Consider the following 56,514-nt stretch of genomic DNA (forward strand, 5'->3'; position numbering starts at 1 on the left):
GATGCGTTCGATCGCCGTCGTGAAGTCCGCGAGCGTCACCTCGCCGGCGCCGCGGCGCGTGGCCGCGAGCGCGGCCTCGTTGCACAGGTTCGCGAGGTCGGCGCCGGAAAAGCCCGTGGTCAGCGCCGCCACCTGCTCGAGATCGACGTCGGGCGCGAGCCGGATCTTCCTGCTGTGCACCTTCAGAATCGCGACGCGCCCGCTCTTGTCGGGCCGGTCGACGAGCACCTGGCGGTCGAAGCGCCCGGCGCGCAGCAGCGCCGGGTCGAGGATCTCGGGCCGGTTCGTCGCCGCGAGCAGCACGAGGCCGCTCGAGCTGTCGAATCCGTCGAGCTCGACGAGCAGCTGGTTGAGCGTCTGCTCGCGCTCGTCGTGGCCGCCGATCGGGCCGGCTGCGCCGCGCGCGCGGCCGAGGGCGTCGAGCTCGTCGATGAAGATGATCGCCGGCGCCTTCTGCCGTGCCTGCTCGAACAGGTCGCGCACGCGCGCGGCGCCGACGCCGACGAACATCTCGACGAACTCGCTGCCCGAGATGCTGAAGAACGGCACACCGGCCTCGCCGGCCACGGCCTTGGCGATCAGCGTCTTGCCGGTGCCCGGCGGCCCCACGAGCAGCACGCCCTTGGGCATGCGCGCGCCCAGCCGGCCGTAGCCCTGCGGGTCCTTCAGGAACGCGACGATCTCCTGCAGCTCGGCCTTCGCTTCGTCGACACCGGCGACGTCGGCGAACGTCACGCCGGTGTCCTTCTCGACGTAGACCTTGGCGCGGCTCTTGCCGATGCTCATGAAGCCGCCCATGCCCATGCCCTGCTTCTCGATCACACGGCGGATCACGAAGAACCACAGGCCGAAGAACACCGCTGCCGGCACGACCCAGCTCAGCAGGTCGCGCAGCAGCGTGCTCTGCACGACGCGCGTGTACGGCACGTCGAACTGCGACAGCCGCGCCGCGAGGTCCGGCTCGACGCGGTTGGCGACGATCGTCGTCTTGCCGCCGGGGTCGGGCGTCTTCAGCCGGCCGGTGATCGTCGTCTCGCCGACGATCACCTCGGCCACGCGCCCCTCGGCCAGCGCGCGTTCGAACTGGCTGTACGGCACCGCTTCGACGGTGCTGGCGCTCTGCCACAGGCTTTGCAGGCTCAGCAGCGCGAGCATCGCGAGCAGCCAGTAGCCGACGTTCCACTGCGTCTTCGGGTCGGGCTTCATCGCGTCACGCTCCTGCCTGCAGCGTCACTTCGACCGTGCGCCGCTCGCCGCCGCGCAGCACCTCCAGCTGCACGACATCGCCGACGCGAAAGTCGTCGAGCCGCGCGAGCAGCTGGCCCACACCGTTCACCGGCTTGCCTTCGACGGCGACGATGACGTCGCCGGCCGCGACACCCTCGCCGGTCACCGTCGCGCCCCGCAGCCCCGCGGCCGCCGCCGCTGAGCCGGGCGCCACGCGCAGGATCACGACGCCCTCGACGCCCAGCGCCTGCGTCAGGCGCGCGTTGAGCGACTCGTCGACCTCGATGCCCAGCGCCGGGCGCACGTAGCGCCCGTGCTTGATCAGCTGCGGCACGACGCGGTTGACGGTGTCCACCGGCACCGCGAAGCCGATGCCGGCGCTCGCCCCCGAGGGGCTGTAGATCGCCGTGTTGATGCCGATCAGCCGCCCGCTCGAGTCGAGCAGCGGCCCACCCGAGTTGCCGGGGTTGATCGCCGCGTCGGTCTGGATCAGGTGCTCGATCGTCGCGCCGCGCTCGGTCGGCAGCGAGCGGTCGAGCGCCGAGACGATGCCGGTGGTCAGCGTCCAGTCCAGGCCGAACGGGTTGCCGATCGCGAACACCTTCTGGCCGACTTTCAGCGTCGCGCTCTGTCCCACCGGCACCGGCGGCGGACGGTTGAAGCCCACGCCGATCTTCAGCACCGCGATGTCGTGCGACGGGCTCGCGCCGACCAGCGCCGCGCGCACCTCGCGCCCGTCGGCCAGCCGCACGAACGCCTCGCTGGCGCCCTCGACGACGTGGAAGTTGGTCACGACGTGGCCGTGCTCGTCCCAGATGAAGCCGCTGCCGGTGCCGCGCGGCACCGAGAACACGTTGCGCGTCCAGAAGTCGCGCACCTGCGCGCGCGTCGTGATGAACACGACCGAATCGCGCGAGCGCTCGAACAGCTCGATCGTCGCGCGCTCGTCGGCCGCGAGGTCGCCGGCGGCGGCGATCGGTCGCGGCGCGGCATCGAGACGCGCCGCATCGGGCGCCGGGCCGGGCAGCCAGCGCCACAGCGCGATCAGCGCCGCCGCGGCCAGCGTCAGCCACAGCAGGCGCGACACGAAACGGTCGGTCATTTCACCCCCTGCGCACGCGCCGCGCGGTCGTCGCGGTCGCGCATCAGCCAGTAGACGCAGCCCAGCGCCAGCGCCGCCCCCGACAGCGCGGCGATCTTGGCCGGGCTGGTGTCGGGGTCGAGGATCACGAACTTGCGCGCCAGCGCGATCAGCGCGATCAGCACCACGGTGCGCACCTGGATGATGCTCTCGCGGCGCAGCGCCACCTTGACGATGGAATGCTTGAACTCCATCGCGATCAGCAGCGTCATGATCATCCCGAACACGGTCTGGAAGGTCGCATGGTCGAGCGGGTTGAACGCATCGAGCAGCAGCAGGCGAAACACCGTGCCGATCAGCTGCATCATCGAGACGACGACGATGACGGCGATCACGGCGCTGAGCACGAGCGCGATGATCTGCTCGAAGCGCTCGTAGAAGCTCATCACCGCGAGCTCGTCGGCCAGCTCGCGCCATGCGCTCTTGCGCGGTCGGGTCGGTTCGTTCATCGCCGGCATTCAATCACAACCTCGCGGGCGGCTCAGGCGCCGGCGTCGAGCACGACGTCGACCTCGACGCTGCGCCCATCGCGCCGCAGCTGCAGCCGCACGCGCTCGCCGACGCGGAAGTCGTCGAGGCGGCCCAGCAGCTGGCCAACGCTGGCCACCGGCCGCCCGTCGATGCCGACGATCACGTCGCCCGGCTGCCAGCGCCCGTCGGCGCCGCGGCGGATGCCGCGCAGCCCCGCGCGCTCGGCGCCCGAGCCGGGCAGCACGCGCAACACGAACACGCCCTCGACACCGAGCGCACGCGACAGGCGCTGGTTCAGCGCGTCGTCGAGCTCGATGCCCAGCGACGGCCGGATGTAGCGCCCGTGGCGGATCAGCTGCGGCACGACGCGGTTGACGGTGTCCACCGGCACCGCGAAGCCGATGCCCGCGCTCGCCCCCGACGGGCTGTAGATCGCCGTGTTGACGCCGATCAGCCGTCCGGCCGAATCGAGCAGCGGACCGCCCGAGTTGCCCGGGTTGATCGCGGCGTCGGTCTGGATCAGGTGCTCGATCGTCGCGCCCGAATCGCTCGGCAGCGAGCGGTCGAGCGCCGAGACGATGCCGGTGGTCAGCGTCCAGTCGAGGCCGAACGGGTTGCCGATCGCGTAGACGCGCTGGCCCACGCGCAGGTCGTGGCTGGTGCCCAGCGGCACCGCCGGCGGGCGGTCGAACGGCACGCCGATCTTCAGCACCGCGAGGTCGTGCGACGGACTCACGCCGACCAGCGCGGCCTGCACCTCACGACCGTCGGCGAGCCGCACGACGGCCTCGCTCGCGCCCTCGATCACGTGCGCGTTCGTCACGACGTGGCCGGCGTCGTCCCAGATGAAGCCGCTGCCGGTGCCGCGCGGCACCGAGAACACGTTGCGCGTGAACAGGTCGCGCACCTGCTGGCGCGTCGCGATGTAGACGACCGACTCGCGCGCGCGCTCGAACAGCTCGATCGTCGCGCGCTCGTCGGCGCCCAGCGGCCCGCGCGGCGCGACGGTGCGCGGCTGATGCGCGAAGGCGCGCGGTGCCAGCACGCCGAAGCCGATCGCGGCCACCGCCGCGCGGCGGTCCAGGCTCATTCGAGCCCCAGCGCGCGCAGCCGCGCGCGCAGGCGGGCGAGTTCGTCCTGCAGGTCGGCCACCAGCGCCGCGAGCTCGGGCACCGCGTCGAAGTCGCGCTCGACCTGCGCCATGCAGCGCACGCGCCGCAGTGCCGCGGCGTCGAAGCGCCACGCGTCGCCGGGGCCGAGCGGCTGCGCCGCGATCAGTCCCGCGGCCACGCGCTCGTGCACCCACGCGGCGTCGACGCCGCCGACGCGGCACAGCTCGTCGAGGTCGAGCCACAGCTCGTCGAGCAGCGCTTCGACGGGAACGATCGGACGGATCATGACGTGCTCCTGCGTTCGGCCTCGGCGGCGGCCACCTTGCGCGCATCGAAGTCGGTCAGCTCGGCGGCCATGCGCTCGTACAGCGCCTTCGCGCGCGGGTCGTAGGCGCTGGGCAGCACGACGCGCAGCTGCAGCTCGAGGTCGCCCGGCGTGCGCGCGGGCAGGCCTTTGCCGCGCACCGTCAGCGTCTGCCCCGACTGCGCGCCGGCGGGCACGCGCACGCGCAGCGTCGAGCCGTCGGGCAGCGCGACCGGCACGACGGCGCCGAGCGCAGCTTCCCAGGGCGCCACCGGCAGGTCGGCGATCAGCGTCGTGCCGTCGAGCCGGAAGCGCGGATGCGGACGGATCGCGACTTCGAGGAACAGGTCGCCGGCCGGTGCGCCGCCGTGGCCGGCGCCGCCCTGCCCCGCCAGCCGGATCATCTGCCCCGGCTTGACGCCGGGCGGGATCTTCACGTCGAGCGTGCGCTCGACGAGCACGACGCGCCCGTGCGCGTCGAGCTGCGGACTGCGCAGCGTGACCTGGCGCGTCGCGCCGCGCCACGCGTCCTCGAGGTCGAGCACGATCTTCGCGTGGTGGTCCTCGCCGCGCGCGGCGAAGCCCTCGTGCGCCGCGTGCGCGCCGGCCGCGCCGCGGCGCCGCCCGGTGCCCATGCGGCCGAACAGCTCGGCGAAGAAATCGCTGAACTCGCCGGCGTCCATGCCCTCGAAGCCGCGGCCGCTGAACTCGAACCCGGCGTCCCAGTCCGGCGGCGGCGTGAACGGCTCGCCGGCGCGGCGGCCCTGGCCGACCGCGTCGTAGGCGGCGCGCTTCTCGGCGTCGGACAGCACCGCGTAGGCCTCGTTGACCTCGCTCATGCGCGCCGCGGCGTCGGGCTCCTTGCTGACGTCGGGGTGGTACTTGCGCGCCAGCTTGCGGTAGGCCTTCTTGATCTCGTCGGCGCTCGCGTCACGCGCGACGCCCAGAACGGCGTAGTAGTCCTTGAACTCCACGGTGATTGGCTCCTGCGGCGGCTATCTGCGAGCGCGTCGGGCCGATTCAACCCCCGTCCGCCCGCGACCCCTCTTGAAGCCGGCGCCTGCCAACCCTACATCATCGGCAGCGACGCGGCCAGCACCGGCCGCGCGCACCCGATTCATCAAGGAGCAACGACCATGTTGTATCGAAGCCTGTTTCCCCGCGACCTGTTCGCGGAAATGGACCGCCTGACGCGCGAGATGCAGCAGGCGTTCGAGGTCTCGCCGAGCATCCGCGGCATCGGCCGTGGCGGCTTCCCGGCACTGAACATCGGCAGCACCGCCGAGGCGATCGAGGTTTACGCCTTCGCGCCCGGCATCGACCCGGCCAAGGTCGAGGTGCAGCTCGACCGCGGTGTGCTGACGATCAGCGGCGAGCGCGCCGGCCTGCCCGAAGGCGACGCGAAGACGACGCTGCACGTCAACGAGCGTTTCGCCGGCCGCTTCCGCCGCGTGATCAGCCTGCCCGACGACATCGACCCGAACGCCGTCAGCGCCGACTACCGCGACGGTGTGCTGCACGTCAGCATCAAGCGCCGCGCGTCGGCCCAACCGCGCCGCATCGAGGTGCAGTGAGCTGCAGGAGGACCGCACGATGAACGAACAAGCCGTTGCCACCACGACCGCGTCGGCCACGCCGACCACCCCCCGCCGCGACGAGCCGGCACTGCTGCCGCCGGTCGACGTGATCGAGGACGCCACCGGCATCACGCTGTACGCCGACCTGCCGGGCGTGCCGAAGGACAAGCTGAACCTGCGCGTCGAGGGCGACACGCTGTCGATCGACGCCGACCTCGTGCTGCCGCTGCCGCAGGGCATGGAGGCCAGCCACGCCGAGGTGCAGCTCGCGCGCTACCGCCGCGCGTTCACGCTGAGCAAGGAGCTCGATGCGGCCAAGGTCAGCGCCGAGCTCACGCACGGTGTGCTGCGCGTGCGCATCCCGAAGGCCGAGCACGCGCAGCCGCGGCGCATCGAGATCCAGGTCGGCTGACGCTGCCCGCCCGCGGCGCGGGCGCATCCCGCGCCGCTTGTGCCGACTCATGACGAATGGAGGTTCCGGATGAAGATGAGTGACATCCGCCAGAGCTTCGGTTCGCTGTGGGACACGGTGGCCGAAGGCTGGGACCGGCTGCGCGAGCGCGCGGCCGGCGCACTGACGCGCTACCGGCCGGGCGCCAAGTCGAACCTGCCGGCGCGCGACGAGATCGACGACGCGAGCTACGTCCCCACCGCCGGCTGGGCGATGCTCGGCGGCGACGTGTTCGAGGACGAGCGGCGCGTCGTCGTGCGGCTCGAGGTGCCGGGCATGGACAAGCGCGACTTCGACATCGAGGTGTTCGGCGACACGCTCGTCGTGCGCGGCGAGAAGCGCTTCGAGCGCGAGGACACCGAAGGCCGCTGGCGCGTGCTGCAGTGCGCCTACGGCGCCTTCCAGCGCCAGGTGCCGCTGCCGGTGCCGGTCAAGGGCGACGAGGCGCGCGCCACCTACCGCAACGGCGTGCTGCGCATCGAGCTGCCGAAGCGGCAGCCGTCGAAGCCGCGCGTCGTGCAGATCCGCGTGGGCTGACGCGCCGGCGCTGCCCTCGGTTCCCCCCGGGGCGCAGGCGGCGGCACCCGCAGGGCCGCCGCCCGCGCGTCGGCCGCAAGGCGCTCGGCCGGGACCGCAGCGCGTCGGGGACTATCGCCGGCATGGCAAACCCCTCCCTCGAGACGCCGGTGCTCATTGCCGGTGGCGGCATCGGCGGCATGGCGCTGGCGCTGACGCTGCACCAGATCGGCGTGCCCTGCACCGTCTTCGAAGCCGTCACCGAGCTCAAGCCGCTGGGCGTGGGCATCAACCTGCAGCCCAACGCGGTGCGCGAGCTCTACGACCTGCGCCTGGACGCCGACGTGCTCGACACCATCGGCATCCAGGTCCGTGAGTGGGCGCTGGTGGACCGCAACGGCAACGACGTCTACGCCGAGCCGCGGGGCCTGCGGGCCGGCTACCGCTGGCCGCAGTACGCGGTGCACCGCGGGCAGCTGCAGAGCTGCTGTACCGCACGGTGCTCGCGCGGCTGGGCGCGTCGGCAGTGCGCCTCGGTCACCGCGTCACCGGCTACCGGCAAGATCACGATGGCGTCGTCGCCCTCGTGCAGACCCGCGACGGGCGCACCTCGAGGAGCGCGGCGCGCTGCTGGCGGCGGCCGACGGCCTGCACTCGGCGGTGCGCGCGCAGATGCATCCGCAGCAGCCGCCGATCCACTGGGGCGGCGCCATCATGTGGCGCGGCACGACGCCGGGTGTGCCGATCCGCACCGGCTCGTCGTTCGTCGGTCTGGGCTCGGCGCGGCACCGCGTGGTGCTGTACCCGATCTCGCAGCCCGACCGTGTCACCGGGCTGGCCACGATCAACTGGATCGCCGAGATCACGGTGGACAACAGCGGCGGCTGGACGCAGGGCGACTGGAACCGCCGCGTGACGGTGGAGGAGTTCGCCCACCACTTCGACGGGTGGAACTACGGCTGGCTCGACGTGCCGGCGATGCTGCGCGGTGCCCGCGAAATCTTCGAGTACCCGATGATCGACCGCGACCCGGTGCCCACCTGGGTCGACGGGCGAGTCGCGCTGCTCGGTGATGCTGCCCACGTGATGTACCCGACCGGCTCCAACGGCGCGAGCCAGGCGATCGTCGACTCCCGCGTGCTCGGCGCGTCGATCCTCGCGCACGGCGTGACCGCCCAGGCGCTGAAAGCCTACGACGACAAGCTGTGCGCCGACGTGTCGGCGCTCGTGCTGCGCAACCGCGGCGCGGGGCCCTTCGGCCTGCTGAACCTGGTCGACGAGCGCTGCGGCGGCGTGTTCGACGACATCGAGCAGGTGATCCCGGCGGCCGAACGCGAGGCCTTCATGGCGCGCTACAAGGCGGCGGCCGGGCTGATCATCGAGACGCTGAACGCGGCCCCGCCGACGATCCCGCCCGGCGCGCGCGTGCGTGGCTGAGCGCTGGCTGCCGCGCGCGTCGCGGCAAGCGGTGTGCGGCGCGCCCGAGGCCCCGAGGGTGCAGGGGCCGTCAGAGCCGCAGCGGCCGTCGTGTCACCCGCGCCGACGCGGAACGGCGCTCACGTGCGCCGCTCACGTGCGCAGCAGCAGGCTCACCGCCCGCGCCTCGATCGCCCGCCCCTCGCCCACCGGCCCCATCTTCTCGGCCGTCTTGGCCTTGACGTTGACCTGATCGGCGGCGACACCCATCGCCGCGGCGAGCCGCTCGCGCATCGCCGGGATGTGCGGCGCCATCTTCGGCGCCTGCGCGACGATCGTCGCGTCGACGTTGCCGATCGTCCAGCCGGCCGCGCGCACGCGGCGCGCGGCTTCGGCCAGCAGCACGAGCGAGTCGGCGCCCTGGAACTGCGGGTCGGTGTCGGGGAAGTGGCGCCCGATGTCGCCGAGCGCGGCGGCACCCAGCAGCGCGTCGGTGATCGCGTGGGCGAGCGCGTCGGCATCCGAATGGCCCGCCAGCCCGTGCGTGTGCGGGATCGTCACGCCGCCGAGGATCAGCGGCCGCCCGGTGACGAGGGCGTGCGTGTCCCAGCCCTCGCCGATGCGCATCGTCATCATCGTGTGGGTTCCCGTCGTGGAGCCGCGCGACGCGAGCAGCCGCTCGGCGAGCGCGAAGTCGGCCGGCCACGTGACCTTGAAGTTCTCCAGCGGCGCGGCGACCAGCCGCGGCGCCAGGCCCAGCGCCTCGACGGCGCTCGCCTCGTCGGTGACGGCGCCGCCGGCGGCGGCCAGCGCGCGCCGCAGCAGCCCGAGGCGGAACATCTGCGGCGTCTGCGCGGCCCACTTGCCGGCGCGGTCCACCGTGGCAGCCACGTGCCTCGTGTCGTCGGCCTGCTTCAGCGTGTCGGACACCGGCTGCGCGAGCAGACCGCCGACGTCGTGCCCGAGGCACGCGTCGATCAGCGCGTCGACCCATTCGGGGCGCAGCAGGCAGCGCGCCGCGTCGTGCACCAGCACCCAGTCGTCGTCGGCCGCGCCGCGGCGCGCGAGCTCGACGAGCCCTGCGGCGACGCTGGCCGCGCGCGTCGCGCCGCCCACTCGCGCCACCCAGCCGCGGTCGCCGGCGAAGCCGGGCACGGCCGCCTCGAACTGCGCGTCGTCGGGGGCCAGCACGACGAGCGTGGCCGCCAGCCGCGGCACCGCGGCGAGCGCCGCCAGCGTGTGCGCGACCATCGCGCGGCCAGCGATGGGCCGGTACTGCTTCGGCCCCTCGGTGCCGGCACGGCTGCCGCTGCCGGCGCACGGCACGAGGGCGAACAGGCGCGGGGCGGGAGGATGGGGCGTCGTCACGATGGCGGCGACTGTACGCGAGCGCCGCCTAGAATCCCGCGCGGCCCCGTTGCGGGGCTTTCGTCGTTTCTTCGCCGATGCAGTTGCCTTCCATCGCCCCCGGCAAGCGCTTCACCGTGCCGCGTCCGCTCGGCTCGGCCGACGCGCTGCTGCTCGCGCGCCACGCGCAGGCGCAAGCCGCGGCCGGGCGGCTGCTGGCCATCGTCACCGCCGAGCCGGCCGACGTGCACCGGCTCGAGGACGAGATGCGCTTCTTCGCGCCCGAGCTGCGCGTGGCCGTGTTCCCCGACTGGGAGACGCTGCCGTACGACACGTTCAGCCCGCACCAGGACCTGGTGTCGGAGCGGCTCGCGACGCTGTGGCGCGTCTACAAGCAGCACGACGTCGACGTGCTGCTGCTGCCGGCCACGACCGCGCTGCAGCGCCTCGCGCCGCCGTCGTTCCTCGCCGCCTACACCTTCGAGTTCAAGCAGAAGCAGAAGCTCGACGAGGCGGCGCTGAAGGCGCAGCTGACGCTCGCCGGCTACCACCACGTCAGCCAGGTCGTCGCGCCGGGCGAGTACGCGGTGCGCGGCGGGCTGATCGACCTGTTCCCGATGGGCTCGCCGGTGCCGTACCGCGTCGACCTGTTCGACGACGAGGTCGACTCGATCCGCACCTTCGACCCCGACACGCAGAGGAGCCTCTACCCGGTGCCCGAGGTGCGCCTGCTGCCCGGGCGCGAGTTCCCGCTCGACGAGGCGGCGCGCACCGCGTTCCGCGCGCGCTGGCGCGAGAAGATGGAAGGCGACCCGACGAAGTCGCGCATCTACAAGGACATCGCGCAGGGCATCGCCAGCGGCGGCATCGAGTACTACCTGCCGCTGTTCTTCGACCAGACGGCGACGATCTTCGACCATTTGGGTGAGAGTGCTGCACTCGTGCTGCACGGCGAAGTGGACCGTGCGCTCGACCGCTTCTGGCACGACACGCGCGAGCGCCACCGCTTCCTGCAGCACGACCCCGAGCGGCCGATCCTGCCGCCGGAGGACCTCTTCCTGCGCCCCGACGAGTTCTTCGCGCGCACGCAGCCGCACGCGACGCTCGTCGTGCGCGGCGAAGGCGAGGTCGACTGGGCGCGGCCGCTGCCCAACGTCGCGATCGAGCGCGGCACGCCCGAACCGCTGAAGGCGCTCGAGATGCATCTGCACGCGACGCTGCACCGCGTGCTGCTGATCGCCGAGAGCGAGGGCCGGCGCGAGACGATCCTCGACCTGCTGCGCGACCACGGCATCCGCGTGCCCGCGGTGGACAGCCTGCAGGCCTTCGAGGAGGGCGACGCGCGCATCGCGATCGCCGCCGCGCCGCTCGCCGAGGGCTTCTTCTGGCACGAGCCCGCCGAAGGGCACGTGATCCAGTTCATCACCGAGACGGAGCTGTTCGCCAGCACGCGCGAGGCGCGCCGGCGCCGCCGGCAGGAGCGCACCAGCGACGTCGACGCGCTCATCAAGGACCTGTCGGAGCTCAACGTCGGCGACCCCGTGGTGCACCTGAACCACGGCATCGGCCGCTACCGCGGGCTCGTGCACATCGACCTTGGCGACGGCGACAGCGAGTTCCTGCACCTCGAGTACGCCGACAAGGCGACGCTGTACGTGCCGGTCGCGCAGCTGCACCTGATCAGCCGCTACACCGGCGTCAGCGCCGACGAGGCGCCGCTGCACAAGCTGGGCTCCGGGCAGTGGGAGAAGGCCAAGCGGCGCGCTGCCGAGCAGGTGCGCGACACCGCCGCCGAGCTGCTCGACCTGTACGCACGCCGCGCCGCGCGCCGGGGACACGCGCACCCGTTCAACGTGCACGACTACGAGGCCTTCGCCGCGAGTTTCGGCTTCGAGGAGACGCCGGACCAGCGCGCGGCGATCCACGCCGTGATCCACGACATGACGAGCGACAAGCCGATGGACCGCCTGGTGTGCGGCGACGTCGGCTTCGGCAAGACCGAGGTCGCGCTGCGCGCGGCCTTCATCGCCGTCTCGGGCGGCAAGCAGGTCGCGATCCTGGCGCCGACGACGCTGCTCGCCGAGCAGCACTTCCAGACGATCAGCGACCGCTTCGGCAAGTGGCCGGTCAAGGTCGCCGAGCTGTCGCGCTTTCGCAGCGCCAAGGAGGTCAAGACGGCGCTCGACGGGCTGGCCGACGGCAGCGTCGACATCGTCGTCGGCACGCACCGGCTGCTCTCCCCCGACGTGAAGTTCGCGCGCCTGGGCCTGCTCGTCATCGACGAGGAGCACCGCTTCGGCGTGCGCCACAAGGAGGCGATCAAGGCCTTCCGCTCCGAGGTCGACGTGCTGACGCTGACCGCCACGCCGATCCCGCGCACGCTGGGCATGGCGCTCGAAGGCCTGCGCGACCTGAGCGTGATCGCCACCGCGCCGCAGCGGCGCCTGGCGATCAAGACCTTCGTGCGCAACGAGCACAACGGCGTGATCCGCGAGGCCGTGCTGCGCGAACTCAAGCGCGGCGGGCAGGTGTACTTCCTGCACAACGAGGTCGAGACGATCCTCAACCGCCGCGACAAGCTGGCGGAATTGCTCCCCGAGGCGCGCATCGGCGTCGCCCACGGCCAGATGCCCGAGCGCGAGCTCGAGCGCGTGATGCGCGACTTCGTCGCCCAGCGCCACAACGTGCTGCTGTGCTCGACGATCATCGAGACCGGCATCGACGTGCCGACCGCGAACACGATCGTGATCAGCCGCGCCGACAAGTTCGGCCTCGCCCAGCTGCACCAGCTGCGCGGGCGCGTGGGCCGCAGCCACCACCAGGCCTACGCGTACCTGCTCGTGCCGGACCTGGAAGGCCTGTCGAAGGTCGCGGCGCAGCGGCTCGACGCGATCCAGCAGATGGAGGAGCTCGGCAGCGGCTTCTACCTCGCGATGCACGACCTCGAGATCCGCGGCGCCGGCGAGGTGCTCGGCGAACACCAGAGCGGCAACATGCAGGAGGTGGGCTTCCAGCTCTTCAACGAGATGCTCGCCGAGGCCGTGCGCGCGCTCAAGGCCGGCCGCGAGCCCGACCTGCTGGGGCCGCTGTCGGGCGTGTTCGGCTCGACCGAGATCAACCTGCACGCCCCCGCGCTGCTGCCCGACAGCTACTGCGGCGACGTGCACGTGCGCCTGAGCCTGTACAAGCGGCTGGCCACCGCCGACCGCGCCGAGGCGATCGACGCGATGCTGGAAGAAATCACCGACCGCTTCGGCAAGCTGCCACCGCAGGGGCAGACGCTGTTCGACACGCACCGCCTGCGCGTGCTCGCGAAGAGCTACGGCGTCGCGAAGGTCGACGCCGGGCCGCAGGTGATCGTGATCATGTTCCGCCCGAACCCGCCGGTCGATGCGCTGAAGATCATCGAGCTGGTGCAGAAGAACCGCGCGATCAAGCTCGCCGGCAACGACAAGCTGCGCATCGAGCGGCCGCTGGCCGACCCGAAAGAGCGCGCCCAGCTGGTGCGCGACGTGCTGCGCTCGCTGGGCACGCCACGCGTCGAGGCGGCGGCGGCCTGAGCGCGGGCGGGCACCGGCACGCCGCGCGCCGAGCAGCGCCAGCCGTCAGCGACCGTCGGCCAGCGGACGGCGCGCGGCCTCGACGAGCGCCGGCAGCGCCGCGCTGTCGAGCGCGCGCAGGAACGCGACCAGCGCGCGCTTGTCGTCGCCGGTGAGTCCCAGTGGCGCGAGCAGCGGGCTCTTGCCCTCCAGGTCGCCGCCGCCGCGGTCGTAGAAATCGACGACGTCGTCGAGCGTCGCGAGCGACCCGTCGTGCATGTAAGGCGCAGTGCGCGCGACGTTGCGCAGCGACGGCGTGCGAAACGCGTGGCGGTCCGCCGGGTCGAGCGTGACCTCGAAGCGGCCGAGGTCGGGCGGGCGCGGGTCGGCGAAAGGCGTGAGCGCGCCGGCTTCGAGCACCGTCTGCACCCCGGGGGCGAGCGGCACGACGAGCCGTGCCGGGCCCGGCACGAAACCGACGCCGGTGGCGTGGTAGCGGTGGTCGGTGAACGGCGCGTCGCGCTCGCCCACGTGGTGGCAGGCCGCGCAGCGCGCGGCGCCGGTGAAGAGCTCGAACCCGCGCTGCTCGAGCGGCGTCAGCGCCTGCGCGTCGCCGCCATAGCGCCAGCGGTCGAAGCGCGAGCCGGCCGCGACGAGCGATCGCTCGTACGCGGCGAGCGCCGCGCCGACGGTGTCCATCGATGGCCCCCGCCCGTCGAACGCGCGTTCGAAGCGCCCGGCGTACTCGGGCAGTGCACGGATGCGCCCGATCACGTGGCCCGGCGAGGGGTTGGCCATCTCGTGCGGGTGCAGCAGCGGCGACCACGCCTGCGCGTCGAGCGACGGCTCACGCCCGTCGTGGAAAAGCTCGCGCACCCACGCGACGTTGAGCACGGTGGGCGCGTTGCGGCGCAGGCTGCGGCCCTCGATGCCGACCGCGAGCCGCGACGCGTTGGACGCGAAGCCCTCCTCCGGCACGTGACACATCGCGCACGACATCGTGCCGTTGAACGACAGCCGCCGGTCGAAGAACAGCTGCCGCCCGAGTTCGACCTGCGCCGCCGACGGCGGCACCCCCGGCAGCGGCGGCAGGCCGAGCGCGGCGGCGGGCGGCGGCGGCGCGTCGTGGCGGTCGCCGCACGCGGCAAGGGCTGCGATCGCGCACACGAGCGCCGTCACGCCGAAGCGCGTGGCCGCAGGTGCCGCCATCGCCCGTCAGCGCCGCCGCGCTGCGCTCTCGAGCGCGAGCGTGCGCAAGTCGTTGAGCATCACCTCGGGCTGCAGGAACGCGGCGCTGTAGATCTCGCGCACGCGCCCGCGCTCGTCGATGAGAAACACCTTCAGCAGGTGCGTCAGCGTGCGCGTGGGTTGCCCGTCGGCGTCGAGCTCGACCTCGACGTCCTGCCCGAAGCCGTCGAGGATCGGTTTGAGGAAGCGCACCGAGTACGTCGTCAGGAACGCCCACGGCACGTCGCGGTCGCGCGCGTACGCGCCACCGTACAGCTGCATCTGCGCCGGCGTGTCGTGCGTCGGGTCGAACGACAGCGACACCAGCCGCACGCGACCCTTGAGCAGCGGGTCGGCACGCACGCGCTCGCGCAGGTCGACGAAGGTCTCGAACGCGAGCGGGCAGCCGATGGGGTCGGTGCAGTAGGTGTAGACGAAGCTCAGCAGCGTCAGCGCGCCGCGCGTGTAGTGCGACAGCCGCCGCGGCAGCCAGTCGCCGTCGAGCACCCAGCCGTCGGCGGCATGCTGGATCGGCGGCAGCCGGTAGGTGCCCGGCGCGGGAGCGACGAAGTCCTGCTGCGGCCGCGCGACGAGGCCCTTGCCCGGCTCGTACTGTGCCGCCGGCGCGCTGCCGGCGGCCAGCGCCAGCAGCGCCGCCACGCCAGCGCGCGCCGCTGAAGCACCCGCCGTCATCGGCGCACTGCGGCCAGCCGCGTCGACGCGTCGGCGGCGGCGGTGGCCGACGCCGACTTGGCCGAGAACTTCATGTGGTGCGCGCGGCCGAGCTTGAGCTTGTAGAAGTCGACCTCGAACTGCGGCTTGAGCTCCTTGCCGTCCCACGCGAAGGCGCGCAGGAACTGCTCGTCGTCGGCGCCCTTCTTGTCCCAGTTGGCGAGCAGCGACGACGTGATGTAGACGCGCTTGCCGTCCCAGCTCTGCGAGACCATGTTGACCTGCTTGCCGGTGACCTTCTCGTACGTCTGCTTCGGCGCCTCGGGGTTGCTGAGGTCGAAGTAGCGCGTCTTGCCGTCCATGAAGGTGTTGACCCACAGCCCCTTGCCGTCGGCGGTGATCGAGATGTCCACCGGCAGCGGGATCTTGGACGGGTCGCCGATCGTCGCGACCTCCTTGGCCTGCCACTGGCCGCTCGCGTCCTGCTTGATCAGCCACAGCTTGGAGGTCAGCGCGGTGGCGGTGACGGCCCAGTTGTCGCCCGGGTTCAGCGACCAACGGATCTCCAGCGGCGATCCGGGCACGTCGAGCACCTTCTGCGGCTTCATCGACTTCAGGTCCCACACCACCATCGTGTTGCCGAAGCGCTTCATCGCCTCGGCGTCGGCCACCAGCTTGCCCATGTCCATCATGTAGTTGGTCCAGCCGGTGAAGCTCGACGTCAGCAGCACGTTCTTCTGCGGGTTGATGCCGATGTCGTAGCCGTAGCCGTCGCCCTTGCCGATCGCGAGCTCCCCGCGCGGCATGTCGTACTTCTCGACCAGGCCGCCCTGGTTGTTGTACAACGCCATGCCGGTGACGCCGCCGTGGTCCTTCGTGTTCGACAGGCCCTGGATCAGCATCCGCCCGGGCAGCGCGTAGAACGTGTGCGGGCCGACGTAGCCGGTCTTCTGTGCGAAGTCGGCGATCGTGCGCACGAGCTTCGGCTTGGCCGGGTCGGTGCCGACGTCGAAGACGAAGATCTTGTTGTCGTCCAGGCGCCCGGCCCACAGGTAGCGCCGGTCGTCTGTGAAGCCCATGTGGTGCGCCTCGCCGCGCCCGCCCACCGACAGCGTGTGCACGACCTGCCCGTAGGTCTTGCTGCCGGGACGCACGTCGATCGTCACCAGCTTGTCGGAGCCGTCGCCCAGCCCCTGCACGCCGAGCGTCCACACGTGCAGGTACTCCTCCTGGCCCTTGATCAGCTTGCTCGTGTACGGCGAGTTGCAGGTCTCGTCGGCGTGCACCGCGGTCGTCGCGAGTGCAGCCGCCAGCGCCAGCATCGCCCAGCGCGTCTTGCCCGGCTTGTTCATCTTCGTCTCCTCTCGTGGGTTGGGGCGGTGCCAACGTTGCGCCGCGTTCAGGTCCCAAGGCATCCGGGTTAACCCGTGGCGTCACGGGCGGCCTGGCGGCCGCCCTCCAGGCAATTGACCGGCAACGGCGTCGCATATCGGCGCGATGCCGGCGCCGCCGCGGTGCGACGATGCCCTGCATCGACCGCTGCCGGGAGATGCCGATGATCGACCTCGTGCGCCGCACCAGCCAGGCCAGCCGTGTGACCTGGGGCTTCGCGCTGCTGTCGCTGACCACGCTCGCCTTCGGCGTGGCCGCCGACCTCGCGTGGCTCGCCGTGCCGGTGGCGGCGCTGGGACTGCCCGCCGGCTGGATCGTGCGGCAAAGCATCAAGCTGCCGGTGGAAGACACGGTGCAGGCCGTCATGCGCATCGCCCGCGGCGACCTGCAGACCAAGATCGACTCGCCCGGCCGCGACGAGCTGAGCTGGTTGCGCCACGAGCTCGACCGCATGCGCAAGCAGCTGCGCACGATGCTCGAAGGCATCGACGCGTCGGCGCTGGCCGTCTCGGCAGCCGCCGGCGAGATCGCGCAGGGCAACGCGGACCTGTCGTCGCGCACCGAGCAGCAGGCAGCGGCGGTGCAGCACACCGCGAGTTCGATGCACCAGCTCGCCGAGGCGGTGCGCGACAGCGCCGAGCGGGCCCGCCAGGCGCACGACGAGATGGCGCAGGCGCGCGACGTGGCCGCGCGCAGCGCGACGCTGATGCGCGACGTCGTCGGCCGCATCGGCGACATCCAGGCCAGTTCGGGGCGCATCGCCGACATCATCGGCGTCATCGACGGCATCGCGTTCCAGACCAACATCCTCGCGCTCAACGCCGCGGTGGAAGCCGCGCGCGCAGGTGAACAGGGCCGCGGCTTCGCGGTGGTGGCCGGCGAGGTGCGCAGCCTCGCGCAGCGCTGCGCGGCCGCGGCGCGCGAAGTCAAGACGCTGATCGAGGACTCCGGCCAGAAGGTCGAAGCCGGCAGCGCCCTCGTCGCCGACGCCGGCCGCACGATGGACGAGCTCGCGCAGTGCGTGCAGCGCGCCGCACAGCTGGTGGCCGAGATGGCCGGCAGCAGCGCCGCACAGAGCAGCGGCATCGCCGAAGTCCACCAGTCGGTGGGGCACATCGACGGCGCGACGCAGCAAAACGCCGCGCTCGTCGAGCAGATGGCGGCCACCGCGGCCGCACTGCACCAGCAGGCCGAGCAGCTCAAGCACGCCACCGGCGTGTTCCGCGCCGCCTGAAGGACGCGCGGCGGCCCGCGCGCGCCACCCGCGGCCGGCGCCCGGCCGCGCTGCGACAATGGTGGCCGTGAGCGACGAGCGTGAACTCTCCCCCGGCCTGTTCGTGCGCGGCATCGTGCCGCCGCTGAAGCTCGCCGACTTCCGGCTGATCGCGTTCGACATGGACTCGACGCTGATCAACATCGAGTGCGTCGACGAGATCGCCGACGCCGCCGGCCGCAAGGCCGAGGTCGCGGCGATCACCGAGGCCGCGATGCGCGGCGAGATCGCCGACTACAAGGACAGCCTGCGACGCCGCGTCGCGCTGCTGGCCGGCGTGCCGGTCGAGGCGCTCGAGCACGTCTACCGCCAGCGGCTGCAGCTCAACCCCGGCGCCGACGAGCTGGTCGCCGCGTGCCGCGACGCCGGGCTGCACACGCTGCTCGTCTCGGGGGGCTTCACGTTCTTCACCGACCGCGTGCGCCGGCGGCTCAACATCGACACCTCACGCGGCAACGTGCTCGAGATCGAGAACGGCAGGCTCACCGGCCGGCTCGTCGACCAGTGGTGGGGCGACATCGTCGACGGCACGATGAAGCGCGCCACCGTGTTCGAGACGTGCTTTCGCATCGGCTGCGAGCCGTCGCAGGCGATCGCGGTGGGCGACGGCGCCAACGACCTCGAGATGATGGCCGCGGTGGGGCTGAGCGTGGCCTACCGTGCCAAGCCCAAGGTGCGCGCGCAGGCACACGTCGCGATCGACATCGGCGGGCTCGACCGCCTGCTCGAAGTCTTCGAGCCGCGCTGAGCGCGCGGCCCGCCGCGCATCGCCAAGCCCAGCTCAGCCCGGCTCAGGCGGGCTCGGGCACGCTCGGCAGCCCGGCGAGCGCCATCGCGAGTTCCTTCTCGTCGTAGGCCTCGTCCTTCAGCTGGCCGGCGAAGTACTTGTCGTACGCCGCCATGTCGAAGTGGCCGTGACCGCAGAGGTTGAACAAAATCGTCTCGGCCTTGCCTTCGCGCTTGCAGCGCAGCGCCTCCTCGATCGCGCCCTTGACGGCGTGGTTCGCCTCCGGCGCGGGCACGATGCCCTCGGCGCGCGCGAATGCGACGCCCGCGGCGAAGCACTCGGTCTGCGTGTACGCGGTGGCCTCGAGCAGGCCGAGCTCCTTGAGGTGCGACACCAGCGGCGCCATGCCGTGGTAGCGCAGCCCGCCGGCGTGGAACGGCGGCGGCGTGAACGTGCTGCCGAGCGTGTGCATCTTGGTCAGCGGCGTCATGTGGCCGGTGTCGCCGAAGTCGTACGCGTACTTGCCGCGCGTGAGCGACGGGCACGCCGCGGGCTCGACGGCGACGATGCGCGGCTTGGCGCCGCCCCTCAGCCCGTGGCCGATGAACGGGAACGCGATGCCGGCGAAGTTGCTGCCGCCGCCGGTGGCGCCGACGATCACGTCGGGCCACGCGTCGGCCATGCGCATCTGCTCCATCGCCTCCAGGCCGATGACGGTCTGGTGCATCAGCACGTGGTTGAGCACCGAGCCGAGCGCGTACTTGGTGTCGTCGCGCTGCGCGGCCACCTCCACCGCCTCGCTGATCGCGATGCCGAGGCTGCCCGGGTGGTCGGGCTGCTTGGCGAGCACGGCGCGGCCGTAGGCGGTCTCGGTCGACGGCGACGGCAGGCAGCGCGCGCCGTAGGTCTGCATCACGGCGCGGCGGTACGGCTTCTGGTCGTAGCTCACGCGTACCTGGAACACGAGCACCTCGAGCCCGAAGACGCTGCCAGCGAACGCCAGCGACGTGCCCCACTGTCCGGCACCGGTCTCGGTGGTGAGCTTCTTGACGCCGGCTTGCTGGTTGTAGAACGCCTGCGGCACCGCGGTGTTGGGCTTGTGGCTGCCCGCGGGGCTGACGCCCTCGTACTTGTAGAAGATGCGCGCCGGCGTGCCGAGCGCCTTCTCGAGGCGGTGCGCGCGGTACAGCGGGCTCGGGCGCCACAGGCGGAACACGTCGCGCACCGGCTCGGGAATCTCGATCTCGCGCTCGGTCGACACCTCCTGCGCGATCAGCGCCATCGGGAACAGCGGCGCGAGGTCGTCGGGGCCGATCGGCTTGAGGGTGCCCGGGTGCAGCACCGGCGGCAGCGGCTTGGGCAGGTCGGCCTGGATGTTGTACCAGTACTTCGGCATCTGGTGCTCTTCGAGCAGGAACTTGGTCTGCATGCGCGTCTCCTCGCTGGTGGAACCGCCGCAGTGTCGCCGCTGCCGGCGCTGCACGACAGCGGGCTGACCCGGGGCCGGCACCCCGACAATCGCCCGATGGCCCGCGACCCTGCCCCGGCCCTGGCGGCCGCCCTCGCGCGCGAACTCGGCGGCGGCTGGACGCTGCGCCCGCTGGGCGCGAGCGGCTTCTGCGCGACGTGGCAGGCGCAGCGCGGCGACGTGCGGCTGTTCGTCAAGTCGATGCCCGCCGAGGCGGCCGCGCCGCTGCACGCCGAGGCCGACGGGCTGCGCTCGCTCGCTGCGACGCGCACGGTCCGCGTCCCGGCGGTGGCCGCCCTCGCCGACGCCGACGCCGGCGACGCGACGCTGCTCGCGCTCGAGTGGCTCGACCTGCGTGCCCCCGACGCCGGGTTCGGTGCGCGCTTCGGCCGTGCGCTGGCGGCGCTGCACGCGCAGCCGGTGCACCCGCCGCGCTACGGCTGGCCGAGCGACAACGTGATCGGCGCGACGCCGCAGCGCAACCGCCCGACGGCCGGTGACGGCATCGACGACTGGATCGGCTTTTTCGCGCGCGAACGCCTCGGCGCGATGCGCGAGAGGCTCGACGCGCGCCGCTACGGCACACTGATCGGCGCGGTCGACGACGTGATCGCGGCGCTGCCGGCCTTCTTCGCCGACGGCCACGTGCCGCGGCCGAGCCTGATCCACGGCGACCTGTGGAGCGGCAACTGGGGCATGCTCGCCGACGGCACGCCGGTGATCTTCGACCCTGCCGTGTCGTGGTCCGACGCCGAGGCCGAGCTCGCGATGATGGAACTGTTCGGCAGCCCGCCGCCCGGCTTCTGGGCCGCGTACCGCGAGGCCATCGGCGTCCACGCCGGCTACGCACGCCGGCGTGCGCTGTACCAGCTGTACCACCTGCTGAACCACGTCGTGCTGTTCGGCGGTGCGTATCGGCAGCAGGCGCTCGGCGTGGCGCGGGCCTGCGTGCGTGGGTGGCCGTGAGCCGCAAGCGATCGGCCTGGCGCTGCCGCCCACCAGGCCGGCCGCACGACGGCCGCGCCCGCTGCGGAATGGACGGGCGCCGCGGGTGGACATGGGCCCCCGTCATGCGCATACCAGCCTCGGTACGGCATGATCCGGCGTCGTCCAGCCCGACGGCGCACGGTGGCGGACGTCGCGGCGACGTGCGCGGCCGCCGTCGCCCTGCCTGACCCGCCAGACCTTCGACCGCCATGACGACTGTAGCCCGCCTGCACGTCGAATCGCTGTTCGACGACGCCACGTCGACCTTCAGCCACATCGTGCTCGACCGCGCGACGATGCAGTGCGCGATCGTCGACAGCGTGCTCGACTACGACCCCGCATCGGGCCGCACCTCGACCGCCAGCGCCGAGCGCCTGATCGCGCGCGTGCGCGGGCTCGGCGCGAGCGTCCAGTGGCTGCTCGAGACACACGTGCACGCCGACCACCTGTCGGCCACCCCGGTGCTGCAGCGCGCGCTCGGCGGCCAGCTGGCGATCGGCCGCCACATCACGACGGTGCAGCAGACCTTCGGCAAGCTGTTCAACGCCGGTGCCGAGTTCGCGCGCGACGGCTCGCAGTTCGACCGTCTTTTCGACGACGGCGACGCGTTCGCGATCGGCAGCCTGCAGGCCACCGCGCTGCACACGCCGGGCCACACGCCGGCGTGCATGACCTACGTCGTGCGCGACGGCGACGAGACGGTGGCCTTCGTCGGCGACACGCTGTTCAGGCCCGACTACGGCACCGCGCGCTGCGACTTCCCCGGCGGCGACGCCGCGACGCTGTACCGCTCGATCCGCAGGGTGCTCGCGCTGCCGCCGCAGACGCGGCTGTACCTGTGCCACGACTACCCGCGCGAAGGCCACGCGCCGCAGCCGGTGACGACGGTGGCCGAGCAGCGCGCGGGCAACGTGCACGTGCACGACGGCGTCGCCGAAGCCGACTTCGTCGCGATGCGCCGCGCGCGCGACGCGACGCTGAAGATGCCCACGCTGATCCTGCCGTCGGTGCAGGTCAACATGCGCGCCGGCCACTTGCCGCCGGCGGAGGACAACGGCGTGCGCTACCTGAAGATCCCGCTCGACGTGCTTTGAGACGGGCGCGCCGTCGTCACCGCGCTGCACGCATGGCGGCCGTGGACGTCGCGGCGTGCGACCTCGCGCTGACGGTCGGCGGCGCCCGGCCTGCGGCTCAGCCCTGCAGCTGCGCCCACGCCTTCTCGAGCCGCTTGACGCTCACCGGCTGCGGCGTGCGCAGCTCCTGCGCGAACAGGCTCACGCGCAGCTCCTCGAGCAGCCAGCGGAACTCGTCGAGCCGCGCGTCGCGCCGGCCCTTCAGCTCGGCGACGCGCTTGAGCCAGCGCTGTTCGAGCGGGCGCAGCTCGGCGAGCCGCTGCGCGTCGCGTGCCGGGTCGGCGCGCCACTTGTCGAGCCGCAGGACGATCGCCTTCAGGTAGCGCGGCAGGTGCTGCAGCTGCGCCCACGGCGTCTCGACGAGGAAGCGCTTGGGCACCAGCCGCTGCAGCTGCGCGGCGATGTCGTCGGCCACCTCCTTCGGTGCGCGGCTGTCCTTGAGCTTGCGGCTCGCGGCCGCGTACGCGGCGAGGATCGCACCGGCCTGCCGCGCGACTTCGTGCGCGATCAGGTTCAGCCGCGCGCGGCCTTCGTCGATGCGCGCCTTGAAGCTGCGCGCGTCGGTGGGCAGCGGCTCGGCGAGGAACGCGCGGTCGAGCGCGACGTCGACGATCTGCGCGCGCAGCTCCTCGAGCGTGCCCAGGCCCATGTACTGCGCCGCCATCGCCTGCAGGTCGGGGATGTGCTTCTCGAGGTACCTCAGCGGCTCGCGGATCTGCAGCGCGACGAGGCGGCGCAGCCCGACGCGGTGCTTCGCCGCGGCGACCTCGGGCTCGTCGAAGACCTCGATCTCGACGTGCGTACCTTTGTCGACGAGCGCCGGGAAGCCGACCAGCGTCTGAGCGCCCTTGCGGATCTCCATCAGCTCGGGCAGCTCGCCGAAGGTCCACGCGGTGTAGGTCATGGCCGGGGCCTCGGCCGGCGGTGCGCGGCGCTCGACGGTGGCCGCGACGCCCCGCGACGCCGCGGTCGTGGCCGCCGCGGCTGCCGCGGCTGCCGCGGCGGACGCGGCCGGCGGCGACGCGGCGGCGCCGAGCTTCAGCGCCGCGAGCGCCTGGAACGCGCTCCTCGCCTGGCCCCCGAGCTCGGCCTTCAGCGTCGGCAGGTGCCGGCCCATGCCGAGCTGGCGGCCGTGCTCGTCGACGACGCGCAGGTTCATCAGCAGGTGCGGGCTCAGCTGCTCGAGCTTGAAGTCGGCGCGCTGCACCGGCAGCTGCGTGCGCTCGCGCACGGCGGCCAGCAACCGCTCGACGAGCGAACCGTCGCCGAACGGCGTCGCGTCGACGAAGGCCTGCGCGAACTCGGGCAGCGGCAGCAGCCGCGAGCGCGGCCGGCCCGGCAGCGTCTTCAGCAGCGCGACGACCTTATCCTTCAGCATCCCGGGCACGAGCCACTCGCAGCGCTCGTCGCTGACCTGGTTCAGCGCATAGATCGGCACCGTCACCGTCAGGCCGTCCTTCGCGTCGCCGGGCGCGTGCAGGTAGCTCGCCGCGCAGTCGACGCCGCCCAGGCGCACGACCTTCGGGAACGCCGCCGTCGTGACGCCGGCGGCCTCGTGGCGCATCAGCTCGTCGCGCGTGAGCTGCAGCAGGTCCGGGCGGCGCCTGACCTCGTCGCGGTACCACTTCTCGAGCGCCGCACCGCCGGTGACCTCGGCCGGGATCTGCGCGTCGTAGAAGGCGTAGATGAGTTCGTCGTCGACGAGCACGTCCTGCCGGCGCGACTTGTGCTCGAGCTCCTGCACCTGGCGGATCAGCTTGCGGTTGTGCGCGAAGAACGGCAGCTTCGTGTCCCAGGTGTCTTCGGTCAGGCCGGCGACGAGCGCCTCGCGGATGAAGATCTCGCGCGCCCCGGCCGGGTCGAGCTTCGCGTAGCTGACGCGGCGGTCGTTGTAGAGCACGAGGCCGTACAGCGTCGCGCGCTCGAGCGCGACCACCTCGCCGGCCTTCTTCTCCCAGTGCGGCTCGAGCAGCTGCTTCTTCAGCAGGTGGCCGGCCAGCGCCTCGATCCACTTCGGCTCGATCGTTGCGATGCCGCGCGCGTACAGCCGCGTCGTCTCGACCAGCTCGGCGGCGACGATCCAGCGTCCCGGCTTCTTCGACAGGTGCACGCCGGGGTGGCGCCAGAACTTGATGCCGCGCGCGCCGAGGTAGTGCTCGTCGTCGTCGCGACCCTGACGGCCCCCCACCCCCCGAGGGGGCGGGCCGACTTGGGGCGGCCCGGCGTCGGCCCTCACACCCACGTTGCCGAGCAGCCCGGCGAGCAGCGAGCAGTGGATCTGCTCGTAGGTGGCCGGCGCCGTGTTCAGCCGCCAGCCGTGCTCGGCGACGACGGTGTGCAGCTGGGCGTGGATGTCGCGCCACTCGCGCACGCGCCGCGGGCTGACGAAGTGCTCGCGCAGGCGCTGCTCCTGCTGGCGGTGGCTGAGCTTGTGGGTGTCGGTCTTCTCGCCAGCGTGGCCATGTACGCCGCGCCCGGCCTCGATCCACTGCCACAGCTTCAGCGTGCCCATGAACTCCGACTTCTCGTCGTCGAACGCCTTGTGCTTCTCGTCGGCGGCCTGCTGCTGCTCGAGCGGGCGGTCGCGCACGTCCTGGCCGCTGAGCGCGCTGGCGATCACGAGCACCTCGCTCAGCGCCTGGCGCTGCCGCGCCTCGAGGATCATGCGGCCCACGCGGGGGTCCAGCGGCAGCCGCGCGAGCTCGCGGCCGGTCGCCGTCAGTTCGTTGGCATCGTCGACCGCGCCGAGCTCGGCGAGCAGCGCGTAGCCGTCGGCGATCGCCTTGCCCGGCGGGCGCTCGAGGAACGGGAAGTCCTCGACGGCGCCGAGGCCGAGCGACTTCATCCGCAGGATCACACCGGCCAGCGACGAGCGCAGGATCTCGGGGTCGGTGAAGCGCGGCCGCGCGGCGAACGACGCCTCGTCGTACAGCCGGATGCAGATGCCGTGGGCCACGCGCCCGCAGCGCCCGGCGCGCTGGTTCGCCGCGGCCTGGCTGATCGGCTCGACCTGCAGCTGCTCGACCTTGTGGCGGTAGCTGTAGCGCTTGACGCGCGCCAGGCCCGAATCGATCACGTAGCGAATCCCGGGCACCGTGAGCGACGTCTCGGCGACGTTGGTCGCGAGCACGATGCGCCGGCCGTTGCCGGGCGTGAACACGCGGTCCTGCTCGGCCTGCGACAGCCGCGCGAACAGCGGCAGGATCTCCGCGGGCGGCCCGCCGCGGTGCTGGCTGGCCAGGTGCCTGCGCAGGTGGTCCGCCGCGTCGCGGATCTCGCGCTCGCCGGGCAGGAACACGAGGATGTCGCCCGGGCCCTCGCGCCACAGCTCGTCGACGGCGTCGGCGATCGCATCGTCGAGGCTGTAATCCTTCCTGTCGTCGAAGGGCCGCCAGCGCTGCTCGACCGGGTACAGCCGGCCGCTGACCTGCACCACCGGCGCCGGGCCGCGGGCACTCGCGAAGTGGTTCGCGAAGCGCTCGGCGTCGATCGTCGCCGAGGTCACGATCACCTTCAGGTCGGGGCGGCGCGGCAGGATGTGCAGCAGGTGGCCGAGCAGGAAGTCGATGTTCAGGCTGCGCTCGTGCGCCTCGTCGACGATGATCGTGTCGTAGGCCTTGAGCAGCGGGTCGCCCTGCGTCTCGGCGAGCAGGATGCCGTCGGTCATCAGCTTGACGCTCGCACCCGGCTGCAGGCGGTCGTGGAAGCGCACCTTGTAGCCGACGACTTCGCCGAGCGGTGTGCGCAGTTCCTCGGCGATGCGCTTGGCCACGCTCGAGGCGGCGATACGCCGCGGCTGCGTGTGCCCGATCAGCCCGCTCCCACCCGCGCCGAGGCCGCGGCCGAGCTCGAGCGCGATCTTCGGCAGCTGCGTCGTCTTGCCCGAACCCGTCTCGCCGCAGACGATGACCACCGGCTGCTCGCGCAAAGCGCGCGCGATCTCGTCGCGCCGTGCCGAGACCGGCAGCGCTTCGGGGTACGTGATCGGCGGGACGGGGTTCGCGCGCGGCGGCGGCATCGGGGCGCGGATTATCCGGGGACATGAAGCCGTGCGTCGCAGGGGGCTGCGGCACAATGCGCGCCGTCATGAGCCTGGTCTTTCCGCACACCTTCGTGCCGTGGTTTCGCGCCGTCGCGCCGTACATCCACGCCTACCGCGGCAAGACCTTCGTCGTCGGTCTGACCGGCGAGGGCATCGCCGCCGGCAAGCTCAACAACGTCGTGCAGGACCTCGCGATCCTGCACGCGATCGGCATCAAGCTCGTGCTCGTGCACGGCTTTCGGCCGCAGGTCGACGAGCAGCTGCGGGCCAAGGGGCACGAATCGCGCTTCGTGCACGGCCTGCGGGTGACCGATGCGGTGGCGCTCGACGCCGCGCAGGAGGCCGCCGGGCAGTTGCGCTTCGAGATCGAGGCCGCGTTCTCGCAGGGGCTGCCGAACACGCCGATGGCCAACGCCACCGTGCGTGTCGTCTCGGGCAACTTCCTGATCGCGCGCCCGGTGGGCATCGTCGACGGCGTCGACTTCATGCACAGCGGCGTCGTGCGCCGTGTCGACGGTGCGGCGATCCGCCGCGCGATCGACATCGGCGCGCTCGTGCTGCTCAGCCCCTTCGGCTTCTCGCCCACCGGCGAGGCGTTCAACCTGACGATGGAAGACGTCGCGACGAAGACGGCGATCGCGCTGAAGGCCGACAAGCTGCTGTTCCTGACCGAGCTGCCCGGCATCCGCGAGCGGCTCGACGACCCCGACAGCGACATCGACACCGAGATGGCGCTCGCCGACGCGAAGCGGCTGCTCGCGAGCCTGCCGCCTCCGGGCAAGCCGACCGATGCCGCGTTCTACCTGCGCCACTGCGTCGCCGCGTGCGAGGGCGGCGTCGAACGATCGCACATCCTGCCGTTCGCCGTCGACGGCGCGATCCTGCAGGAGGTGTTCACGCACGACGGCATCGGCACGATGGTCGTCGACGAGAAGCTCGAGAGCCTGCGCGAAGCGACCCCCGACGACGTCGGCGGCATCCTGCAGCTGATCGAGCCGTTCGAGCGCGACGGCACGCTGGTGCGCCGCGAGCGGCACGAGATCGAGCGCGACATCGCCAACTACACCGTCATCGAGCACGACGGCATCATCTTCGGCTGCGCGGCGCTGTACCCCTACCCCGAGGCCAAGACCGGCGAGATGGCCGCGCTGACCGTCGCGCCCGATTCGCAGGGCCAGGGCGACGGCGAGCGCATGCTCAAGCGCATCGAGCAGCGCGCGCGTGCAATCGGGCTCGAGAGCATCTTCGTGCTGACGACGCGCACGATGCACTGGTTCCTCAAGCGCGGCTTCCACCCGGTCGACCCGGACTGGCTGCCCGAAGCGCGCAAGCGCAAGTACAACTGGGACCGGCGTTCGCAGGTGCTGGTCAAGAAACTGGTCTGAGCAAGGAGATTCCGATGGCCCGCATGGTGCAGTGCGTCTACCTGAAGAAGGAAGCCGAGGGGCTGGACTTCCCGCCCTACCCCGGCGAGCTCGGCAAGCGCATCTACGACAACGTCAGCAAAGAGGCGTTCGAGATGTGGAAGCGCCACCAGACGATGCTCGTCAACGAGAACCGCCTGAACCTCGCCGACGCGCGCGCGCGCCAGTACCTGGCGCGGCAGATGGAGCAGTTCTTCTTCGGCGCCGGCGCCGACAAGCCGGCCGGCTACGTGCCGCCGTCGAACTGACGGCACGCGCTGTGACGCACGCCGCCCGACGGCGGCGTGCCGCCGTCGTCATTTGAAGCCGACGCGGTCCAGCATCATCTGGACTTGCGCCGTGTTGGCGCCGACTTTGGCGATCGGCACCGTTTCCGCCTTGAATCGGCCGAACGCGGCGAGCGCCGGATTCTCGGTCTGCACCCCCGGCACCGTCGGATATTCGTTGTTGCCGTCGGCAAGGTAACGCTGCGCACTGTCGCTGGCGAGGTATTCGAGGAACTTGACCGCCGCGTCGCGGTTCTTCGCGTGGCGCGCCACCGCGCCGCCCGAGATATTGACGTGCGTGCCCCAGCTCGACTGGTTCGGGAACATCACGCGCGTGCGGTCGACGACGGCCTTGTCGGCCGGATTCGTCGAGCGCATCAGCCGGGCGTAGTAATAGGTGTTGGTGATCGCGACGCCGCATTCGCCGGCGGCCACCGCGCGAATCTGGTCGGTGTCGCCGCCCTTCGGGTCGCGCGCGAGATTGGCCACGACGCCCTTCAGCCAGGCCTCGGCCTGGTCGGCACCGAGGTGCTCGATCACCGACGCGAACAGGCTCAGGTTGTACGGGTGCGAGCCCGAGCGGCTGCAGATCAGCCCCTTCATCGCCGGCGCTGCGAGCTTTTCGTAGCTGTCGATGTCGGTGGGCTTCACGCGCGTCGGGTCGTAGACGAGCACGCGCGCCCGGGTCGAGAAGCCGAACCACTGCGACCCCTGGCCGGTGTCGGCGCCGCGGAACTGCGCGGGGATGCGCTGTTCGAGCACCGCCGAGCGCACCGGCTGGAACAGGCCATCCTGCTCGGCGCGCCACAGCCGCGCGGCGTCGACGAGCAGGATCACGTCGGCCGGGCTCGCGCTGCCCTCGGCCTTCAGCCGCGCGAGGATGCCGGCGTCGTCGGCATCGACGCGGTTGATGCGGATGCCGGTAGCCTTCGTGAAATCGGCGTACAGCCGCTCGTCGGTCTGGTAGTGGCGCGCCGAATACAGGTTCAGCACCTGCTGCTGCGCCAGCGCAGGCACCGTGGCGGCGACGCTGGCGGCGGTCAGCGCGAGCGTGGCGAGGGTGCGGCGCAGACGCCGAGACGAAACGTGTGGCATCGGGAAGGGCTCCGGGTGGGTTTTGTGTCGGAAGCTCAATGTAAACGCAAACGGTTTGCATTTGCAACCAATCCCGAGTCCGGCATGTGGGTGCGGGCGGCCGACGGATCGGCGGCGCGGATGGGCGCCGCACGATCGCCGCCGCCAAGCCCCGACCGCTGCGTGCACCGCGCCCGGCGCACGCGACCAATTCGGGCAGGTCGATTCCTCGCCAAAACCCGCTGGACCTTGGGTGAACCCCACATCTGAAACCCTGTCGCCCCGAGCGCGCGAGTTTCGCGGAGGGATGTCACAGGTCAACCCTGCCCGCATGCGGCATTCCTCAGCGAGTGCACCACCCCCGCGGTGAAACCCCGCGGAAAACGCCCCGGCAAATCCGCCCGCTTCGGCCATCCCCGAGTCACCACGTCGCGCGTTCTGCGCTACGATTGCCATGCATCAAATCGACGGAGATTCCAGGATGCCCACCCTGCAGGAATTGCTGGCCCAGAAGGCGGAAATCGAAAAACAGATCATCGAAACCCAGCGCGCCGAGCGCGCCGAAGCGATCGCGAAAGTGAAGGCGCTGATGGCCGAATACGGATTGACGCTGGCCGACCTGTCGGCGCGTGCGCCCGCCGCGCCGAAAGCCGCGAAGACCGCGGCCAGCCGCAAGGCGCCGGTCAAGTACCGCAACCCCGCCACCGGCGCCACCTGGAGCGGCCGCGGCCTGCAGCCGAAGTGGCTGCGCGCCGAGCTGGCCGCCGGCCGTCAGCTGTCGGATTTCGCCGTCTGACCGCACGCGAAGCGACCGCCCGCGGCGCCGCGGCCACAGCCGGCGCCGCCATGCGAACGAAGGCCGCCCGCGGGCGGCCTTCGCCGTTGTGGCAGCCCGCGGCCGGCGCGCCGTGAGCGACGACCCCGCCCGCTAGACTGGCTGCATGATCCCCGCCGGGTTCGTCCAGGAACTGCTCGCACGCGTCGACATCGTCGACGTCATCGGCCGCCACGTGCAGCTGCGCAAGACGGGCGCCAACCTCGTCGGGCTGTGCCCGTTCCACGCCGAGAAGTCGCCGAGCTTCACCGTCAGCCCGACGAAACAGTTTTATCACTGCTTCGGCTGCGGCGCGAGCGGCGACGCGATCCGCTTCCTGACCGAGCACCTCGGCCTGGGTTTCGTCGAGGCGGTGCACGAGCTCGCGCAGCAGGTCGGGCTGCAGGTGCCGCAGGACGACGCGAGCCCGCAGCAGCGCGAACAGGCGCAGCGCCGCCGCGAGCACGACGCCACGCTCGCCAGTGTGCTCAAGACCGCCGCCGACCACTACCGCCAGCAGCTCAAGGCCAGCCCGCGCGCGATCGAGTACCTCAAGCGCCGCGGCCTGACCGGCGAGATCGCGCGCGCCTTCGCGCTCGGCTACGCGCCCGACAGCTGGCGCGGGCTGGCCAGCGTGTTCCCGCGGTACGACGACCCGCTGCTGGCCGAGGCTGGCCTCGTCGTCGTGCACGACGACGGCGGCGAAACGAAGCGCTACGACCGCTTCCGCGACCGCATCATGTTCCCGATCCGCAGCGTCAAGGGCGACGTGATCGGCTTCGGCGCGCGCGTGATCGACCGCGGCGAGCCCAAGTACCTCAACTCGCCCGAGACGCCGCTGTTCCACAAGGGTCGCGAGCTGTACGGACTGTACGAGGCGCGCACCGCGCTGCGCGAGCGCGGCGTCGCGCTCGTCGTCGAGGGCTACATGGACGTCGTCGCGCTCGCGCAGCTCGGGCTGCCGAACGCGGTGGCCACGCTGGGCACCGCGTGCACGCCCGAGCACGTGGCCAAGCTGCTGCGCTTCACCGACCGCGTCGTCTTCAGCTTCGACGGCGACGCCGCCGGTCGCCGCGCCGCGGTGCGCGCGCTGGAGGCCGCGCTGCCGCACGCGAGCGACACGCGCAGCTTCCGCTTCCTCTTCCTGCCGCCCGAGCACGACCCCGACAGCTACGTGCGCGCGCACGGCCGCGAGGCGTTCGAGCGCCTGATGGCGCAGGCCACGCCGCTGTCGCGCCTGCTCGTCGACGTCGCGCAGGCCGACTGCGACCTCGCGACCGCAGAGGGCCGCGCGCGCATGCTCGCGCAGGCGCAGCCGATGTGGTCGCAGCTGCCCGACGGCGCGCTGCGCCGCCAGCTGCTCGGCGAACTGGCACGTCTGGGTGGACTCGGTGTCGATGAGCTGGCGAGCCTGTGGCGCGCCGGCGCATCGCCAACCCCCGCCACGCGCATCGTCGACGCGCGGCTGGCGCGGGCCGCGCCGCGCCGCGGCGGCGTGCTGACGCGCCAGCCGCCGCGCCGGCCCGAGGACCGCGCGCTGCAGCTGCTGCTCGCGCACGCCGACTGGTGGGACCGGCTCAGCGCCGAGGCGCACGAGCTGCTGCACGCGCTGCCGCCGCCGCACGGCCCGCTGGTGGCCTGGCTCGAACGCGAGCTGGCCGAGCACGGCGCGCGCCCGTGGGCCGTGCTGCGCCGGGCGCTGGCCGACGACGCGGCGCTCGCCGACGCCGGCGTCGACACCGCGGCCTGGCTCGACGACGTCGACGCCGCCGACGCGCAGCCCGACGACCTGCAGCGCGCCGTCGACCACCTGCTCGAGCGCCAGCTCAAGGCCCAGCTCGACGCTGCCGTGCTCGATGCGCAGCGCGACCCGCAGCTGATGCCGCGCTACCGCGACCTGCTCGCGCGCATGGCGCAGGTCAAGAAGCGCCTCGCCGGGCAGCCGGCCTGATCCCCTGCCCCGGCGCTCGGGCACTGGTGGCGCCGCCACAATGGCCGCGCGCCCGCCGTGGGTGCGTTGCCGCCGCCGTCATGCACCCCACCCTGCCGCTGCTCGCCGCCACCGACTTCCCGCCGCTCGCGCGCGAACGCGTCGACACCCTGCAAGTCAACCTGGGCTACCGCTGCAACCAGAGCTGCGTGCACTGCCACGTCGGCGCGAGCCCGCAGCGCACCGAACAGATGGACGGCGACACCGCCGACCTCGTGCTGCAGGTGCTCGCGCCGCGGCGCATCGGCACGCTGGACCTCACCGGCGGCGCCCCCGAGCTCAACGCGCACTTCCGCCGCCTCGTCGCCGGCGCTCGCGCGCTCGGCGTGCGCGTGATCGACCGCTGCAACCTGACGATCCTGTTCGAGCCCGGGCAGGAGGACCTCGCCGAGTTCCTCGCTGCGCAAGGCGTCGAGATCACGGCATCGCTGCCTTGTTATTCGCCGGCCAACGTCGACCGCCAGCGTGGCGACGGTGTGTTCGACAAGAGCATCGCCGCGCTGCAGCGGCTCAACGCGCTCGGCTACGGCCGCGGCAGCGGCCTGGTGCTCAACCTCGTCTACAACCCGCAGGGCCCGAGCCTGCCGCCGCCGCAGACGGCGCTCGAGGCCGATTACAAGCGCGAGCTGAAGGCGCATTTCGGCATCGAGTTCGACCACCTGTTCGCGCTCACGAACATGCCGATCCAGCGCTTCGGCAGCACGCTCGTCAGCAAGGGCCAGTTCGCCGGCTACATGGCGCTGCTGAAGCATTCGTTTCGTGCCGACAACCTCGCCACCGTGATGTGCCGCTCGCTCGTCAGCGTCGACCACGAGGGCTGGCTGTACGACTGCGACTTCAACCAGATGCTCGGCCTGCCGGCGCAGACCGACGGCACGGCGCGCCCGCACCTGCGCGACCTGCTGGCCGGCGCGTGGCCGCGGGCGATCCGCGTGGCCGACCACTGCTACGGCTGCACCGCCGGCCAGGGCAGCAGCTGCGGCGGCGCGCTGGCCAACACCGCGAAGGCTGCGGCGAAGGCGGCGTGACGCGGCGCGTGTCGATCGTCGTGCCGGCGCTGAACGAGGCCGCCGGCATCGCCGCCACTCTCGGCGCGCTCGCCCCTTGGCGGGCCGCCGGCCACGAAGTGATCGTCGTCGACGGCGGCAGCACCGACGCGACGGTGCCCCTCGCCGCCGCGTGGGCCGACCGCGTGCTCGCCGCCCCGCGCGGGCGCGCGCGGCAGATGAACGCCGGCGCCGCGGCGGCGCGCCACGGCGTGCTGCTGTTCCTGCATGCCGACACGCGCTTGCCGCCCGGCGCACTCGACGCCATCGAGCGCGCACTGCAGCGTGGCGCCGCGTGGGGCCGCTTCGACGTGCGCATCGACGGGCGCTCGCGCGGGCTCGCCGTCGTCGCCGCACTGATGAACCTGCGCTCGCGCGCCAGCGGCATCGCCACCGGCGACCAGGCGATCTTCGTGCGCCGCGACGCGTTCGACGCGGCCGGCGGCTTTCCCGACCAGCCGCTGATGGAAGACGTCGAGCTGTCGCGCCGGCTCAAGCGCAGCGCCGGCCGCCCGGCGTGCCTGCGCGACCGCGTCGTGACGTCGGGCCGGCGCTGGGACGAGCGCGGCATGTGGCGCACGATCTGGCTGATGTGGACACTGCGCTGGCGCTACTGGCGCGGCACGCCGGCCGAGGTGCTCGCGCGTGCCTACCGCTGAAGGCCTGCCGGTGCCCGCGCGTTGCCGCGTCATCGTGATGGCCAAGGCGCCGCGCGCCGGCTTCGCGAAGACGCGCCTCGCGCCGGCATTGGGCGCCGACGGCGCCGCGCGCGTCGCGCACCGGCTGCTCGACCACGCGCTGGCGCAGGCGCTGGCCGCCGGGCTCGGGCCGGTCGAGCTGTGCGCTGCACCCACCGCCGCCGACAGGGCGTTCTACGCCTGGCGCCACCTGCCGCTGCAATGGAGCGACCAGGGCGACGGCGACCTCGGCGCGCGCATGGCGCGTGCGCTCGGCCGCGCCGTCGCCACCGACGGCTGCGCGCTGCTGATCGGCAGCGACGCGCCGGCCCTCGACGCCGCGATGCTGCGCGCCGCCGCCGAAGCGCTCGCGATCCACGATGCCGTCTTCGTGCCGGCGTTCGACGGGGGCTACGCGCTCGTCGGCGTCAGGCGCGCCGCCGACGCGCTGTTCGACGGTATCGCGTGGAGCACACCGCACGTGATGGCCGCCACCCGCGCGCGGCTGCGCGCGCTCGGCTGGACGCACGCCGAGCTGCCGCCGGTGGCCGACGTCGACGAGCCCACCGACCTCGCGCACCTGCCGCCGGCGTGGCTCGCCGAAGGTGCCGACGTCGCGGGTACGACCCGGCCATGGAGCGACGGTGACGCCACGGTGAGGCCGCGATGAGGCACCTGCTGCTGGTGGGCGCCGGCCACGCGCACGCGCAGGTGCTGCTCGAATGGGCGCGCGCACCGCTGGCGGGCGTCGAGGTCACCGTCGTCAGCCCCGGCGCGTTCGCGCCGTACTCGGGCATGGTGCCCGGCTGGCTCGCCGGCGTGTACCGCTTCGACGAGATCGGCATCGACTTCGCGGCGCTCGCGCGCGCGGCCGGTGCGCGCTTCGTCGCCGGCGAGGTCGTGGCGCTCGACGCCGCGCGGCGCGAAGTGACGCTGGCCGACGGCGCCCGCCTCGGCTACGACGTGCTGTCGCTGAACATCGGCTCGACGCTGCGGCCGCCGCCGATCGACGGTGCCACCGTGCTGCCGCTGCGCCCGCTGGCGAGGCTGCGCGAGGGCTACGACGCCGTGCTCGCCGAGCTTGCCACCACCGACCGGCCGCTGGCCGTCACGGCGGTCGGCGGGGGCGCCGCCGGCGTCGAATCGGTGCTGGCCGTCGTCGCGCGGCTGCGTGCGCAGCGGCCGCACCGGCCGATCGCGGCGCGCCTCGTCACGCGCAGCGCCGACCTGCTGCCCGGCATGGCCCCGGGCGCCGCGCGGCGTGTGCGCGCCGCGCTGGGGCGTGCCGGTGTGCGCATCGAGTGCGGCACGGCCTTCGACCCGGCGACGGTCGCGCCCGGTCAACTGGTGCTGTGGGCCAGCGGCGCGCAGGCGCATGCCTGGCCCGCGGCCAGCGCGTTGGCCTGCGATACCGCCGGGTTCGTGCGCATCGACCACCACCTGCGTTCGGTGTCGCACCCGGAGGTGCACGCGGTCGGCGACTGCGCCGCCTGGGTGCCCCCACTGCCCAAGGCCGGCGTCTACGCGGTGCGGATGGGCCCCATCCTGGTGCACAACCTGCGGGCGGCGCTCGGCGCCGGCGCGCTGCGCACCTATGCGCCGCAGCACCGCTACCTCGCGCTGCTGGCCACCGCCGACGGCCGCGCGGTGGCCGCCTGGGGCCGCTGGAGTGTCGAAGGTGCTTGGGCTTGGCGCTGGAAGGACCGCATCGACCGCCGCTTCGTGCGCCGCTTCACTCACGCTGCCGGCGCGTGATCATGGGGTACACCCCTGGCGGCATGTCCCTTGCTTGAGCGAACGCCGCCATCACGGCCGTTGTCGTTGCATCTGTGCAACGAATTGGAACCGGGGGTCACGAATGACGGAACCGTGACGGTAGACTCTCCCCTGTCTTTAACCCTGATCGGAGTATCCCGAATGAAGAAAACCCTGATTGCGGCCGCCGCGCTGATGGCGATGGCCGGTGCCGCGCAAGCGCAAGTGTCGCTGTATGGCCTGATCGACCTGAGCTACGGCAAGAGCCTCCCCGCAGACCTCGCTGACCAGAAGGCCGACTTCCACTCGGGCGGTGACAACGGCTCGAGCGAAGGCAACTCGACCAGCCGTGTGGGTCTCAAGGGCTCGATGGACGTCGGCGGCGGCACGAAGGTCAACTTCCGCCTCGAGACCTCGGGCATCCAGAGCGACGGCGACCTGAACGGCACGTTCTTCGGCCGCCAGATGTGGGCCGGCTTCTCGGGCAGCTGGGGTGAGGTCCGCCTGGGGCGCCAAGACTCGGTGCCGTTCCAGACGATGATCGACTTCGACTTCAACGGCGCGTCGAATGGCGTGTCGTCGAGCTGCTATTCGTTCATTGGTGCTGCTGCGCCGTGCACCCTAGGCCGCGTCGATCGCTCGCTGCAGTACATCTCGCCGAACATGGGTGGCTTCACGGCCCAGATCGGCTTCACGCCCAAGAACGGTGGTGCGGACGGCTCGGGTATCCCCAACGACCAAGCCTTCTTCGGCCTGGGCCTGAAGTATGCGGCCGGTCCGCTGGCCGTCGCCGCGGCTTACGAGAAGTCGCGCGTCGATGGTGGCGAGAACTTCTGGTCGGTGGCCGGCAGCTACGACTTCGGTGTGGCCAAGGCGATGGTCAGCTACGCCAATGCGGGCGACATCGACAAGGACGGCTGGGGCAAGGGCTGGGGCATCGGTGCCGTCGCACCGATCGGCAATGTCAACGTCGGGGCGATCTTCCACAAGAATCAGGATCTGCTGGACGGCATTACGTCGTGGGAGCTGTTCGCGAACACCGAGATCTTCAAGGGCACGTACCTGTATGCCGAGTACGGCAAGTGGAACTCGAAGGAACCGATTGACGAAGGCGGCAAAGATTCCGCCAGCGGGTTCGCCGTCGGCGTTATCTTCACGTTCTGACCGATACAGCAGCAGCTTTAGCAGCTGACTGTACGTCGATAAAAAGCCACGCGACTTGGGTCGCGTGGCTTTTCTTATTTGACGTTGAGCCACGGAGCAACCAAGGCCAAAGGCCTCGGCTTCACGACTGCCTGCGTCTGATGGAACGCCTGCTGACCTTCGCCACGCCAATCTGGGTGATGCAACTCGCCGACCTCGCGCCGCAACGCGAGCGTTGGGTGGAAACCGTGCGCACGCTGCGACGCGACGCAAGCCCAAACCTCGAAAAGCGATCGAACCGCTCCGGATGGCGATCTGCCAACACACTGCTCGACTTGCCGGTGTTCGCGCCGCTGCAGCGTCGGTTGCTCGAGTCCATCAAGCTCGTCTTGGCCGACTATGGCGTGAGGCCAGGGACAATGGTGCTCAACATGATTGGCTGGGCCAACGTCCACGACCGGGGCGGCTTCAACCACGCGCACATCCACAGCGGATCGATCCTCAGCGGCACGTTCTACCTCGCGTGCCCGCCCGGCGCCGGTGCGCTGTACTTCACCGATCCCCGTCCGGCTGCGCTGATGGAGGACCTGCCACTGGACAGTGCAAAGCTCGACACACCGGCGTCGCGCAAGCTGATCCGGGTCCAGCCGCGCGAACTGCAACTCGTGATCTTCCCGAGCTGGCTCGAGCACGGCGTCGACGAGTGCGAATGCGACGAACGCATCAGCATCGCATTCAACGTGCAACCCGTGATGGCCAGGCCGTGACGGCGTCCTGACCCGCCCCACGCGCGGCCAGAATCGGGGCATGCGCACCCCCGGCGTGCATCTGCAGTACAGCTTCGAGTCGCGCGGCCAGCGCGGCGCCGAGATCGAGAACACGCTGTTCGACCTGCTCGGCGCGGTGCACGCGCACGGCTCGATCCGGCACGCGGCGACGGCGCTCGGCGCGTCGTACCGCCACGTCTGGGGTGCGCTCAAGCACTGGGAGGACGTGCTCGGCCAGCCGCTCGTGCACTGGGCCAAGGGACAGCCGGCGCGGCTGACGCCGTTCGCGCTGCGGCTGGTGGCGGCCGAGCGCGCCGCGCGCGTGCGCATGACGCCGCACATCGAGGCGCTGCGCGCCGAACTCGAGCGCGTGCGCGCGCTCGCGCTCGACGAGCGCCAGCTCGTGCTCGAGGTGTTCGCGAGCCACGACCTCGCGCTGCCGGCGCTGCGCGACCTGTGCGCGGCGCGTGGGCTGCACCTGGGCCTGCGCTTCGCCGGCAGCGTCGATGCGCTGCGCGCGCTCGCGCACGGGCGCTGCACGGTCGCGGGCTTCCACGTGCCGGCGCTGCCCGGCGGCTCGCCGGTGTTCGCCGCCGCGCTCAAGCCGCTGCTCCAGCCCGGGCGCCACAAGCTGATCGGCGCGCTGCGCCGCACGCAGGGGCTGATGCTGCGCCCGGGCCTGGCGCCGCGTCCTGCGTCGCTGGCCGACGTCGCGGCGCAGCGCTGGCGCTTCGTCAACCGCCAGCCGGGCTCGGGCACGCGGCTGCTGATGGACCACCTGCTGCACGACGCCGGCCTCGACGCCGCGGCGATCACCGGCTACGGCGGCCGCTGCGAAGACACGCACGTCGCGGTGGCGGCCGCGATCGCGCACGGCGAGGCCGACGTCGGCCCTGGCGTCGAGGCGGCCGCGCGCGCCGTCGGGCTCGACTTCGTGCCGCTCGCCGACGAGGACTACCACCTCGTGTGTCTGGCCGACGCGCTCGACTCGCCGCCGCTGCGCGCGCTGCGCGACGTGCTCGCCTCGCCCGCGTGGGCGCAGGCGCTGGCGGCGCTGCCCGGCTATGCGCCGTCGCCGCAGGCCGGGCAGGTGCTGTCGCTGACGCAGGCGCTGCCGTGGTGGCGCTACCGCACACCGCGGCGCGGAGCGGCCGGCGGCACCGGCTGAGCGCGGCCGACGCTCACGGGTTGGCGTTCGCGAAGAACACGGGCTCGCCGCCGATGCGGTAGCTCGCGATCGCGGCCTGCCCGGCCGGCGACACCAGCCAGTCGGCGAAGGACTGCGCGAGGTCCTTCCTGACGTGCGGGTGCCTCGCCGGGTTGACGACGATGACGCCGTACGGGTTCAACAGCCGCCGGTCGCCTTCGACGAGGATCGCGAGGTCGGCACGGTTGCGGAAGTTCAGCCAGGTGCCGCGGTCGGCCAGCACGTAGGCGCCGCTCGACGCGGCGATGTTCAGCGCCGGGCCCATCCCGCAGCCGCACTCCCGGTAGCCGGCAGGCTTCCTCGCGTCGAGGTCGACGCCCGCGGCCTGCCAGTAGCGCCGCTCGGCGGCGTGCGTGCCGCTCCTGTCGCCACGCGAGACGAATGGCGCACCGGCCGCCGCGACGCGCGCCAGCGCCGCCGCGACGTCGCCGCCGCGCGCGCCGGCCGGATCGCCCTTCGGGCCGACGAGCACGAAGTCGTTGAACATCACCGCGCGGCGCGGCAGGCCGTGGCCCTCGGCGACGAAGCGCTCCTCGGCCGCCGCGTCGTGCACGAGCACTGCGTCGGCGTCGCCGCGGCGTGCGACGTCGAGTGCCTGTCCGGTGCCGAGTGCGACGACGCGCACGCCGATGCCGGTGGCGCGCGTGAACTGCGGCAGCAGGTGCGCGAACAGCCCCGACTGCTCGGTCGACGTCGTCGATGCGAGCACGATGAAGCGCGGCTGAGCACCGGCGTGCAGCGCCACGGCCGCGAGTGCGGCGAGCAGCGCGCGTCGAACGCCACGACGGCAACTCACGGCAACTCGCCCTGCAGGAACAGCGCCGCCTCGTCGGGCAGCGGGTCGTCGAAGAAACCGGCGGTGGGCCGGTCGACGACGAGCCGCCCCTGCTCGAGGTAGATCACGCGGCTAGCCAGCCGCCGGACCTGGCCGAGGTGGTGGCTGCTCATCACCACCGTCATGCCCTCGGCGGCGAACTCGGCCACCAGCGCCTCGATGTCGCGCCGCGCGTGCGGGTCCAGGCTCGCGGTGGGTTCGTCGAGGAACAGCACCTGCGGGCGCACGGCCCACGCGCGCGCGAGCGCGACGCGCTGCTGCTGGCCGCCCGAGAGCACGCGCGCCGGGCGGTCGGCCTCGGCGCGCAGCCCGACGTGCGCGAGCGCCGCCAGCGCACGCTCGCGCCGCTCGGTGCCGCGCACGCCGGCCAGCCAAAGCGCGAGCTCGACGTTGCGGCGCACCGACAGGCGCAGCAGGAACGGGCGCTGGAACAGCATCGCCTGCCGAGGCTCGCAGCCGTCGGCGCCGCGCGCGGTGCGGCGCACGCCGCTGGCCAGGTGCGGCTGCAGCTGGCCGTGCAGCAGGCGCAGCAGCGTCGTCTTGCCGCTGCCGTTGGCGCCCACCAGCGCGATGCGCTCGCCGGCATGCACCGCCAGCGTCACGTCGTACAGCGCGACGCGCGTGCCGAAGCGCACCGTCGCGTGCTCGAGCTCGATCAGCGGTGCGCCCGTCATGCGGCCCGCCCTTCCTGCGCGAGCTGCACGCGCCGCACGCCGGCGATGCCGAGGTTGACGAGCGCGACGACCCCCAGCAGCACCAGCCCGAGCGCCAGCGCCAGTGGCAAGTCGCCCTGGCTCGTCTCGAGCGCGATCGTCGTCGTCATCACGCGCGTGACGCCGGCGATGTTGCCGCCGACGATCATCACCGCGCCGACCTCGCTGATCGCACGCCCGAACGCGGTGAGCACGATCGTCATCAGCGCCGCGCGCTCGTGCACCAGCAGCAGCGCCGCGCTCGCGAACGGTCCGGCGCCCATCGAGCGCAGCTGCTCGCCGTTGCCGCGCATCGCGTCGGCCACCAGCTGGCGCGCCAGCGCCGCCACCAGCGGCAGCACGAGGATCGTCTGCGCGATGACCATCGCGGTCGGTGTGAACAGCAGCCCGAGCGAGCCGAGCGGCCCCGCGCGCGACAGCAGCAGGTACACCGTCAGCCCCACCACCACCGGCGGCAGCGCGAGCAGCGTGTTCAGCGCGAGCACGACCGCGCGCTGGCCGGGGAAGCGCGCCACCGCGAGCCACGCGCCGGCGGCCAGACCGATCGCCGCACCGAGCAGGCTGGCCGCACCGCTGACCTGCAGCGACAGCACGACGATCTCGCGCAGCGACTCGTCGGCGCCGGCGATCAGCGCCGCCGCAGTGCGCAGGCTGTCGGTGAAGGCACTCAAGGACCGGGAGGGGAGTCGTCGCGCAAGGCGCGCATTCTGGCCGCAGCGCGCGAGCGCCGCGATATGTCGGCCGCTGCATAGGGGCCGCGCCGCAGGCGCGCGGCGCTACAGCGCGCAGGAGCGGAAGCCGCAGAAGCCCTGGTCGCGCGCCGGGTCGGCGAAGCGGCGCGCCTTCGGGTGGCGCAGCGCCGGCGCGGTGAGCCACGACGCACCGCGCAGCACGGCCTGCGCGACCGCCGGTTGCGGCCGCGCCAGCGCGCCCGGCGTGTACCCGGGGTACGGCTGCGCGCGGTCGGCGACCCACTCCCACACGTCGCCCCACGCAAAACCGCGCGACGCGGCCGCGCACGCCGCGTGCTCCCACTCGGCCTCGGTCGGCAGCCGGCGCCCGGCCCAGCGGCACCAGGCCTGCGCCTCGTGGAAGGTCACGTGGCGCACCGGCTGCGTGGCCGCGGCGTGCACGACGCGCCCGCGGTCGCGCAGCAGCACGCCGCGGCGCATCTGCTCGACGTAGCGCGGCAGGCGCGGGCCGTGCTCGTGCACGTGCGCGCGCAGCCACGCCCAGCCGGCGTCGCTCCACCAGCGCCGCTCGTCGTAGCCGCCGTCGTCGACGAACTCGGCGTACTGCGCCCAGCTCACCGGCTGCGCGTCGATCTCGGTGGCGGGCAGCGCCACCTCGTGCGCCCACTTCTCGAGCTCGGGCACGAAGCCGCCGCGGCCGCTGCCCAGCGTCCAGCGCCGCGCCGGCAGCGCGACCGCAGCGCGCGCCGCGCGCTGCGGCGGCTCGGGCCACAGCCCGCCGAGCACGGCGGGCGTCAGGTCGAGCGCCTGCGCGAGCTCGGCAAAGGCTTCGCCCAGCGTGTGCTCGTGCCACAGCGCGGCGCGGAACACGAACAGCGCGTCGTCGCCGTCGGGCGTCTGCGCGAGCAGCTCGAGCGTCGTCTCGAAGGTGGCCATCAGCCACGCGCGCAGCGCCTCGTCGAGCGGCAGGTCCATCGCCCAGCGCTCGGCGCGGGTGCTGGCCTGCGGGTGCCACCAGCGGTCGGCGTCGGGCTCGATCGACGCCAGCCGCAGCGACTGCGCGTCGGCAGCGTCACCGCGCCCGCGCTGCACGTGGCGCGCGATCCACCACTCCTGGAACCAGCCGGCGTGGCCGCCCAGCCACGCCGGCGGGCTGAAGCGGTCGACCTCGACGAGGCGCAGCGCGCCGGCGTCCTCGAACGCCGCGAGCCACTGCAGCGTGCGGTTGCGCGCGCGCATCAGCGCGAGCGACAGCGCCTGCGCGCTGCCGTGGCGCAGCACGGTGACGGGGTCGTCGGCACCCGGGGCAGCCATCGGCGCAGCATAGCGACAACGCGCCCGGCGCCGCGCGCTGTCGCGACGCCGACAGCCGCCGGCGAACGGGCGTGCTAAAACGCCGGGTGCCATCGCCGCGAGGAGACCGCATGGACCTGAACTTCACCGCCGAAGAGCAGGCCTTCCGCCAGGAAGTCCGGCAGTGGGTGCGCGAGAACCTGCCGCCCGACATCAGCCACAAGGTGCACCACGCGCTGCGCCTGACGCGCGACGACATGCAGCGCTGGGCCAAGATCCTCGGCAAGAAGGGCTGGCTCGGCTGGGGCTGGCCGAAGGAGTTCGGCGGCCCGGGGTGGAACGCCGTGCAGCGCCACCTGTTCGAGGAGGAGTGCGCGCTCGCCGGCGCGCCGCGCGTCGTGCCGTTCGGGCCGGTGATGGTCGCGCCGGTGATCATGGCCTTCGGCACGCCCGAGCAGCAGAAGCGCTTCCTGCCCGGCATCGCCAGCGGAGAGGTCTGGTGGAGCCAGGGCTACAGCGAGCCGGGCGCCGGCAGCGACCTCGCGAGCCTGAAGACGCGCGCCGAGCGGCGCGGCGACAAGTACATCGTCAACGGCCAGAAGACGTGGACCACGCTCGGCCAGTACGGCGAGTGGATCTTCTGCCTCGTGCGCACGAGCACCGAGGGCAAGCCGCAGACGGGCATCAGCTTCCTGCTGATCGACATGAAGAGCCCGGGCATCACGGTCAAGCCGATCGTGCTGCTCGACGGCGAGCCCGAGGTCAACGAGGTGTTCTTCGACAACGTCGAGGTGCCGGTCGAAAACCTCGTCGGCGAGGAGAACAAGGGCTGGACCTACGCCAAGTATCTGCTCGCGCACGAGCGCACCAACATCGCCGACGTCAACCGTGCCAAGCGCGAACTCGAGCGCCTCAAGCGCATCGCGAAGGCCGAGGGTCTGTGGGACGACGTGCGCTTTCGCGACCAGATCGCGCTGCTCGAGGTCGACATCGTCGCGCTCGAGATGCTGGTGCTGCGCGTGCTCAGCGCCGAGAAGAGCGGCAAGCAGAGCCTGGACATCGCCGGTCTGCTGAAGATCCGCGGCAGCGAGATCCAGCAGCGCTACACCGAGCTGATGATGCTGGCTGGCGGGCCGTACGCGGTGCCCTTCATCCGCGAGGCGATGGACGCCGGCTGGCAGGGCGACCAGGCGCTCGGCGGCCTGTGGCCGGGCGGTGCGGCGCACTGCGCCCCGCTCACGGCGATGTACTTCAACTACCGCAAGACGACGATCTACGGCGGCAGCAACGAGGTGCAGCGCAACATCGTCGCCCAGACCGTGCTCGGGAGCTGACCATGGACTTCGACTTCACCGACGAGCAGAACTCGCTGCGCGACGCCGTCGCGCGCTGGGTGCAGCGCGACTTCGCGTTCGAGCGCCGCCACGCGCTGGCCAAGGCCGGCGGCTTCGCGCGCGACGTCTGGACCGAGCTCGCCGGGCTCGGTCTGACGGGCCTCGCGGTCGACGAGGGCCACGGCGGCATGGGCTTCGGCGCGGTCGAAGCGATGGTCGTGATGGAGGAGCTCGGCCGCGGCCTCGTGCATGCACCGTACGCGCAGGGCGCGCTGATGGCGCCGGCGCTGCTCGCGCACGCGCACGCCGACGTTAAGGCCCAGTGGCTGCCCAGGATCGCCGACGGCTCGGCGCTCGTCGTGCTCGCGCACCAGGAGCGCGGCGCGCGCTACCGGCTCGACCAGATCGGCACGCGCGCCGTCGCGGTCGGCGGCGGGTGGACGGTGTCGGGCACCAAAAGCGTCGTGCCCGCCGGCGACGAGGCCGACGCCTTCGTCGTGCCGGCGCACAGCGCCAGCGGCATCCACCTGTTCCTGGTGCCGAAGGACGCGCCGGGCGTGACGCTGCGCGGCTACCCGACGCAAGACGGCGCACGCGCCGCCGAGCTGACGCTGGCCGACACGCCGGCGACGCTCGTGGCGCACGATGGCGCCGCGATGCTCGAGCGCGCCGTCGACGTCGGCATCGCGGCGGCGTGCGCCGAAGGCGTCGGGCTGATGGACCGGCTGGTGGCCGTCACCGTCGAGTACATGAACACGCGCAAGCAGTTCGGCGTGCCGATCGCGAGCTTCCAGGCGCTGCGCCACCGCATCGCCGACGTCAAGATGCAGCTCGAGCTCGCGCGCTCGATGAGCTACTACGCGACGCTCAAGCTCGGCGAGGAGCCGGCCGCGCGCCGTCGCGCGCTGTCGCAGGCCAAGGTGCAGCTCGGGCAGTCGATGCGCTTCGTCGGCCAGCAGTGCATCCAGCTGCACGGCGGCATCGGCGTGACCGACGAGTACGTCGCGAGCCACTACTTCAAGCGGCTGACGGTGCTCGAGATGACGTTCGGCGACACGCTGCACCACCTCGGCGAGGTCAGCGCGCGCATGACCGACACCGCCGGCGTCTTCGCCTGAGCATCGCCGCCCCCGGGCCGGCCCCGGTGTGCGGCGACGCGCCGCGCCGCACAATCGATGCGCAGACGGTGGCCTCGCGCGAGGCCTCTGCGCATCCCGATGACGTCGTCCGACCCCGCCCACGAACGCGTACCGATCGACCGGCTGCGCGACCTGATCCAGCTCGGTGCGGAGCTGCCTTTTCGCCTGCTCGACGCCCAGGGACGCCTGGTGCTCGGCGAGGGCCAGGTGGTGGCGAGCGCGCTTGAGTTCGAGCAGCTCCACGAGCGCGGCGCATGGGCCGAGCGCACGCGCGTCGAGGCCGTGCGCGCCGCGAACCCGGCGACGGCGGCCGCGCCGCCGACGCTGTTCCACCGCTGGGAGCGGCTGGTGTGGAACCTCGACGCGACGCTGCAGCGGCTGGCCGGCCAGCTGGCGGCGCCGCACGAGGTCGTCGACCTGTGGCGCCGCGCGCAGGCGCTGCTCGACCGCGACCCCGACGTCGCGCTGTTCATGGCAGTGCGCCAGGACGACCGCCGCTTCGCGCTGTACGCGCTGACGCACTCGCTGCACACGGCATCGCTCGCGGCGCTGGCCGCGCGCCAGCTCGGCTGGGACGAGGCGCGCGTGCAGTCGCTCGCGTGTGCGGCGCTGACGATGAACGTGGCCATCGTGCGCCTGCAGGCGCAGCTGGCCGAGCAGCGCGACCCGCCCAACCTGCGCCAGCGCGAGGCGATCGAGCGGCACCCGCTGGCCGGCGCGCAGCTGCTGCGCACGATCGGCGTGGCCGACGACGAGTGGCTCGCCGCCGTCGAGCAGCACCACGAGGAGCCCGGCGGCGGCGGCTACCCGCGCAAGGTCGCGGCGCCGTGCGAGGCCGCGCAGTTGCTGCGGCTGGCCGACATGCTGATGGCCAAGCTCACGCCGCGCGCGCACCGCCCGGCGATGGCGCCGAGGCTGGCCACGCGCGACGTCTTCCTCGCCGACCCCGACAAGCGGCTGTCGACCGCGATCGTGCGCGTGCTCGGTGTCTACCCGCCGGGCAGCGTCGTGCAGATCAAGACCGGCGAGACCGGCGTCGTGACGCGCCGCGCCAGCGGCGGCCAGGGACCCTGGGTGCGCGTGCTGGCCGGCGGCAGCGTCGGCCGCACCGTCGACACCTCGGCCGCGGCCGACGCGATCGTGCAGGGGGTGTCGATGCCCGCCGGCATCGCGCGCGTGTACCCGGAGCAGGTCTACGGCCTGATCCTCGTCGAGTGAACGCCGTGCACGACGCCATCACCGACGTCGCCGGCATCCGGGTCGGCCACTTCACGCACCCGCAGCGCCCCACCGGCTGCACCGTCGTGCTGTGCGAGGCCGGCGCGACCTGCGGGGTCGACGTGCGCGGCGCCGCGCCCGGCACGCGCGAGACCGACCTGCTGCGCCCCGAGAACCTCGTCGAGCAGGTGCACGCCGTGCTGCTGGCCGGCGGCAGCGCGTACGGACTGGACGCCGCCGGCGGCGTGATGCGCTGGCTCGACGAGCGCGGCCACGGCTTCGTGCTCGGCGCGGCGCGGGTGCCGATCGTTCCGGCGGCGGTGCTGTTCGACCTGTGGATCGGCGACGCGCGCATCCGCCCCGACGCGCAGGCCGGCTACGACGCGTGCCAGGCCGCCAGCACGCAGCCGCCAGCGCAGGGCAACGTCGGCGCCGGTGCCGGCGCCAGCGTCGGCAAGCTCTGGGGCATGGCGCGCGCGATGAAGGGCGGCATCGGCACGGCATCGGTCGCGGCCGACGGCTTCACGGTCGGCGCGCTGGTGGCGGTCAACGCGATCGGCGACGTCGTCGACCCCGCCACCGGCGAGCCGGTGGCCGGCGCGCGCACCGCCGACGGCCGCCACCTGCTGCGCAGTGCCGACGCGCTGCGCCGCGGCGACTGGCCCGCGCCGCCGCAGCCGGGGCTCGCGACGACGATCGGCGCCGTCGCCACCGACGCGGTGCTGACGAAGGCGCAGGCGCAGCGGCTGGCGACGATGGCGCACGACGGGCTGGCGCGCTGCATCCAGCCGTGCCACACGACGACCGACGGCGACACGCTGTTCGCGCTGGCTACCGGCGCCGCGGGCCGCAGCGCGCCGGTCGCGCTGCTCGGCGCGCTGGCCGCCGACGCCGTCGCGCAGGCCGTGCTCAACGCGGTGCGCCACGCCGTCGGGCTGCCGGGGCTGCCGGCCGAGCGCGACCTCGGCGGGCCGCTGTAGCGGCACCCGAAACGACGAAGGGCCCCGCAGGGCCCTTCACACGCAGGCGACCGGCGCTCAGTTGGTCTGCGACAGCTGCTCGAGGATCGCGGGGTTCTCGAGCGTCGAGGTGTCCTGCGTGATCGCCTCGCCGCGCGCGATGCTGCGCAGCAGCCGGCGCATGATCTTGCCCGAGCGGGTCTTCGGCAGGTTGTCGCCGAAGCGGATGTCCTTCGGCTTGGCGATCGGGCCGATCTCCTTGGCCACCCAGTTGCGCAGCTCGTTGGCGATCTTCTTCGCTTCCTCGCCGGTCGGGCGCGGGCGCTTGAGCACGACGAAGGCGCAGATCGCTTCGCCGGTGGTCTCGTCGGGGCGACCGACGACGGCGGCTTCGGCGACGAGCTCGGTGCAGCTGACCAGCGCCGACTCGATCTCCATCGTGCCCATGCGGTGGCCGGACACGTTCAGCACGTCGTCGATGCGGCCGGTGATCGTGAAGTAGCCGGTGTCCTTGTCGCGGATCGCGCCGTCGCCGGCCAGGTAGTACTGGCCCTTGAAGTCGTCGGGGTAGTAGCTCTTCTTGAAGCGCTCGGGGTCGCCCCAGATCGTGCGGATCATGCTCGGCCACGGCTTGCGGATCACGAGGATGCCGCCCTGGCCGTGCGGCACCTCCTTGCCGGTCTCGTCGACCACCGCGGCGTCGATGCCCGGGAACGGCAGCGTGCACGAGCCTGGCACCAGCGGCGTGGCACCCGGCAGCGGCGTGATCATGTGGCCGCCGGTTTCGGTCTGCCAGAACGTGTCGACGATCGGGCAGCGCCCGCCGCCGACGTTGGCGTGGTACCACTCCCAAGCGGCCGGGTTGATCGGCTCGCCGACCGAGCCGAGGATGCGCAGGCTCGACAGGTCGTAGCGCTTCGGGTGCACCGCCTCGTTGGCCTCGGCGGCCTTGATCAGCGAGCGGATCGCCGTGGGCGCGGTGTAGAAGATCGTGACCTTGTGGTCCTGGATCATCTTCCAGAAGCGGCCGGCGTCCGGGTAGGTCGGCACGCCTTCGAAGACGATCTCGGTGCCGCCGAGCGCCAGCGGCCCGTAGGTGATGTAGGTGTGGCCGGTCACCCAGCCGATGTCGGCGGTGCACCAGAAGATGTCGTGGGGCTTGAGGTCGAAGGTCCACTTCGTCGTCAGCGCCGCGTGCACCAGGTAGCCGCCGGTCGAGTGCTGCACGCCCTTGGGCTTGCCGGTCGACCCCGACGTGTAGAGCAGGAACAGCGGGTGCTCGGCCTCGACCCACTCGGGCTCGCACTGGTCGCTCTCCTTGGCCAGCTCGTCGTGCAGCCACAGGTCGCGGCCGTCCTTCCACGCGACCGCGCCGCCGGTGCGCTTGTAGACGATCACGTGGCGGATCGTCTCGCAGCCGCCCATACCGAGCGCCTCGTCGACGATGGCCTTCAGCGGCAGCGCCTTGCCGCCGCGCTTCTGCTCGTCGGCGGTGATCACCATCACCGCGCCGGCATCCTGGATGCGGTCGCGCAGGCTCTGCGCCGAGAAGCCGCCGAAGACGACCGAGTGCGTCGCGCCGATGCGCGCGCAGGCCTGCATCGCGGCGACGCCCTCGACCGACATCGGCATGTAGATCACGACGCGGTCGCCCTTCTTCACGCCGCGCGCCTTCAGCGCGTTGGCGAAGCGGCTGACCAGCGCGAGCAGCTCGCGGTACGTGACCTTCGTGACCTCGCCGACGTCGGCCTCGAAGATGATCGCGACCTTGTCGCCGAGGCCGCGCTCGACGTTGCGGTCGAGGCAGTTGTACGACGCGTTGAGCGTGCCGTCGGCGAACCACTTGAAGAACGGGCGGTTGCTCTCGTCGAGCACCTGCGTGAACGGCTTCTTCCAGCTGATCAGTTCGCGGGCCAGACCCGCCCAGTAGCCCTCGTAGTCGGCCTCGGCCTGCTGGACCAGCTTGCGGTAGCCGTCCATGCCGCTGACATAGGCGGCCTTCACGAGGTCCGCAGGCGGTTCGTAGAGCTTGGTGGTGCTGTCGCTCATCGTTGTCTCCCGGGTTGCCGAATCCGTGTCCGAATGCGTGTCGCGTTGGCGACGACTGGCGCGAAATGTCACCGCCAGCGCTGACGAAGTCCTTACTCTAAGGCCCGCCGCGGGGCCTGCGCATCGGGGAAGGACCGCGGCGCGCCCGCCGGTGCCCCCGGCCGCCGCGGCCGCGGCGCCGCGCCGGCACAATCGCGCCGCGCCACCGCCCCCGCATCCCCCAACGACCCCTGCCTGCCGTGGACACCGCCGCCCCGCCCCCGCTGCGCCACCGCGTCGCCGCGTTCCTCGACCGCGGCGCGGTGCAGCACGCGATCCTCGCGCTGATCATCGCGAACGCCGTCGTGCTCGGCCTGGAGACCTCGGCGGCGGTGACGGCGGCCTGGGGCGGCGTGCTGTCGGCGCTGGACCGCGCGATGCTCGCCGTCTTCGTCGCCGAGATCGCCGCGCGCGTGTATGCGCACCGGGCGGCCTTCTTCCGCGACCCGTGGAGCGTGTTCGACTTCGCCGTCGTCGCGATCGCGCTGGTGCCGGCCAGCGGCCCGTTCGCGGTGCTGCGTGCGCTGCGCGTGCTGCGCGTGCTGCGCGTGCTGACGATCGTGCCGTCGATGCGCCGCGTCGTCGGCGGGCTGCTGGCGGCCATCCCCGGCCTCGGCTCGATCGCCGCGGTGCTCGGGCTGATCTTCTACGTGTTCGGCGTCATCGCGACCAAGCTCTTCGGCGCATCGTTCCCCGACTGGTTCGGCACGCTCGGGCGCTCGCTGTACACGCTGTTCCAGGTGATGACGCTCGAGAGCTGGTCGATGGGGATCTCGCGCCCGGTGATGGAGACCTACCCGTACGCGTGGCTGTTCTTCATCCCGTTCATCCTGGTGGCGACGTTCACGATGCTGAACCTGTTCATCGGCGTCATCGTCAGCGCGATGCAGAGCTTCACCGAGGACGAGAAGGCGACGACCGTCGCGGCGGTCGACCGGGCACGCGAGCACATCGAGGCCGACCTGCACGCCGAAGTGCGTGCGCTGCGCGCCGAGATCGCGGAACTCCGGACCCTGCTGCAGGATCAAGCGACGTCGGGTTCGGGGAGGTCCGGTTGATCCACATTCTGATGTTCGTCGGCGGCCTGATCGCGCTCGTCGCGGGCGCGCAGGCGCTCGTGCACGGCGCGTCCCGGCTCGCGCTCGCGCTCGGCATCTCGCCGCTCGTCGTCGGGCTGACGATCGTCGCCTTCGGCACCAGCGCGCCCGAGATGGCGGTGTCGGTGGGCGCGGTGCTCAACGGCACGACTGACCTCGCGCTCGGCAACGCGGTGGGCAGCAACACGTTCAACGTGCTGTTCATCCTCGGGCTCGCGGCGCTGATCACGCCGCTGGCGGTGCACGTGCAGGTGATCCGCCAGGAGGCGCCGATCATGATCGGCGGCGCCGTGCTCCTGATCGTGCTCGCGCTCGACGGTCGGATCGGCCTGTTCGACAGCGCCTTGCTGTTCGCGCTGCTGATGGCCTACACCGTGTTCCTGATCCGCCAGTCGCGCGCCGAGGGCGCGGCGCGCACCGACGACTACGCCGCCGAGCTGAAGCTGGCCGCTGCCGGCTGGGACGCCCGGCCGTCGGTGCAGGTGGCGCTGGTGGTCGTCGGGCTGGCGCTGCTGGTCGGCGGCTCGCAGGCGCTCGTCTCGGCCGCCGTCGCGTTCGCGAAGGCGCTGGGCGTCAGCGACACCGTCGTCGGGCTGACGATCGTCGCCGCCGGCACCTCACTGCCCGAGGTCGCCGCGTCGACGCTGGCGGCGATCAAGGGCGAACGCGACATCGCGGTCGGCAACGTCGTCGGCAGCTGCGTGTTCAACATCTTCGGCGTCATCGGCCTGGCCGGGCTGGCGGCCGCGTTTGCCGGCTTCGGCGGCCTCGCCGTGCCCGACGCGGTGCGCCACTTCGACCTGTGGGTCATGCTTGCGGCGCTCGTCGCGTGCCTGCCGGTGTTCCTGTCGGGGCGCGAGATCGCGCGCTGGGAGGGCGCGCTGTTCCTCGGCTACTACGCCGCCTACACCGCCTACCTCGTGCTCGCGGCGCAGCACCACGCGGCGCTGGGCGCGTTCTCGAACGTGATGCTCGGCTTCGCGATCCCGCTGACGATCGTCACGCTGGTGGTCGCGATGTTCCGCCCGGCGAAGGCCGCCTGAGCGATGGCCGGCACCGCCTCCCTCGCCCTGCCCGGCACCGCGATGAGCGTGCCGGCGCGGCTGGCCTTCGCGCTCGTGCCGGCGTCGGCGCTCGCGCTGCTGCTGTGGCTGCTCGCCACGTTCGACCTGCCGATCGTGTGGCAGGCGGCGTGGGTGCCGGCACTGGGCATAGCCTTCGCGCTGCACGTCGACGGGCTGGCGGTGCTGATGCTGCTGATGATCACCGGCGTCGGCACCGCGGTGTTCGTCTACGCCGGCGGCTACCTCGCCGGCCACCCGCAGCAGCGGCGGCTGTACGTGCTGCTGACACTGTTCATGATCGCGATGATCGGCTGCGTCACCGCGGACCACCTGATCGTGCTGTTCCTGTTCTGGGAAGCGACGAGCCTGATCTCGTTCCTGCTCGTCGGCTTCGACCACGAAAAGCCCGACAGCCGCAAGTCGGCGCAGCAGGCGCTGATGGTCACCGGCACCGGCGGGCTCGCGCTGCTGGCCGGCTTCATCGTGCTCGCGCAGGCCGCGGGCACGGCGTCGATCCGCGAGATCGTCGCGTGGCTGCCCACCGCGCAGGCGACGCCGGCGCTGACCGCCGCGCTGCTGCTGATCCTGGTCGGCGCGTTCACGAAGAGCGCGCAGTTCCCGTTCCACTTCTGGCTGCCCAACGCGATGTCGGCGCCGACGCCGGTGTCGGCCTACCTGCATTCGGCGACGATGGTCAAGCTGGGCGTGTACCTGCTCGCGCGGCTCGACCCCGGTTTCGGCGACTGGGACCTGTGGGCGTGGGCGCTCAAGGGCGCCGGCTCGATCACCGCCGCGTGGGGCATGGTGCTCGCGCTGCGCGAGCGCGACCTCAAGCGCATCCTCGCGTGGTCGACGGTGGCCACGCTCGGCACCCTCGTCACGCTGGTGGGCCTGAAGGGCGAAGGCGCGACGGTGGCGGTGGGCGCGCTGCTGCTGGCGCACGCGCTGTACAAGGCGCCGCTGTTCTTCGTCGCCGGCAACGTCGACCACGGCACCGGCACGCGCGTGATCGACCGCCTGGGCAACCTGCGCCACGCGATGCCGTTCACGGCCGCCGCCGCGCTGCTCGCCGGCGCGTCGATGGCCGGCATGCCGCTGTCGTTCGGCTACATCGCCAAGGACGTGATCCTCGAGGCCAAGAGCGCCGACGGCGTGTTCGCATTCGCGAAGGCGGCCAACACCGTGTTCGGCGCGATCGCGGTGGCGGTCGCCGGCGTCGCCGCGATCCGCGTGTTCTGGCGCCACCCCGGCACCAACGAGACGCCCGACGCGCACGAGGGCGGGCCGGCGCTGGTGATCCCGCCGCTGGCGCTGGCGCTGGTGGGCATCGCGCTGGGGATCTTCCCGTTCGTCGTGCAAGACCTGATCGCGCAGGCGTCGCTGTCGATGACGCCGTCGACCGAGGCGCTCGCGGTGAGCCTGTCGCTGCAGATCGGTCCGGCTCTGACGTCGCTGGCGGTGACGCTGGCCATCGGCGCCGCCGTCTACGCGTTCTGGGACCCGCTGCACCGCCTGTTCGAGGCTGCGGCGCAGCGCATCGGCCGCGTCGGCATGGCCGCGCTGTACGAGCGCTCGCTGCTGTGGATCCCGCGCGTGGCCGCGGCCGCCACGCGCGCGCTGCAGGACGGGCGCCTGCCCTACTACACGGGCCTCGTCGTCGGCAGCGTCACGCTGGCGATCGCGGCCGCCCTCGTCGCCGGGGCGGGCGCGCTCGCGTGGCCCGCGTTCGAGCTGCCGAGCCTCGGCGTCGTCGCCGCGGTCGTGCTGATCGTGCTCGGCGCGCTGTTCGCCGCCGTGCTGCGCGACCGCCTGACGCTGCTGCTGGCCACCGGGCTCGTGGGCTACGGCAGCGCGGTGCTGTTCCTCTACGCCGGCGCACCCGACGTCGCGTTCACGCAGTTCACCGTCGAGACCGTGTTCGTGATCGTCGTCGCGGCGGTGCTGCTGAAGCTCAAGCGGCTCGGCCGCGCCTCGAGCCTGGCCGAGCCGCGCGTGCGCCCGCTGGCGCTGGCGGTGGCCGCCGGCTTCGCGAGCGTCGTCACCGCGCTGCTGCTGGTGGCCGCGGCCGGCCCGTTCGACGCGGCCCTGTCGCGCTTCTTCGCCGAGGCCAGCGTGCCCGAAGCCTTCGGGCGCAACGTCGTCAACGTGATCCTCGTCGACTTCCGCGCGCTCGACACGCTGGGCGAGATCACCGTCGTGATGCTGTCGCTGCTGGCCGCGCTGCCGCTGCTGCAGGCGCTGCGGCGGCGCACGCAGGGAGACACGCCGTGAACCGCCGGCTCGTGATCCTCGAGGCCGCGGCCGGGCCGCTGTACTGGCTGATCCTCGCCGCGTCGGTGTGGGTGCTGCTGCGCGGCCACAACGAGCCCGGCGGCGGCTTCATCGGCGGCCTGGTCGCCGTCAGCGCGACGATCCTGTGGGCGGTGGCGCACGGCAGCGACGCGGCGGCGAAGCGGCTGCCGCTCGGCTCGCCCGTCACGCTGGCCGCGGTGGGCGTCGCGCTCGGCGCGCTCGCCGGCGTGCCGGCGCTGCTGGTCGGCGACGCCTTCCTGACCCACTGGTGGGGCACGCTGCCGCTGGTCGGCGTCAAGGTGTCGACCGTGCTCGTGTTCGACCTCGGCGTGTACCTGTGCGTGTGGGGTGCCCTCGGCGGCTACGCGCTCGCGCTGCTCGCGATCGACGACGCCGAGCTCGACGCGGAGGGCCGGCGATGATCTGGGCCTTCGCGCTGTCGGTCTGGATCACGGTGACCGTGGGCGTGTACCTCGCGATGTCGCGCGACGCGCTGCGCGTCGTGCTCGGCCTCGCCCTGCTCGGCAGCGCGATCAACGTGCTGCTGTTCGCCTCCGGCCGCCTCGGCGCCACGCTGCCGGCCGTCGTGCCGGCAGGCGGCGACGTGCTGGCCGCCGACGCCGCCAACCCGCTGCCGCAGGCGCTGGTGCTGACCGCGATCGTGATCGGCTTCGCACTGGTGTGCTTCAGCCTCGTGCTGGTGCTGCGCCTGATCCGCGATGCCGGCACCGACGACGCGCTCGAACTGCGCCACGCCGAGCCGCACCCGACCGACCCGGTCAAGCCGCCGCTGCCGGCGCCGGGCACCGAGCCCGAGGTCGAGCCCGCCACGGTCGAGGCGATGGGGGCGGATCGGCCATGAGCGCACTGGTGGTCACCCCCGTGCTGGTGCCGCTCGCGACCGTCGTCGCGACGACGCTCGCGAGCCGCCGGCCCGCCGCGCAGCAGGCGCTGAGCTTCGCCGGCGTCGTCGCGTTCCTCGCGTGCGCGGTCGCGCTCGTCGCGCTGGCCGGCGCCGACCACCCGGCCGACGCCGCGTTCGGCGGCTGGGCCGCGCCGTACGGCATCCAGTTCCACGTCGACCGCACCGGCGCCGCGCTGGTGCTGATCACCGCGCTGATGGGCGCGGCGTCGCTGCTGTTCCTCGCCAGCGACGCCGACACGCAGCCGCGCCACCCGCTGCTGCTGCCGCTGGTGCACGGCGTGCTGGCGGGCGTCGGCGGCGCGTTCGCCACGGCGGATCTGTTCAACCTCTACGTCTGGTTCGAGGTGATGCTGATCTGCGCGCTGGGCCTGTTCGCGATCGGCGCGCGGCTCGACCAGCTCGACGCGACGTTCAAGTACCTCGCGCTGAACCTGTTCGGCACGCTGCTGCTGCTGGCCGGCGTCGGCGTCGTCTACGCGGCCACCGGCCACCTGAACTACGGCGCGCTCGCGCAGGCCGCCGACACGCTGACGCCGGCGCTGGCCACCGCGGTGCTGGCGACGCTGACGCTGGCCTTCCTCGTCAAGGCCGGCGCGTTCCCGCTGTTCGCGTGGCTGCCGGCGAGCTACCACACGCTGCCGGCGCCGGTGCTGGCCCTCTTCGCCGGGCTGCTGACCAAGGTCGGCGTCTACGCGGTGCTGCGCACGCTGGGCGACGTGTTCGCGCCGGCGCCGGCGCTGCTGTACGAAGTGCTCGGCTGGATCGCCGCCGCCACGATGCTGTTCGGCGTGCTCGGCGCGGCCTACCACTGGGACATGCGGCGCATCCTGGCCTTCCACATCGTCAGCCAGATCGGCTACATCCTGCTCGGCATCGCGCTGGCCAGCGAGGCCGGCAACGCGGCGACGCTGTTCTACACGGTGCACCACATCGTCGTGAAGGCCAACCTGTTCCTGATCGCCGCCATCGTCTGGCGCCTGACCGGCAGCTACGACCTGCGCCGCATCGGCGGCCTGTACGCGCTGCGGCCGGGGCTCGCGGTGCTGTTCCTGATCCCGGCGCTGTCGCTGGTGGGCATCCCGCCGCTGTCGGGCTTCTGGGCCAAGCTGCTCGTGCTGCAGGAGGCCATCGCGCAGGGCCGCGTCGTGTGGACCGTCGTCGCGCTGCTGGTCAGCGTGCTGACGCTGTACTCGATGATGAAGATCTGGATGGAGGCGTTCTGGAAGCCGCACCCCGACAAGACCTGGCGCGAGCCGCGCCACGCGCGCCTCGCGCCCGCGTGGGCCGCGACGCTGGGCCTGGCCGCCGTCACGGTGTGGATCAGCGTGAACCCGCAGCCGCTGGTGGCCTACGCGCAGGCCGCCGCGGCGACGCTGGGGGGCCGGTGAGATGAACAAGCCCATCGCCGCCCTCGTGCTGCTGCTGCGCTTCCTGCGCGCCGTCGTCGTCTCGGGCCTGCAGACGGTGCGCGTGATCCTGGCCAGTGGCCGGCCCGGCGGCACGCCGCCGCCGGTGGCGCTACTGCGCGTGGGCTTCGCGCCGATGAGCGCGCAAGGCGCCGCGCTGCTGGGCTGCATGGTGTCGCTGACGCCGGGCACGACGACGATCGACATCGACATGGACCGGCGCGAGCTGCTGCTGCACGTGCTCGACGCGTCCGACACCGACGCGCTGGTGCAGGGCATCCGCCGCGAGTTCGAGCCCGGGCTGGTGGCGCTGTTCGGCGTGCCGGCGGCGGAGGCACGGCGATGATGGCCTTCGCCGTCGGCGTGCTCGTCGTGCTGGCGCTCGCCGCGTCGGTGCTGGCCACCGTGCGCATCGTCGCCGGGCCGACGAACGCCGACCGCGTGGTGGCGCTCGACATCTTCCTGGCCGCCGGCATCGCGCTGGCGATCGCCGCGTCGCTGGCCACCGGCCGCACCGTGTTCCTCGACGTCGCGATCGGGCTGGCGCTGGTCGGCTTCGTCGCGACGATCGGCTGGGCGCGCCTCGTCGAACGCGCGCCGCGGCGCGACGCGCCGGCGCCGCACGAGGAGGCCCCGCGATGAGCGTGCTCGCCGCCGTACTGATCACCGCCGGCGCGGTGCTGCTGGTGATCGCCGCCTGGGGCGTGATCACGCTGCCCGACGCGCTGGCGCGCCAGCACGCCGCCACCAAGGCCGGCACGCTGGCGCTCGCCCTGGTCTGCGTCGGCGCCGCCGCCGCCGTGCCGCAGGCCGACTGGGCCTGGCGCCTGGCGCTGATCGTCGGCTTCCTGCTCGCGACGCTGCCGGTGGCGTCGCACCTGCTCGCGCGCGCGGCGGTGCGCGAGGCGGCGCTGGAAGAGCAGGTGGCGCGCGCACCGCGCGTGGGCGATGCAGCCGACGTCACGCGCGCCGCCGAATGACGGTGCCCAGAACGCAACGGGAGGAATCGCGATGCGCTATGTCTACCTGGCGATCGTCGTGCTGGCGTTGGCTGCGCTCGTCACGTTCAAGCTGCAGAACCTTCAGCCTAAATCCGGCAGTTACCCCGTCGCTGGCAGGCCAGCCGCGGGTCGTGGTGGGCCGACGATCGGGGCTATGCGGTCGCTGACGTAGCGCAGCAGGCAGCCCCAGCGGTCGAGGTCCTTGAACTGCTCCGCAGCTGACCGAACGTGCTGCAAGGCCGCGCCGATGTTGGCGATCAGCCGCTTGAGCAT

At 72.5% G+C, this 56,514-nt stretch carries 51 protein-coding genes and 1 pseudogene (1 of these 52 cut by a window edge); 34 read left to right on the forward strand and 18 right to left on the reverse strand.

The window, feature by feature from the left end:
• The 6 genes from ftsH to DRV96_RS03260 form a co-directional block, all read right to left on the reverse strand.
• Positions 1 to 1,206: the 5' portion of an ATP-dependent zinc metalloprotease FtsH gene (gene ftsH, locus DRV96_RS03235; RefSeq protein WP_119287673.1), read on the reverse strand. It extends 645 nt beyond the left edge of the window; only the first 1,206 of its 1,851 coding nucleotides appear in the window; its start codon is at positions 1,204 to 1,206; the stop codon falls past the left edge of the window.
• Positions 1,207 to 1,210: 4 nt separating this feature from the next.
• A complete protein-coding gene (locus DRV96_RS03240) occupies positions 1,211 to 2,329 on the reverse strand; it encodes a S1C family serine protease (protein ID WP_119287675.1) in 1,119 nt (372 codons plus the stop codon).
• Positions 2,326 to 2,754 carry a phosphate-starvation-inducible PsiE family protein gene (locus DRV96_RS03245; RefSeq protein WP_473199542.1) on the reverse strand — a complete coding sequence of 143 codons (429 nt, stop codon included), beginning with the start codon at positions 2,752 to 2,754 and terminating at the stop codon, positions 2,326 to 2,328. Before DRV96_RS03245 ends, DRV96_RS03240 begins: the two co-directional genes overlap by 4 nt.
• A 95-nt stretch (positions 2,755 to 2,849) precedes the next feature.
• Positions 2,850 to 3,929 carry a S1C family serine protease gene (locus tag DRV96_RS03250; RefSeq protein ID WP_119287679.1) on the reverse strand — a complete coding sequence of 360 codons (1,080 nt, stop codon included), beginning with the start codon at positions 3,927 to 3,929 and terminating at the stop codon, positions 2,850 to 2,852.
• Positions 3,926 to 4,237: a chaperone modulator CbpM gene (locus DRV96_RS03255; protein ID WP_119287681.1), complete on the reverse strand. Its 312-nt coding sequence runs from the start codon at positions 4,235 to 4,237 to the stop codon at positions 3,926 to 3,928. Before DRV96_RS03255 ends, DRV96_RS03250 begins: the two co-directional genes overlap by 4 nt.
• The gene (locus DRV96_RS03260) at positions 4,234 to 5,229 is read right to left on the reverse strand and encodes a DnaJ C-terminal domain-containing protein (RefSeq protein WP_119287684.1); all 996 of its coding nucleotides are present in this window, start codon (positions 5,227 to 5,229) and stop codon (positions 4,234 to 4,236) included. Before DRV96_RS03260 ends, DRV96_RS03255 begins: the two co-directional genes overlap by 4 nt.
• 165 nt (positions 5,230 to 5,394) lie before the next feature.
• Between DRV96_RS03260 and DRV96_RS03265 the strand changes: the two genes are divergently transcribed.
• The 5 genes and pseudogenes from DRV96_RS03265 (at position 5,395) to DRV96_RS18520 (ending at position 8,236) form a co-directional block, all read left to right on the forward strand.
• Positions 5,395 to 5,829, forward strand: a complete 435-nt coding sequence (locus DRV96_RS03265) for an Hsp20/alpha crystallin family protein (RefSeq protein WP_119287805.1) — start codon at positions 5,395 to 5,397, stop codon at positions 5,827 to 5,829.
• Between the two features lie 19 nt (positions 5,830 to 5,848).
• Positions 5,849 to 6,244, forward strand: a complete 396-nt coding sequence (locus DRV96_RS03270; protein ID WP_119287686.1) for an Hsp20/alpha crystallin family protein — start codon at positions 5,849 to 5,851, stop codon at positions 6,242 to 6,244.
• A 69-nt stretch (positions 6,245 to 6,313) separates the two neighbouring features.
• Entirely contained in the window at positions 6,314 to 6,820 is a 507-nt protein-coding gene (locus DRV96_RS03275; protein WP_119287688.1) for an Hsp20/alpha crystallin family protein, read from the forward strand.
• 179 nt (positions 6,821 to 6,999) lie between these two features.
• Positions 7,000 to 7,092 (forward strand): annotated as a pseudogene (locus tag DRV96_RS18790) (hypothetical protein); the annotation flags it as partial.
• A 379-nt stretch (positions 7,093 to 7,471) separates the two neighbouring features.
• On the forward strand, positions 7,472 to 8,236 hold the full coding sequence (locus tag DRV96_RS18520) for an FAD-dependent monooxygenase (RefSeq protein ID WP_235823260.1): 765 nt from the start codon (positions 7,472 to 7,474) through the stop codon (positions 8,234 to 8,236).
• 132 nt (positions 8,237 to 8,368) lie between these two features.
• Here DRV96_RS18520 and ispF read toward each other — a convergent pair whose 3' ends face one another.
• A complete protein-coding gene (gene ispF / locus DRV96_RS03285) occupies positions 8,369 to 9,583 on the reverse strand; it encodes a 2-C-methyl-D-erythritol 2,4-cyclodiphosphate synthase (protein ID WP_119287690.1) in 1,215 nt (404 codons plus the stop codon).
• Between the two features lie 77 nt (positions 9,584 to 9,660).
• Between ispF and mfd the strand changes: the two genes are divergently transcribed.
• The gene (mfd, locus tag DRV96_RS03290) at positions 9,661 to 13,122 is read left to right on the forward strand and encodes a transcription-repair coupling factor (RefSeq protein WP_119287693.1); all 3,462 of its coding nucleotides are present in this window, start codon (positions 9,661 to 9,663) and stop codon (positions 13,120 to 13,122) included.
• 45 nt (positions 13,123 to 13,167) lie between these two features.
• On the opposite strand, the gene DRV96_RS03295 is transcribed toward mfd, so the two are convergent.
• Genes DRV96_RS03295 through mtoX form a run of 3 tightly spaced genes read right to left on the reverse strand, consistent with a single transcriptional unit; the run spans position 13,168 to position 16,352 of the window.
• Positions 13,168 to 14,310 carry a cytochrome-c peroxidase gene (locus DRV96_RS03295; RefSeq protein ID WP_119287695.1) on the reverse strand — a complete coding sequence of 381 codons (1,143 nt, stop codon included), beginning with the start codon at positions 14,308 to 14,310 and terminating at the stop codon, positions 13,168 to 13,170.
• Positions 14,311 to 14,316: 6 nt separating this feature from the next.
• The gene (locus DRV96_RS03300; protein WP_119287697.1) at positions 14,317 to 15,021 is read right to left on the reverse strand and encodes an SCO family protein; all 705 of its coding nucleotides are present in this window, start codon (positions 15,019 to 15,021) and stop codon (positions 14,317 to 14,319) included.
• Entirely contained in the window at positions 15,018 to 16,352 is a 1,335-nt protein-coding gene (mtoX, locus tag DRV96_RS03305; protein ID WP_119287700.1) for a methanethiol oxidase, read from the reverse strand. Before mtoX ends, DRV96_RS03300 begins: the two co-directional genes overlap by 4 nt.
• Positions 16,353 to 16,522: 170 nt before the next feature.
• On the opposite strand from mtoX, the gene DRV96_RS03310 reads away from it, so the two are divergent.
• The gene (locus DRV96_RS03310) at positions 16,523 to 17,626 is read left to right on the forward strand and encodes a methyl-accepting chemotaxis protein (protein WP_235823261.1); all 1,104 of its coding nucleotides are present in this window, start codon (positions 16,523 to 16,525) and stop codon (positions 17,624 to 17,626) included.
• A gap of 58 nt (positions 17,627 to 17,684) precedes the next feature.
• Positions 17,685 to 18,413, forward strand: coding sequence for a phosphoserine phosphatase SerB (serB, locus tag DRV96_RS03315; RefSeq protein WP_119287702.1), 729 nt, complete (start codon positions 17,685 to 17,687; stop codon positions 18,411 to 18,413).
• Positions 18,414 to 18,456: 43 nt separating this feature from the next.
• On the opposite strand, the gene DRV96_RS03320 is transcribed toward serB, so the two are convergent.
• A complete protein-coding gene (locus DRV96_RS03320) occupies positions 18,457 to 19,821 on the reverse strand; it encodes a TrpB-like pyridoxal phosphate-dependent enzyme (protein WP_119287704.1) in 1,365 nt (454 codons plus the stop codon).
• Positions 19,822 to 19,917: 96 nt separating this feature from the next.
• On the opposite strand from DRV96_RS03320, the gene DRV96_RS03325 reads away from it, so the two are divergent.
• Together DRV96_RS03325 and DRV96_RS03330 are read left to right on the forward strand one after the other, a co-directional pair.
• Positions 19,918 to 20,826 carry a fructosamine kinase family protein gene (locus tag DRV96_RS03325; RefSeq protein ID WP_119287707.1) on the forward strand — a complete coding sequence of 303 codons (909 nt, stop codon included), beginning with the start codon at positions 19,918 to 19,920 and terminating at the stop codon, positions 20,824 to 20,826.
• Between the two features lie 230 nt (positions 20,827 to 21,056).
• Positions 21,057 to 21,941 (forward strand): MBL fold metallo-hydrolase, encoded by an 885-nt coding sequence (locus tag DRV96_RS03330; protein WP_119287709.1) that lies wholly within the window; start codon positions 21,057 to 21,059, stop codon positions 21,939 to 21,941.
• Positions 21,942 to 22,038: 97 nt separating this feature from the next.
• On the opposite strand, the gene hrpA is transcribed toward DRV96_RS03330, so the two are convergent.
• A complete protein-coding gene (hrpA, locus tag DRV96_RS03335; protein WP_119287711.1) occupies positions 22,039 to 25,998 on the reverse strand; it encodes an ATP-dependent RNA helicase HrpA in 3,960 nt (1,319 codons plus the stop codon).
• A gap of 68 nt (positions 25,999 to 26,066) precedes the next feature.
• Here hrpA and argA point away from each other — a divergent pair, with 68 nt between their 5' ends.
• Positions 26,067 to 27,407, forward strand: a complete 1,341-nt coding sequence (gene argA, locus DRV96_RS03340) for an amino-acid N-acetyltransferase (RefSeq protein ID WP_119287713.1) — start codon at positions 26,067 to 26,069, stop codon at positions 27,405 to 27,407.
• Between the two features lie 14 nt (positions 27,408 to 27,421).
• The gene (locus tag DRV96_RS03345; protein ID WP_119287715.1) at positions 27,422 to 27,694 is read left to right on the forward strand and encodes an oxidative damage protection protein; all 273 of its coding nucleotides are present in this window, start codon (positions 27,422 to 27,424) and stop codon (positions 27,692 to 27,694) included.
• 48 nt (positions 27,695 to 27,742) lie between these two features.
• On the opposite strand, the gene DRV96_RS03350 is transcribed toward DRV96_RS03345, so the two are convergent.
• A complete protein-coding gene (locus tag DRV96_RS03350) occupies positions 27,743 to 28,807 on the reverse strand; it encodes a Fe(3+) ABC transporter substrate-binding protein (protein ID WP_119287717.1) in 1,065 nt (354 codons plus the stop codon).
• Between the two features lie 460 nt (positions 28,808 to 29,267).
• On the opposite strand from DRV96_RS03350, the gene DRV96_RS03355 reads away from it, so the two are divergent.
• The 9 genes from DRV96_RS03355 (at position 29,268) to DRV96_RS03390 (ending at position 38,146) form a co-directional block, all read left to right on the forward strand.
• Entirely contained in the window at positions 29,268 to 29,582 is a 315-nt protein-coding gene (locus DRV96_RS03355) for an H-NS histone family protein (protein WP_119287719.1), read from the forward strand.
• Positions 29,583 to 29,727: 145 nt separating this feature from the next.
• Entirely contained in the window at positions 29,728 to 31,551 is a 1,824-nt protein-coding gene (gene dnaG, locus DRV96_RS03360; RefSeq protein WP_119287721.1) for a DNA primase, read from the forward strand.
• Positions 31,552 to 31,631: 80 nt separating this feature from the next.
• Entirely contained in the window at positions 31,632 to 32,618 is a 987-nt protein-coding gene (gene arsS, locus DRV96_RS18325; protein ID WP_210756958.1) for an arsenosugar biosynthesis radical SAM (seleno)protein ArsS, read from the forward strand.
• Complete coding sequence (locus DRV96_RS18330) at positions 32,615 to 33,295, forward strand: TIGR04283 family arsenosugar biosynthesis glycosyltransferase (protein WP_210756959.1); 681 nt, start codon at positions 32,615 to 32,617, stop codon at positions 33,293 to 33,295. Before arsS ends, DRV96_RS18330 begins: the two co-directional genes overlap by 4 nt.
• A 10-nt stretch (positions 33,296 to 33,305) precedes the next feature.
• Positions 33,306 to 33,983 (forward strand): TIGR04282 family arsenosugar biosynthesis glycosyltransferase, encoded by a 678-nt coding sequence (locus DRV96_RS03370; RefSeq protein WP_235823262.1) that lies wholly within the window; start codon positions 33,306 to 33,308, stop codon positions 33,981 to 33,983.
• Positions 33,980 to 35,068, forward strand: a complete 1,089-nt coding sequence (locus DRV96_RS03375) for an FAD-dependent oxidoreductase (RefSeq protein ID WP_119287725.1) — start codon at positions 33,980 to 33,982, stop codon at positions 35,066 to 35,068. Before DRV96_RS03370 ends, DRV96_RS03375 begins: the two co-directional genes overlap by 4 nt.
• Before the next feature lie 162 nt (positions 35,069 to 35,230).
• Positions 35,231 to 36,232, forward strand: coding sequence for a porin (locus DRV96_RS03380; RefSeq protein ID WP_119287728.1), 1,002 nt, complete (start codon positions 35,231 to 35,233; stop codon positions 36,230 to 36,232).
• A 140-nt stretch (positions 36,233 to 36,372) separates the two neighbouring features.
• Entirely contained in the window at positions 36,373 to 36,978 is a 606-nt protein-coding gene (locus tag DRV96_RS03385) for a TIGR02466 family protein (protein ID WP_119287730.1), read from the forward strand.
• Between the two features lie 40 nt (positions 36,979 to 37,018).
• Positions 37,019 to 38,146, forward strand: a complete 1,128-nt coding sequence (locus DRV96_RS03390; protein WP_119287732.1) for a substrate-binding domain-containing protein — start codon at positions 37,019 to 37,021, stop codon at positions 38,144 to 38,146.
• Positions 38,147 to 38,159: 13 nt separating this feature from the next.
• On the opposite strand, the gene DRV96_RS03395 is transcribed toward DRV96_RS03390, so the two are convergent.
• The 4 genes from DRV96_RS03395 to DRV96_RS03410 all read right to left on the reverse strand — a co-directional run bounded on the left by DRV96_RS03395 (position 38,160) and on the right by DRV96_RS03410 (position 41,739).
• A complete protein-coding gene (locus DRV96_RS03395) occupies positions 38,160 to 38,981 on the reverse strand; it encodes an ABC transporter substrate-binding protein (RefSeq protein ID WP_119287735.1) in 822 nt (273 codons plus the stop codon).
• Positions 38,978 to 39,694, reverse strand: coding sequence for an ATP-binding cassette domain-containing protein (locus DRV96_RS03400; protein ID WP_119287736.1), 717 nt, complete (start codon positions 39,692 to 39,694; stop codon positions 38,978 to 38,980). Before DRV96_RS03400 ends, DRV96_RS03395 begins: the two co-directional genes overlap by 4 nt.
• Positions 39,691 to 40,404 (reverse strand): ABC transporter permease, encoded by a 714-nt coding sequence (locus DRV96_RS03405; protein WP_119287738.1) that lies wholly within the window; start codon positions 40,402 to 40,404, stop codon positions 39,691 to 39,693. Before DRV96_RS03405 ends, DRV96_RS03400 begins: the two co-directional genes overlap by 4 nt.
• Before the next feature lie 105 nt (positions 40,405 to 40,509).
• Positions 40,510 to 41,739 carry an SUMF1/EgtB/PvdO family nonheme iron enzyme gene (locus DRV96_RS03410; protein WP_119287740.1) on the reverse strand — a complete coding sequence of 410 codons (1,230 nt, stop codon included), beginning with the start codon at positions 41,737 to 41,739 and terminating at the stop codon, positions 40,510 to 40,512.
• 110 nt (positions 41,740 to 41,849) lie between these two features.
• Here DRV96_RS03410 and DRV96_RS03415 point away from each other — a divergent pair, with 110 nt between their 5' ends.
• The 4 genes from DRV96_RS03415 (at position 41,850) to DRV96_RS03430 (ending at position 46,389) form a co-directional block, all read left to right on the forward strand.
• Complete coding sequence (locus DRV96_RS03415) at positions 41,850 to 43,052, forward strand: acyl-CoA dehydrogenase family protein (RefSeq protein ID WP_119287742.1); 1,203 nt, start codon at positions 41,850 to 41,852, stop codon at positions 43,050 to 43,052.
• Positions 43,053 to 43,054: 2 nt separating this feature from the next.
• Positions 43,055 to 44,170, forward strand: coding sequence for an acyl-CoA dehydrogenase family protein (locus DRV96_RS03420; RefSeq protein ID WP_119287744.1), 1,116 nt, complete (start codon positions 43,055 to 43,057; stop codon positions 44,168 to 44,170).
• A gap of 99 nt (positions 44,171 to 44,269) precedes the next feature.
• Positions 44,270 to 45,409, forward strand: coding sequence for an HD-GYP domain-containing protein (locus DRV96_RS03425; protein ID WP_162910929.1), 1,140 nt, complete (start codon positions 44,270 to 44,272; stop codon positions 45,407 to 45,409).
• On the forward strand, positions 45,406 to 46,389 hold the full coding sequence (locus tag DRV96_RS03430) for a P1 family peptidase (protein WP_119287748.1): 984 nt from the start codon (positions 45,406 to 45,408) through the stop codon (positions 46,387 to 46,389). Before DRV96_RS03425 ends, DRV96_RS03430 begins: the two co-directional genes overlap by 4 nt.
• Positions 46,390 to 46,446: 57 nt before the next feature.
• On the opposite strand, the gene acs is transcribed toward DRV96_RS03430, so the two are convergent.
• A complete protein-coding gene (gene acs, locus DRV96_RS03435; protein ID WP_119287750.1) occupies positions 46,447 to 48,417 on the reverse strand; it encodes an acetate--CoA ligase in 1,971 nt (656 codons plus the stop codon).
• Between the two features lie 239 nt (positions 48,418 to 48,656).
• On the opposite strand from acs, the gene DRV96_RS03440 reads away from it, so the two are divergent.
• From DRV96_RS03440 to DRV96_RS03480, 9 genes are read left to right on the forward strand one after another with little or no spacing between them, the layout of a single operon-like run.
• Entirely contained in the window at positions 48,657 to 49,514 is an 858-nt protein-coding gene (locus DRV96_RS03440) for an ion transporter (protein ID WP_119287752.1), read from the forward strand.
• The gene (locus tag DRV96_RS03445; RefSeq protein ID WP_235823263.1) at positions 49,511 to 50,596 is read left to right on the forward strand and encodes a calcium/sodium antiporter; all 1,086 of its coding nucleotides are present in this window, start codon (positions 49,511 to 49,513) and stop codon (positions 50,594 to 50,596) included. Before DRV96_RS03440 ends, DRV96_RS03445 begins: the two co-directional genes overlap by 4 nt.
• Positions 50,597 to 50,599: 3 nt before the next feature.
• A complete protein-coding gene (gene mbhE / locus DRV96_RS03450) occupies positions 50,600 to 52,888 on the forward strand; it encodes a hydrogen gas-evolving membrane-bound hydrogenase subunit E (protein WP_119287756.1) in 2,289 nt (762 codons plus the stop codon).
• Positions 52,885 to 53,331, forward strand: coding sequence for an MnhB domain-containing protein (locus tag DRV96_RS03455; RefSeq protein WP_119287758.1), 447 nt, complete (start codon positions 52,885 to 52,887; stop codon positions 53,329 to 53,331). Before mbhE ends, DRV96_RS03455 begins: the two co-directional genes overlap by 4 nt.
• Positions 53,328 to 53,771, forward strand: coding sequence for an NADH-quinone oxidoreductase subunit K (locus DRV96_RS03460; protein ID WP_119287761.1), 444 nt, complete (start codon positions 53,328 to 53,330; stop codon positions 53,769 to 53,771). The genes DRV96_RS03455 and DRV96_RS03460 overlap by 4 nt, the downstream gene beginning before the upstream one ends.
• Entirely contained in the window at positions 53,768 to 55,222 is a 1,455-nt protein-coding gene (locus DRV96_RS03465; RefSeq protein ID WP_119287763.1) for a complex I subunit 5 family protein, read from the forward strand. The genes DRV96_RS03460 and DRV96_RS03465 overlap by 4 nt, the downstream gene beginning before the upstream one ends.
• Before the next feature lies 1 nt (position 55,223).
• Positions 55,224 to 55,586, forward strand: a complete 363-nt coding sequence (locus DRV96_RS03470) for a Na+/H+ antiporter subunit E (RefSeq protein WP_119287766.1) — start codon at positions 55,224 to 55,226, stop codon at positions 55,584 to 55,586.
• On the forward strand, positions 55,583 to 55,882 hold the full coding sequence (locus tag DRV96_RS03475) for an MrpF/PhaF family protein (RefSeq protein ID WP_119287769.1): 300 nt from the start codon (positions 55,583 to 55,585) through the stop codon (positions 55,880 to 55,882). Before DRV96_RS03470 ends, DRV96_RS03475 begins: the two co-directional genes overlap by 4 nt.
• Positions 55,879 to 56,220 (forward strand): cation:proton antiporter, encoded by a 342-nt coding sequence (locus DRV96_RS03480; RefSeq protein ID WP_119287771.1) that lies wholly within the window; start codon positions 55,879 to 55,881, stop codon positions 56,218 to 56,220. The genes DRV96_RS03475 and DRV96_RS03480 overlap by 4 nt, the downstream gene beginning before the upstream one ends.
• Positions 56,221 to 56,514: the final 294 nt, after the last annotated feature.

This window comes from Azohydromonas sediminis, from assembly GCF_003574675.1.
GTDB classification, from domain to species: Bacteria; Pseudomonadota; Gammaproteobacteria; order Burkholderiales; family Burkholderiaceae_C; genus Calidifontimicrobium; species Calidifontimicrobium sediminis.

Coding starts and splice junctions, on each gene's coding strand:
- dnaG (WP_119287721.1), top strand. CDS start 29,728: ATGATCCCCGCCGGGTTCGTCCAGGAACTGCTCGCACGCGTCGACATC.
- DRV96_RS03350 (WP_119287717.1), bottom strand. CDS start 28,807: ATGCCACACGTTTCGTCTCGGCGTCTGCGCCGCACCCTCGCCACGCTC.
- DRV96_RS03345 (WP_119287715.1), top strand. CDS start 27,422: ATGGCCCGCATGGTGCAGTGCGTCTACCTGAAGAAGGAAGCCGAGGGG.
- DRV96_RS03355 (WP_119287719.1), top strand. CDS start 29,268: ATGCCCACCCTGCAGGAATTGCTGGCCCAGAAGGCGGAAATCGAAAAA.
- DRV96_RS03320 (WP_119287704.1), bottom strand. CDS start 19,821: ATGCAGACCAAGTTCCTGCTCGAAGAGCACCAGATGCCGAAGTACTGG.
- DRV96_RS03475 (WP_119287769.1), top strand. CDS start 55,583: ATGATGGCCTTCGCCGTCGGCGTGCTCGTCGTGCTGGCGCTCGCCGCG.
- arsS (WP_210756958.1), top strand. CDS start 31,632: ATGCACCCCACCCTGCCGCTGCTCGCCGCCACCGACTTCCCGCCGCTC.
- DRV96_RS03250 (WP_119287679.1), bottom strand. CDS start 3,929: ATGAGCCTGGACCGCCGCGCGGCGGTGGCCGCGATCGGCTTCGGCGTG.
- DRV96_RS03380 (WP_119287728.1), top strand. CDS start 35,231: ATGAAGAAAACCCTGATTGCGGCCGCCGCGCTGATGGCGATGGCCGGT.
- mbhE (WP_119287756.1), top strand. CDS start 50,600: ATGGCCGGCACCGCCTCCCTCGCCCTGCCCGGCACCGCGATGAGCGTG.
- DRV96_RS03255 (WP_119287681.1), bottom strand. CDS start 4,237: ATGATCCGTCCGATCGTTCCCGTCGAAGCGCTGCTCGACGAGCTGTGG.
- DRV96_RS03460 (WP_119287761.1), top strand. CDS start 53,328: ATGATCTGGGCCTTCGCGCTGTCGGTCTGGATCACGGTGACCGTGGGC.
- mfd (WP_119287693.1), top strand. CDS start 9,661: ATGCAGTTGCCTTCCATCGCCCCCGGCAAGCGCTTCACCGTGCCGCGT.
- DRV96_RS03480 (WP_119287771.1), top strand. CDS start 55,879: ATGAGCGTGCTCGCCGCCGTACTGATCACCGCCGGCGCGGTGCTGCTG.
- DRV96_RS03420 (WP_119287744.1), top strand. CDS start 43,055: ATGGACTTCGACTTCACCGACGAGCAGAACTCGCTGCGCGACGCCGTC.
- DRV96_RS03325 (WP_119287707.1), top strand. CDS start 19,918: ATGGCCCGCGACCCTGCCCCGGCCCTGGCGGCCGCCCTCGCGCGCGAA.
- DRV96_RS03240 (WP_119287675.1), bottom strand. CDS start 2,329: ATGACCGACCGTTTCGTGTCGCGCCTGCTGTGGCTGACGCTGGCCGCG.
- DRV96_RS03400 (WP_119287736.1), bottom strand. CDS start 39,694: ATGACGGGCGCACCGCTGATCGAGCTCGAGCACGCGACGGTGCGCTTC.
- DRV96_RS03470 (WP_119287766.1), top strand. CDS start 55,224: ATGAACAAGCCCATCGCCGCCCTCGTGCTGCTGCTGCGCTTCCTGCGC.
- DRV96_RS03330 (WP_119287709.1), top strand. CDS start 21,057: ATGACGACTGTAGCCCGCCTGCACGTCGAATCGCTGTTCGACGACGCC.
- argA (WP_119287713.1), top strand. CDS start 26,067: ATGAGCCTGGTCTTTCCGCACACCTTCGTGCCGTGGTTTCGCGCCGTC.
- acs (WP_119287750.1), bottom strand. CDS start 48,417: ATGAGCGACAGCACCACCAAGCTCTACGAACCGCCTGCGGACCTCGTG.
- serB (WP_119287702.1), top strand. CDS start 17,685: ATGGTGGCCGTGAGCGACGAGCGTGAACTCTCCCCCGGCCTGTTCGTG.
- DRV96_RS18520 (WP_235823260.1), top strand. CDS start 7,472: ATGCATCCGCAGCAGCCGCCGATCCACTGGGGCGGCGCCATCATGTGG.
- hrpA (WP_119287711.1), bottom strand. CDS start 25,998: ATGCCGCCGCCGCGCGCGAACCCCGTCCCGCCGATCACGTACCCCGAA.
- DRV96_RS03245 (WP_473199542.1), bottom strand. CDS start 2,754: ATGAGCTTCTACGAGCGCTTCGAGCAGATCATCGCGCTCGTGCTCAGC.
- DRV96_RS03385 (WP_119287730.1), top strand. CDS start 36,373: ATGGAACGCCTGCTGACCTTCGCCACGCCAATCTGGGTGATGCAACTC.
- DRV96_RS03390 (WP_119287732.1), top strand. CDS start 37,019: ATGCGCACCCCCGGCGTGCATCTGCAGTACAGCTTCGAGTCGCGCGGC.
- DRV96_RS03300 (WP_119287697.1), bottom strand. CDS start 15,021: ATGACGGCGGGTGCTTCAGCGGCGCGCGCTGGCGTGGCGGCGCTGCTG.
- DRV96_RS03295 (WP_119287695.1), bottom strand. CDS start 14,310: ATGGCGGCACCTGCGGCCACGCGCTTCGGCGTGACGGCGCTCGTGTGC.
- DRV96_RS03410 (WP_119287740.1), bottom strand. CDS start 41,739: ATGGCTGCCCCGGGTGCCGACGACCCCGTCACCGTGCTGCGCCACGGC.
- DRV96_RS03375 (WP_119287725.1), top strand. CDS start 33,980: ATGAGGCACCTGCTGCTGGTGGGCGCCGGCCACGCGCACGCGCAGGTG.
- mtoX (WP_119287700.1), bottom strand. CDS start 16,352: ATGAACAAGCCGGGCAAGACGCGCTGGGCGATGCTGGCGCTGGCGGCT.
- DRV96_RS03425 (WP_162910929.1), top strand. CDS start 44,270: ATGACGTCGTCCGACCCCGCCCACGAACGCGTACCGATCGACCGGCTG.
- DRV96_RS03465 (WP_119287763.1), top strand. CDS start 53,768: ATGAGCGCACTGGTGGTCACCCCCGTGCTGGTGCCGCTCGCGACCGTC.
- DRV96_RS03270 (WP_119287686.1), top strand. CDS start 5,849: ATGAACGAACAAGCCGTTGCCACCACGACCGCGTCGGCCACGCCGACC.
- DRV96_RS03310 (WP_235823261.1), top strand. CDS start 16,523: ATGCCCTGCATCGACCGCTGCCGGGAGATGCCGATGATCGACCTCGTG.
- DRV96_RS03415 (WP_119287742.1), top strand. CDS start 41,850: ATGGACCTGAACTTCACCGCCGAAGAGCAGGCCTTCCGCCAGGAAGTC.
- DRV96_RS03275 (WP_119287688.1), top strand. CDS start 6,314: ATGAAGATGAGTGACATCCGCCAGAGCTTCGGTTCGCTGTGGGACACG.